Annotated in this window: 42 protein-coding genes, 1 other RNA gene and 4 pseudogenes (1 of these 47 running past the window's edge); 23 read left to right on the top strand and 24 right to left on the bottom strand. The window is 61.5% G+C overall.

Annotated elements, in window-relative coordinates:
* Positions 1–183 carry the start of a DUF4129 domain-containing protein gene (locus JNK74_18720; protein ID MBL7648218.1) on the bottom strand. 1,716 nt of this gene lie to the left of the window's left edge, so 183 of the gene's 1,899 nt are visible here — the first part of the coding sequence; the start codon lies at positions 181–183; its stop codon lies off the left edge, out of view.
* 279 nt (positions 184–462) lie between these two features.
* Here JNK74_18720 and JNK74_18715 point away from each other — a divergent pair, with 279 nt between their 5' ends.
* The 5 genes and pseudogenes from JNK74_18715 to JNK74_18695 all read left to right on the top strand — a co-directional run bounded on the left by JNK74_18715 (position 463) and on the right by JNK74_18695 (position 5,154).
* A complete protein-coding gene (locus JNK74_18715; GenBank protein MBL7648217.1) occupies positions 463–1,146 on the top strand; it encodes a radical SAM protein in 684 nt (227 codons plus the stop codon).
* 23 nt (positions 1,147–1,169) lie between these two features.
* A pseudogene (locus JNK74_18710) lies at positions 1,170–1,439 on the top strand (6-pyruvoyl tetrahydropterin synthase family protein).
* A 108-nt stretch (positions 1,440–1,547) separates the two neighbouring features.
* Positions 1,548–1,871, top strand: a complete 324-nt coding sequence (locus JNK74_18705; protein ID MBL7648216.1) for a 6-carboxytetrahydropterin synthase — start codon at positions 1,548–1,550, stop codon at positions 1,869–1,871.
* A 76-nt stretch (positions 1,872–1,947) separates the two neighbouring features.
* Positions 1,948–2,400 (top strand): NADPH-dependent 7-cyano-7-deazaguanine reductase QueF, encoded by a 453-nt coding sequence (gene queF / locus JNK74_18700; GenBank protein ID MBL7648215.1) that lies wholly within the window; start codon positions 1,948–1,950, stop codon positions 2,398–2,400.
* A gap of 126 nt (positions 2,401–2,526) precedes the next feature.
* A pseudogene (locus JNK74_18695) lies at positions 2,527–5,154 on the top strand (hypothetical protein).
* 726 nt (positions 5,155–5,880) lie between these two features.
* Here JNK74_18695 and queC read toward each other — a convergent pair.
* Positions 5,881–6,564 carry a 7-cyano-7-deazaguanine synthase QueC gene (gene queC / locus JNK74_18690; protein ID MBL7648214.1) on the bottom strand — a complete coding sequence of 228 codons (684 nt, stop codon included), beginning with the start codon at positions 6,562–6,564 and terminating at the stop codon, positions 5,881–5,883.
* A gap of 259 nt (positions 6,565–6,823) precedes the next feature.
* Between queC and JNK74_18685 the strand changes: the two genes are divergently transcribed.
* The 6 genes from JNK74_18685 (at position 6,824) to JNK74_18660 (ending at position 13,537) form a co-directional block, all read left to right on the top strand.
* Positions 6,824–8,131, top strand: a complete 1,308-nt coding sequence (locus JNK74_18685; protein MBL7648213.1) for a Gfo/Idh/MocA family oxidoreductase — start codon at positions 6,824–6,826, stop codon at positions 8,129–8,131.
* Positions 8,132–8,276: 145 nt separating this feature from the next.
* Positions 8,277–8,486 (top strand): hypothetical protein, encoded by a 210-nt coding sequence (locus tag JNK74_18680; protein ID MBL7648212.1) that lies wholly within the window; start codon positions 8,277–8,279, stop codon positions 8,484–8,486.
* Between the two features lie 162 nt (positions 8,487–8,648).
* The gene (locus JNK74_18675) at positions 8,649–8,822 is read left to right on the top strand and encodes a hypothetical protein (GenBank protein MBL7648211.1); all 174 of its coding nucleotides are present in this window, start codon (positions 8,649–8,651) and stop codon (positions 8,820–8,822) included.
* On the top strand, positions 8,806–9,711 hold the full coding sequence (locus JNK74_18670) for a S49 family peptidase (GenBank protein MBL7648210.1): 906 nt from the start codon (positions 8,806–8,808) through the stop codon (positions 9,709–9,711). Before JNK74_18675 ends, JNK74_18670 begins: the two co-directional genes overlap by 17 nt.
* A 151-nt stretch (positions 9,712–9,862) precedes the next feature.
* Entirely contained in the window at positions 9,863–11,818 is a 1,956-nt protein-coding gene (locus tag JNK74_18665) for a hypothetical protein (GenBank protein ID MBL7648209.1), read from the top strand.
* A gap of 456 nt (positions 11,819–12,274) precedes the next feature.
* Positions 12,275–13,537 carry an alpha-L-fucosidase gene (locus JNK74_18660; GenBank protein ID MBL7648208.1) on the top strand — a complete coding sequence of 421 codons (1,263 nt, stop codon included), beginning with the start codon at positions 12,275–12,277 and terminating at the stop codon, positions 13,535–13,537.
* Positions 13,538–13,660: 123 nt separating this feature from the next.
* Here JNK74_18660 and JNK74_18655 read toward each other — a convergent pair whose 3' ends face one another.
* The 7 genes from JNK74_18655 to JNK74_18625 all read right to left on the bottom strand — a co-directional run bounded on the left by JNK74_18655 (position 13,661) and on the right by JNK74_18625 (position 23,504).
* Positions 13,661–14,389: a zeta toxin family protein gene (locus JNK74_18655; GenBank protein ID MBL7648207.1), complete on the bottom strand. Its 729-nt coding sequence runs from the start codon at positions 14,387–14,389 to the stop codon at positions 13,661–13,663.
* An 11-nt stretch (positions 14,390–14,400) separates the two neighbouring features.
* Complete coding sequence (locus JNK74_18650; GenBank protein ID MBL7648206.1) at positions 14,401–14,637, bottom strand: hypothetical protein; 237 nt, start codon at positions 14,635–14,637, stop codon at positions 14,401–14,403.
* A gap of 97 nt (positions 14,638–14,734) precedes the next feature.
* The gene (locus tag JNK74_18645; protein ID MBL7648205.1) at positions 14,735–15,694 is read right to left on the bottom strand and encodes a hypothetical protein; all 960 of its coding nucleotides are present in this window, start codon (positions 15,692–15,694) and stop codon (positions 14,735–14,737) included.
* 150 nt (positions 15,695–15,844) lie between these two features.
* Positions 15,845–18,148: a HAMP domain-containing protein gene (locus JNK74_18640; protein ID MBL7648204.1), complete on the bottom strand. Its 2,304-nt coding sequence runs from the start codon at positions 18,146–18,148 to the stop codon at positions 15,845–15,847.
* Positions 18,149–18,454: 306 nt separating this feature from the next.
* A complete protein-coding gene (locus JNK74_18635) occupies positions 18,455–19,789 on the bottom strand; it encodes a Gfo/Idh/MocA family oxidoreductase (protein ID MBL7648203.1) in 1,335 nt (444 codons plus the stop codon).
* 105 nt (positions 19,790–19,894) lie between these two features.
* Entirely contained in the window at positions 19,895–22,057 is a 2,163-nt protein-coding gene (locus JNK74_18630; GenBank protein ID MBL7648202.1) for a hypothetical protein, read from the bottom strand.
* 181 nt (positions 22,058–22,238) lie between these two features.
* The gene (locus JNK74_18625; protein MBL7648201.1) at positions 22,239–23,504 is read right to left on the bottom strand and encodes a hypothetical protein; all 1,266 of its coding nucleotides are present in this window, start codon (positions 23,502–23,504) and stop codon (positions 22,239–22,241) included.
* Positions 23,505–23,673: 169 nt separating this feature from the next.
* On the opposite strand from JNK74_18625, the pseudogene JNK74_18620 reads away from it, so the two are divergent.
* A pseudogene (locus JNK74_18620) lies at positions 23,674–24,384 on the top strand (GDSL family lipase).
* A 730-nt stretch (positions 24,385–25,114) separates the two neighbouring features.
* Here the strand turns inward: JNK74_18620 and JNK74_18615 are convergent.
* Positions 25,115–26,527, bottom strand: a complete 1,413-nt coding sequence (locus tag JNK74_18615) for an Hsp70 family protein (GenBank protein ID MBL7648200.1) — start codon at positions 26,525–26,527, stop codon at positions 25,115–25,117.
* Between the two features lie 228 nt (positions 26,528–26,755).
* Between JNK74_18615 and JNK74_18610 the strand changes: the two genes are divergently transcribed.
* From JNK74_18610 to JNK74_18595, 4 genes are all read left to right on the top strand, one after another.
* Positions 26,756–27,010 carry a helix-turn-helix transcriptional regulator gene (locus tag JNK74_18610; protein ID MBL7648199.1) on the top strand — a complete coding sequence of 85 codons (255 nt, stop codon included), beginning with the start codon at positions 26,756–26,758 and terminating at the stop codon, positions 27,008–27,010.
* Positions 27,011–27,051: 41 nt separating this feature from the next.
* On the top strand, positions 27,052–27,537 hold the full coding sequence (locus tag JNK74_18605; GenBank protein MBL7648198.1) for a GNAT family N-acetyltransferase: 486 nt from the start codon (positions 27,052–27,054) through the stop codon (positions 27,535–27,537).
* A 92-nt stretch (positions 27,538–27,629) separates the two neighbouring features.
* Positions 27,630–28,493 carry a tetratricopeptide repeat protein gene (locus JNK74_18600; protein ID MBL7648197.1) on the top strand — a complete coding sequence of 288 codons (864 nt, stop codon included), beginning with the start codon at positions 27,630–27,632 and terminating at the stop codon, positions 28,491–28,493.
* Positions 28,494–28,578: 85 nt separating this feature from the next.
* Positions 28,579–29,031 (top strand): tetratricopeptide repeat protein, encoded by a 453-nt coding sequence (locus tag JNK74_18595; protein MBL7648196.1) that lies wholly within the window; start codon positions 28,579–28,581, stop codon positions 29,029–29,031.
* A gap of 5 nt (positions 29,032–29,036) precedes the next feature.
* On the opposite strand, the gene JNK74_18590 is transcribed toward JNK74_18595, so the two are convergent.
* From JNK74_18590 to JNK74_18565, 6 genes are all read right to left on the bottom strand, one after another.
* Positions 29,037–30,680 (bottom strand): 50S ribosome-binding GTPase, encoded by a 1,644-nt coding sequence (locus JNK74_18590; GenBank protein MBL7648195.1) that lies wholly within the window; start codon positions 30,678–30,680, stop codon positions 29,037–29,039.
* Positions 30,662–32,437: a 50S ribosome-binding GTPase gene (locus JNK74_18585; protein ID MBL7648194.1), complete on the bottom strand. Its 1,776-nt coding sequence runs from the start codon at positions 32,435–32,437 to the stop codon at positions 30,662–30,664. The genes JNK74_18590 and JNK74_18585 overlap by 19 nt, the downstream gene beginning before the upstream one ends.
* A 52-nt stretch (positions 32,438–32,489) precedes the next feature.
* The gene (locus JNK74_18580; protein MBL7648193.1) at positions 32,490–32,723 is read right to left on the bottom strand and encodes a hypothetical protein; all 234 of its coding nucleotides are present in this window, start codon (positions 32,721–32,723) and stop codon (positions 32,490–32,492) included.
* Between the two features lie 161 nt (positions 32,724–32,884).
* Positions 32,885–33,763, bottom strand: coding sequence for a 4-(cytidine 5'-diphospho)-2-C-methyl-D-erythritol kinase (ispE, locus tag JNK74_18575; protein ID MBL7648192.1), 879 nt, complete (start codon positions 33,761–33,763; stop codon positions 32,885–32,887).
* 373 nt (positions 33,764–34,136) lie between these two features.
* Positions 34,137–35,771, bottom strand: coding sequence for a hypothetical protein (locus JNK74_18570; protein ID MBL7648191.1), 1,635 nt, complete (start codon positions 35,769–35,771; stop codon positions 34,137–34,139).
* Between the two features lie 135 nt (positions 35,772–35,906).
* Positions 35,907–38,000: a hypothetical protein gene (locus tag JNK74_18565; protein MBL7648190.1), complete on the bottom strand. Its 2,094-nt coding sequence runs from the start codon at positions 37,998–38,000 to the stop codon at positions 35,907–35,909.
* 413 nt (positions 38,001–38,413) lie between these two features.
* On the opposite strand from JNK74_18565, the gene ffs reads away from it, so the two are divergent.
* From ffs to coaD, 7 genes and pseudogenes are all read left to right on the top strand, one after another.
* Positions 38,414–38,513: signal recognition particle sRNA small type (ffs, locus tag JNK74_18560), an RNA gene on the top strand.
* Positions 38,514–38,604: 91 nt separating this feature from the next.
* The gene (gene dnaX, locus JNK74_18555; protein MBL7648189.1) at positions 38,605–40,404 is read left to right on the top strand and encodes a DNA polymerase III subunit gamma/tau; all 1,800 of its coding nucleotides are present in this window, start codon (positions 38,605–38,607) and stop codon (positions 40,402–40,404) included.
* Positions 40,405–40,711: 307 nt separating this feature from the next.
* On the top strand, positions 40,712–41,305 hold the full coding sequence (locus tag JNK74_18550) for a hypothetical protein (GenBank protein ID MBL7648188.1): 594 nt from the start codon (positions 40,712–40,714) through the stop codon (positions 41,303–41,305).
* Between the two features lie 228 nt (positions 41,306–41,533).
* Complete coding sequence (gene larB, locus JNK74_18545; GenBank protein MBL7648187.1) at positions 41,534–42,295, top strand: nickel pincer cofactor biosynthesis protein LarB; 762 nt, start codon at positions 41,534–41,536, stop codon at positions 42,293–42,295.
* 570 nt (positions 42,296–42,865) lie between these two features.
* A pseudogene (locus tag JNK74_18540) lies at positions 42,866–42,958 on the top strand (DUF111 family protein).
* 450 nt (positions 42,959–43,408) lie between these two features.
* The gene (gene larC, locus JNK74_18535) at positions 43,409–44,848 is read left to right on the top strand and encodes a nickel pincer cofactor biosynthesis protein LarC (GenBank protein MBL7648186.1); all 1,440 of its coding nucleotides are present in this window, start codon (positions 43,409–43,411) and stop codon (positions 44,846–44,848) included.
* The gene (coaD, locus tag JNK74_18530; protein ID MBL7648185.1) at positions 44,841–45,338 is read left to right on the top strand and encodes a pantetheine-phosphate adenylyltransferase; all 498 of its coding nucleotides are present in this window, start codon (positions 44,841–44,843) and stop codon (positions 45,336–45,338) included. Before larC ends, coaD begins: the two co-directional genes overlap by 8 nt.
* 222 nt (positions 45,339–45,560) lie before the next feature.
* Here coaD and JNK74_18525 read toward each other — a convergent pair whose 3' ends face one another.
* The 8 genes from JNK74_18525 to JNK74_18490 form a co-directional block, all read right to left on the bottom strand.
* Complete coding sequence (locus JNK74_18525) at positions 45,561–46,562, bottom strand: ParA family protein (GenBank protein ID MBL7648184.1); 1,002 nt, start codon at positions 46,560–46,562, stop codon at positions 45,561–45,563.
* A complete protein-coding gene (locus tag JNK74_18520) occupies positions 46,559–47,752 on the bottom strand; it encodes a putative DNA binding domain-containing protein (GenBank protein ID MBL7648183.1) in 1,194 nt (397 codons plus the stop codon). Before JNK74_18520 ends, JNK74_18525 begins: the two co-directional genes overlap by 4 nt.
* Positions 47,753–47,842: 90 nt before the next feature.
* A complete protein-coding gene (locus tag JNK74_18515; GenBank protein ID MBL7648182.1) occupies positions 47,843–50,560 on the bottom strand; it encodes a fused MFS/spermidine synthase in 2,718 nt (905 codons plus the stop codon).
* A gap of 12 nt (positions 50,561–50,572) precedes the next feature.
* Complete coding sequence (locus JNK74_18510) at positions 50,573–51,199, bottom strand: TIGR00730 family Rossman fold protein (GenBank protein ID MBL7648181.1); 627 nt, start codon at positions 51,197–51,199, stop codon at positions 50,573–50,575.
* A 184-nt stretch (positions 51,200–51,383) separates the two neighbouring features.
* Positions 51,384–52,538 (bottom strand): class I SAM-dependent RNA methyltransferase, encoded by a 1,155-nt coding sequence (locus JNK74_18505; GenBank protein MBL7648180.1) that lies wholly within the window; start codon positions 52,536–52,538, stop codon positions 51,384–51,386.
* Between the two features lie 74 nt (positions 52,539–52,612).
* A complete protein-coding gene (locus tag JNK74_18500; protein MBL7648179.1) occupies positions 52,613–53,356 on the bottom strand; it encodes a hypothetical protein in 744 nt (247 codons plus the stop codon).
* A gap of 165 nt (positions 53,357–53,521) precedes the next feature.
* Positions 53,522–54,916 (bottom strand): alginate export family protein, encoded by a 1,395-nt coding sequence (locus JNK74_18495; GenBank protein ID MBL7648178.1) that lies wholly within the window; start codon positions 54,914–54,916, stop codon positions 53,522–53,524.
* A gap of 635 nt (positions 54,917–55,551) precedes the next feature.
* Entirely contained in the window at positions 55,552–57,498 is a 1,947-nt protein-coding gene (locus tag JNK74_18490) for a TAXI family TRAP transporter solute-binding subunit (protein MBL7648177.1), read from the bottom strand.
* Positions 57,499–57,671: the final 173 nt, after the last annotated feature.

Genomic DNA, 57,671 nt, shown 5'->3' with positions numbered 1-57,671 from the left:
GGCGACGGCAAGCATCATGCAGAAAATCATGAGCGGGATAAGAAGATCCACCGCCCGATCCGCCAGGCTGCGCTCCTCTTCAACTTCAGGGCGTGGCGCACCCTCGGGCAGGGCCGGCGGCGCGGCAAACTCCCGGCGGAGGGAGTGGAGGTCCAGGGGGATGTGATCGCCGCGCTTGTCCATGGGGAATCGAATCCGAGAGGTGGCAATGGGTACCGGGATGTTGTAGCAGCTTTGCGGAGGGGAAGTCGAGAGGAGAGAGAATGGGCCTTATGGGTCGTATGAGTCTTATGGGTCGCTATGATCGACCAGCCACTAACCACCACCATACGAACCCATAAGACCCATACGACCCATAAGGCCCATTTCTTCCCGACCCCTCCAGACTCCAGACTCCAGGTTAACTTCGCGTATAATACCCCCCGACCCCGCAACCCAGGCCCTGAACCGGAATCCTCCCCCATGCCCCTACCCACCACCGACCCGCGACTTACCCAGACGCTGCGGATGATCGAGATCTACTGCAGCGTCCAGGGCGAAAGCACCTGGGCGGGGCTGCCGTGCGTATTCATCCGCCTGGCCCGCTGCAACCTGCGCTGTCGCTGGTGCGACACCACCTACAGCTTCCACGGCGGCGAGAAGCAGACCCTGGAGGAAATCCTCCGTGCTACGCTGGCCTTCGGCGTGCCCCTGGTGGAGCTGACCGGCGGCGAGCCGCTGGCCCAGAAGGAATGTGTGCCCCTGGCGGAGTTGCTGCTGGAGGCGGGCTGCACGGTGCTGATCGAGACGAGCGGCTCCCTGCCCATCAACACCCTGCCCGACCCCGTGGTACGCATCATGGATCTGAAATGTCCCGACAGCGGCATGGAACGTTTCAACGACTGGACCAACATCCCCCATTTGAGGGCGGATCGCGACGAGGTCAAGTTCGTCATCGCCAGCCGGCGGGATTACGAATGGAGCCGGGACACCGTCCGGCGTTATAATCTCACCCAATGCTGCAGGGCGGTGCTCTTTTCCCCCGTGTTCGGAGAGGTTGATCCGAAAGACATCGTCACCTGGATGCTCGAAGACGGGCTGAACGCGGTCCGCTTTCAATTGCAGATGCACAAATTCATCTGGCCGCCGAACGAACGCGGCGTCTAATCACGGCCCGTTAAGGAAGTCCCTTGGAAGCCCATTTAACGAAAATCGCCTATGTGGAAGCGGCCCACCGCAACCCGAAGGGCAACGAGAAACAGCAGCGCCTCCACGGCCACAGCTACAAAGTGGAGATCCTGGCCAAAGGCGGACTCGACCCGGAAATTGGCTGGATCGTGGACTATTCGGCCCTCAAACGCCTCTTCCGTCCCCTCTACGATCAGCTCGATCATGCCTGTCTGAATGATATCCCCGGCCTGGAGAACGACACGACCGTCCCCGCGCTGGAGCGCTGGATCGACGCCCACCTGTCGCCCAAACCGGCCTGGTATGACGGGGTGCGCGTTTCCATCGACGGCGACCTGGACTTCGTGCCGCGCCGGCTGCCCGCCATCCCCTTTGAAAATCTGCCGGAACGGGTCATCTTCAGCTTCGAAGCGGCCCAGTCCCTGCCCCAGTTGCCCTCGACCCACCCGTGCAATTGCATCCACGGCCACAGCTATCGCTTCGAAGTGGGAACAAAAAATCTCGACGCACTGGAGCCGCACCTCCGCGCGATCTACGACGAGCTGGATCACACCTACCTTAACGAAGTGCCCGGCCTGGAATGGGCCACCTGCGAGCGCATCTGCAAGTGGGTCTGGGATCGTCTGGTCGCGGCGGGTGAAGAACCGACCGTGGTGGTGGTGCAGGAAACCTATACCGCGCGGTGTATTTACTACGGCGGCTGAGCCGGACGCCCCCGCGGTGGACCGTGTGCAATCGCCGCGGCGAATCCACTTTGTCCATTATCCCGAAGGAATCCCAATGGAAAACCCCACGCCCGCCAAAGATCAATTCAAGGCGCTCGACAAGTCCCTGCCCTTCAAAGGACAGGAGGCCATCGAAGATCACCTGCTCGAATGTTTCCCCTACGAGTACGCGGACAAACCCCACGGCCAGGCCATGTGTATCGAGACGGAAACCGACGAGTTCACCTCGGTATGCCCGTTTTCCGGTCTGCCCGACTTCGCCGTGGTCAACATCCGCTATGTGCCCGGCGAGCATTGCCTGGAATTGCGCTCCCTTAAATACTATCTCCTTTCGTATCGCGATGTGGGCATCTGGTACGAGCACCTGGTCAACCGCATGCTCGAAGATCTCGTGAAGGCCTGCGCGCCCCGCTCCATGACCATCACCATCACGTGCAACCCCCGCGGCGGCCTCTCCAGCACGGTGACGGCGTCGTATGACCGCGCGAGCATGGGGCCCATGACCTGATCCTTTTCCGGGGCATGGGAAGAATCCGCTATACTGAGCGCGCACTGCCATTGGAGGACTACCGTGCGGGACTGGGCCCACAGACGGCGTATTCGCCTTTTGAGATGGAGTCTGACCACGTGGGCAATGATCCTGCTGGCTCTGGCCGGGCGGGCGGAAACGGCAATGGAGTTCCGGGTGTACACCATGCCGGGTGGCGCGCCGGTGGCGCCGGTCAACGGTATGCTCGCGGACCGGGAGGGCGCGGTCTGGATCGCCACCTGGGGTGAGGGCCTCCACCGAATCCATGGCACGGAGTGGCGCACCTACACCGAGGCCGACGGTCTGCCGGATGACTGGATTCATTCCATCACCGAGTCGCCTGGGGGCGGCGTCTGGATTGGCACGGGCGAGGGCCTGGCGCTGGTGCGGGATGATCGGGTCTTCCCCCTGACCCCGCGCGATCTGGACCTCTTGACCACGGGCGACGTCTCGCACGTCCGCGAGTTGGCCAACGGCCAGATCTTGACGGGAACCGTCGATGGGACGCTCTTGCTGCGAGATCCCGTGGGCACCCTGCCCGCCGATCTGGCAATGGGCTGGCGCGCCATTGCCATGCCCGAAACAAGCCGCGGCCACGAGCTGGTGGACGTGGTTGAGGTGGAGCCCGACAACTACCTGCTCTCTCTCGCCTGGGGCGGACTTGGCTGGCTGCGCCAGGGCGTGTGGACACCCGACGCCCAATTGGGAAACCTCCAGTACCATGTGCTGCACGAAACGCGCAAGACGAACGAGCGGGAAGTGTGGGCGGTGGAACGGGACGGGGGCCAGGGCTATCGCCTGGGTGGAGGCGTCTGGACGCCGCAGGAACAATATCCACCCAGCGTCAATGACCTGCTGGACCTCGATACGGGAGAATTGCTGGTCGCCACCCATTCCGGGCTCTTCCTCCGCGGGGACGCCGGCTGGCGGCCCTGGGCCCTGGACCCCGCGTTCGGCGAGCCTGAATTGAGCTGCGTCGCCACGACCCTCGACGGCGCCGTCTGGGCCGGCGGACGTGAGGGGCTCATTCGGGCCACGCCGCCCACTTGGCTTGCCCTTGAACAGCCCGATGGGCCTTCCGTACTGCTGCCCCGCGCGCAGCGGAACGACCCGATACGGGCCATGAACTTCGCGGGAACGATCTTTGCCCCGGAGGGCGCGAGCTGGGTGCCCCGATGCGCGTTGAATCCCTGGAAGGAAGGCGACGTGACGCTGGATGATTCCACCTGGCTGGGCGACGGGCGCCTCTGGGTCGAATCGGACGGCGGCCTCCGGTGGACCATGGTGGCGAACGGAATGCTTCACACCATTTACCGGGGGGAATTGAGCATCTACTCGCTGGACATGGGCGAGCGCACCGAGCTCCGGACCCTTCCACCCACGGATCCCACCCTGGAGCGCTTCACGGTGACGGCCGGCGGCAGCTTGATCTACATGGCGATGGAAGGCGCTTTCCGCCTCGAGGACGGCGCCTGGACCCCCTTTCCCACCGCGCCGGGTTACAAACAGAAGCAGGTATTCGCCCTCGTAGAAACCGAGCCGGGCGTCTTCTGGGCCGGTGTGCGCGGCGGGATAGAGCGCTGGATCGGCGAATCCATCCAGTCCTTCGGCGCGGCCGACGGGGTGGAGCCGGAAGACGATGTTCATGCCATTGTCCAGACGCGCGGGGGCGATCTCTGGTTTGGCAGCATGGGAGCCGGCATCTACCGCTACGATGGGAAGCGATTCGAGCACTTCACCAAGGCCGATGGACTTCGCAGCAATTCGGTCCGGGGCATTCGCGAAAACCGCGATGGCACAATTTGGATTGCCAACCGGGGCACGGGCCTGTCGGCGCTGCGGGGTGGACGCTGGGTCCACTATGGCCTGGAGCACGGCCTGCCCCACGCACCCGCCCTCACGATGGCCGAGACCGACGAGGGCGTCTTATGGGTCAGCTCCCAGACCCAGGGGCTCTTCCGGTACCGCCCGGATCGCGAAGCGCCGGAGACGGAGATTGTGGTGGGGCCCGCCCAGGTCGAGGCCCATGGTATCGGCGTATTCTCCTTCGCCGGGCGCGATGCCTGGAATCAGACCCCGATCCGCGACCTCCACTTTTCCTGGCGGGTACTGCCCGCCGGGGGCGATGGGGGCGCGGCATGGTCCCCCTTTTCCACGGATACGACCATAGTCACCGGTACGCTGGAACACGGGCCCTACCAGTTCGAGGTGCGCGCCTCGGATGAAAACGGCAACGTCGATCCCACGCCGGCAACCCGTTCGTTTGCCGTGCTGCCGCCCGTCTGGATGAAACCCGGCTTCTTTCTGCCGGTCTTCCTGTCCATCGTGCTGGCCGCCGTGGCGCTCCTGTTCCAGTGGTTCAGCCGCAAGGCCCTGTTGCGTTCCGAAGCCGCGCTGCTCTCGGAGGTGGAAATACGAAAACGCACCGAGGCGCTTCTGGAGCGGCACAGTGAAAATCTGGAGGAGCTGGTGGAAGAGCGCACCCGCGTCCTCGCTCAGGTGCAGGAGGAACTCATTCGCAAGGAACGCCTGGCCACACTGGGCCAACTTACCGCAACCGTGAGCCACGAACTCCGCAATCCCCTGGGAACCATCCAGAGCTCGCTCTTCATGATCGAAAAGCGCGTCCGCGGCATGGGGCTCAACCTCGAATCCGCCCTCGACCGCACCGCCCGCAGCGTAAAGCGCTGCGACCGGATTATTGAGGAGCTCCTCGACTTCACCCGCGCCGGCGAACTTTCCCCCCAGTCCGCCCAGGTGGACCCCTGGCTGAGGGAGGCCCTCGACGATATCGGCGCTCCGGAAGAGACGCGGCTCGTGCTCGAACTCAATTGCCCCGCATGGGTTCGCATTGATCGGGAGCTCATGCGCCGCGTGCTCATCAACCTGCTGGACAACGCGGTGCAGGCGATGAACGAGGCCGAAAGCACGGAGCGCGTCATCCGGGTGCGCTCCCTGGAGCGGGACGGGCGGGCCGAGATCTACGTGGAGGATTCGGGGCCCGGTCTTCCCGAAGACGTGCTGGAGCGCATATTCGAGCCCCTATTCTCCACCAAGAACTTTGGTGTGGGCCTCGGCACCAGCATCGTGCGAAATATCATGATGCGCCACAACGGCGGGATCGAATACACGAATCGAGAAGACAAGCCAGGCACCCGGGTGCTCATCTGGCTGCCGAGTTCAGTTGACAGTTGACAGTTGACAGTGGACAGTGGACAGTTGACAGTTGACAGTGGACAGTGGACAGTGGACAATTGACAATTGACAATTGACAGTGGACAGTGGACAGTGGACAGTGACTGCCCAGTTCACCGCCACACCATACGACCCATACGAATACGACCCATACGACCCATACGACCCATACGACCCATACGACCCATAAGACCCATACGACCCATAAGACCCATAAGACCCATACGTCCCTTTCCCCCCCGAGCGGGCGTTCACGGCCCCCGATCACAAATACGAAACGGGGTCCGCAATCCCATTCGCCTTGAAGGCGTTCAGCCGCTCCACGCAGGTGGGGCAGGTGCCGCAGGCGCTTTCACCGCCGCGATAGCAGCTCCAGGTCTGGGTGAAGTCCACCCGGAGTTCCAGACCCAACCCCACGGTTTCCGCCTTGGACTTCACCACGAAGGGGGCATGTATCGTCACCGGCCGCTTGCGGTTCAGGCCCAGCACCTCGTTCATACGTTTCAGGAAATCCCGGGTGCAATCCCAGTAGCCATACTCGTCCTGGGCCTGGGCGCCATAGTAAACATCCGCAATTCCGTGGGCCTCGGCATAGGCCGCCGCCATGGACAGCAGCATCATGTTCCGGTTGGGCACGTAGGTCGGGGGCTGCTGCAGTTCCTCCACGGTCAGCGAATCCAGATCCGGCACCGGTGCGCCGCCCTCAATCAACGCGGAACCCTCTTGAATCAGCGCGCCCATGAAAGAAAGGTCGATGATGCGGTACTCCGCCGAGACCAGGCGGGCCTGGGCCGACGCGCAGACCAGTTCACGGCTGTGCCGCTGGCCGTAGTTGAAACTCAGCGCGTGAACATTCGGGCGGTCCAGACGCCGCACCACATAGTGGAGCAATACCGTTGAATCGACGCCGCCGCTCAAGAGAACGACGGCTGGCTGCTTCTGCGTCATGGGAGGCTCCCGGTTGGATGATTGGCTATTGTATAGAATTTCTGTGGCCGATACCCACGCGGTCATTACAGGCCCGTTCCCCCTTCTCGATTAATTCCGTAAATTTGTGCGCATGCGGTTTATTCGGTATCATGGAAGACCGTCCGCTGGCCTCGTCGGGCCGCCGGCTGACGCCATACCCCGCCCCGGGCTCGGGGCATTTGGCGCATACCTCAGCATAGCAGCGCCGCGTTAGCGGCCAGTTAAGGAGAATATCGCAATGAACAAGGCATCGGGCGCGGGCAGTTCCCGCAGAGAATTCATTCGCAACAGCGGCGCCGTCATGGCCGCCGCCGCCACGTTCCATGTGGCCTCCAGCGCCCGTGCGGCCGCCGGTGACAGCAATTCCGAAGTGCTCAAAGTCGGCCTCATCGGCTGCGGCGGACGCGGTACGGGCGCCGTGCGCGAAGCCCTCCTGGCCGATCCGAACACGAAGCTCGTCGCCCTCGGTGATACCTTCTCCGACCGCCTCGATGAATGCCTCACCAAGTTGAAATCCGCCGGCAGCGGCATCGAAAGCCACCAGATTGCCGTGGACGATGACCACAAGTTCACCGGATTCGACAACTACCTCGGCGTCATCGCCGCATGCGACGTGGTCGTGCTGGCTTCGCCCCCCGCCTTCCGCCCCGCCCACCTCAAGGCCGCCGTCGAGAAGGGCTGCCACGTATTCTGTGAAAAGCCCATCGCCGTAGACCCCGAAGGCGTGCGCTCCGTCCGCGAGACCAGCAAGCTGGCCAAGGAAAAGGGCCTGTCCCTCGTCTCCGGCCTGTGCTACCGCTACCAGTTCTCCAAGCAGGACGTCATCAAGCAGATTCAGGACGGCGCTCTGGGCAAGATCCTGACCATGCAGACGACCTACAACACGGGCGCGCTCTGGTTCCACGAGCGCCAGCCCGAGTGGAGCGACACCGAATTCCAGGTGCGCAACTGGCTCTACCACGACTGGCTTTCCGGCGACCACATCAACGAACAGCACATCCACAGCCTGGACAAGATCGGCTGGGTCATGGGCAACGTCTACCCCGTGAAGGCCACCTCCAGCGGCGGTCGCGTGGTGCGCACCGACGAGAAGTTCGGCAACATCTATGACCACTTCAACACGGTTTACGAATGGGCCGACGGCACCAAGTGCTTCAGCAGTTGCCGCCAGTGGGCCAGCACCAGCACGGACGTGTCCGACTGGATCTACGGCACCGAAGGCGTTGGCGAACTCCAGAGCCACATCATCGACTCCAAAAAGATCGGCAAGTGGGAGCACAAGGCCACCGGTCCGGACAACATGTACCAGAACGAACACAACGCCCTCTTCGCCAGCATCCGCAAAGGCGAAGCGATCAACAACGGCGAGTACATGTGCGACAGCACGCTCATGGCCATCATGGGCCGCCTTTCCGCCTACACCGGCAAGACCCTGACTTGGGAAGAAGTGGCCAACGCCCCCATCAGCATCGTGCCAGCCACCCTCGAGTGGGGCCCCCTGGCCACCCGCCCCATCGCCCGCCCCGGCGAGACCGCCTTCGCCTGAGCGAAGCACGGTTTGTAGACTGATACTGCATCCCCGGATCGGAAACGATCCGGGGATTTTTTTTTGCAGGAACCAAACCCGCCAGAATCTCGATGGCTGATGTGCAATGATTTCATGATAGAATGCACGCACAAGGAGCTTCGCTATGGTATACAGAGGCCACGTTGAGAATGGACAGATTGTTTTGGACACCGAGGTGGAACTTCCGGAAGGCGCAACTGTGGCCGTGGAATTCATTGCCACGCCCCGAGTAGATTCTCTCCATCCCGACCTTGAGCGGTTTACCGGCATCATTGCGCGAGACACGGATGCGCGAACCGAATACCACGACGCCATGCGGGCCAAGCACGCATGAAGGTATTGTAGGAAGCCCTCATCGTACTTGACCCCTTCTCAGAATTTCTCTAGTATTGCGGTGAATACAATACTATCCGTAAGAACTGACCTGGAAAATCGAAGTGGCACCGACGCTATTCCATAGGGCTAGAAGGCCTTTGCAGATAAAGGAGTCTCTACAGTGAGCATCTCTGAAAAATGGAACGAAATTGAATGGGCACTGAGCGCCCAGCCCCCAAGCCCCCTAATGTTTGAAAAAGCGCCCGATTGCGAACCAGATGTCTACCAATTCATCGTAACCGACAACTCCTCAAATCCTGTAACAGATTTCAATAGCTATGCCGAATTGGAATGAGATTCTCGATGAAATCAAGAAGGCGGGCAGCACGCACGACCTCATTAGGCGGAAATACCTCGGTGAGTTGCATGAGATTACTGGCCGCAATGTCATAATTTACTACTCTGGATGGCTTCAGAAGCCAGATGTTCGGGGTCAGCACATCAACGACGCGGACAAGAATGGATTCATGTCGGTAATCCACAAATTGGACCGAACTCTGGGGTTGGACCTGGTACTTCATACGCCAGGCGGAGAAACCGCCGCGACAGAGTCAATCGTTGACTACCTTCGCGCAATGTTCGGAAAGGACATCCGGGTCATCGTGCCCCAACTTGCGATGTCTGCCGGCACGATGATTGCCTGCGCGTCCAAAGAGATTGTGATGGGCAAGCAGTCGAGCCTCGGGCCAATCGATCCGCAGTTCAATGGAATTCCCGCCCATGGTATCGTTGAGGAATTTAACAGGGCTTTCGATGAAATCAAGAAGGATCAGACCAAAGCCGTTGTGTGGCAACCAATAATAGCCAAGTACAATCCGACGCTGATCGGCGAATGCGAGAAGGCCGTGCAGTGGTCTGAGTCATTGGTTCGAGAATGGCTTGCCAGCGGCATGTTCTTTGGTGACCAAAACGCTGACTCGGAGATTGAAAGCGTAATTCGCGAGTTGGCCGACCATGCATTGAACCTCAATCACGCACGGCACATATCGTTAAGCAAAGCCAGAGAAATTGGGCTCAAAGTCACGTCGCTCGAAGACAATCAGTCGATGCAAGATGCGGTCCTGTCTTTGCATCATGCGGCCATCCATACGGTCTCTTCGACCAATGCGTTCAAGATTATTGAAAATCACATCGGTACCGCGTTTATTCAAGCGGTCCAGCACGTCGTGCTGAAGAACTCGTAGTCTTGGGACAACGTCTCATTCGATAGTATCGAAAACCACCGTTCGAACTTGCGGTGGTCTCAGTCAACCTTTCGGTGGCTAAACACTCTCCACTCCCACCCCCGTTACTCAATCGTAGCCGCCGGAACTCAACCCTCTACAGGAGCCCGTCATGCCGTCCCGTCCCGTCTTTCTTTTCGTGCTCACCCTCGTCCTCGCGCCACTGGCGTCCGCCGAGACCTTCTACGTTTCCAAGCTCGGCAACGACGCCGGGGGCCAGACCTGGGCCACGGCCTTCACCACCATTCAGGCCGCGCTGGACGCCATCCCGAATGATCAGGGCGGCCACCGCATCATCGTGCGGCCCGACACCTACATGGAGGCCATGCTTTCCCCCGCGCACCGCGGCGCGGCCGGGGCCTACAACGAGCTTGTCGGCGATTTCGACGGCGCGCTGGGCGGCGGACGCACGGGCTGGGTCGTTATCGACTCCGGTGATCCGCAGCAGGGCTTCAAGAGCTACGACTGGCACGGCACCATCCGTTCAACGCAGAAGGGCTGGTCGAAGGAGCACACGGACGAGACCTTTTCCGCCGTCATCTGGGACCGCTGGAAACTGAGCCGCCTCTACGCCACCGGCAGCGACGCCGGACTCTTCTGGGACAACACAAACAAGGTGGAGCCCTTCACGGTGATCGTGGAGGATTGCGTGAGCATCGGCCGGGCCTTCGGCGGCGGTGTGGCGAGCTGCCTCTCTCGCCCCGACGAGCCCATCACCTTCCGCCGCACGCAGTTGTATGCCCTGGACTGGTGGGGCGACACCGCCGGGGCTTATGTGCGTGTGGAAAACAAGACCATGCCCGCCACACCCGATATCATCTTTGAAGACTGCACCATGGCCAGTCCTCAGTGCGCCGTGAAGGCGGGCAACTTCGGCTTCGACACGAGCATGCGCATCAAGCTGAAAAACTGCACGCTGATCGCCCTGAACTTCAGCCAGCCCCAGGGCACGCCCATCGACGGCGCAATTCAGAGCGTGGAGCAGGGCAAGCTGCTCGCGGTGGACCTGGAAGACACGACCGTCATGGGCTATAAGGTCTTCGGCGTGCGCGTGAACAAGGAAACCGCCCCCGAAATCCAATACACGACGGCGGGGAGTACCCAGGCCTATGTCCAGTTCCAGCAGGAAGTGCCCAAGGGCTTCCACCGCCTGCAACAGTGGCCCGTGGGTGCCTTCGCGCAGATGGCCCCGCCCGCACAAATCGCGCCGGACAACGGCCTGCGGGACATCGCGCTGGTCCAGAAGGATATGTGCGAGATGTCGCCTGTGGTGTGGCAGGGCAAGCTGATGCACCTGGCCTGCGTGCGCCCGGCAAGTGGTGGCTCCGCCGATCAATATTGGCTCGAAGTGCGCGACGCCGCGACCAACGAACCCGTGGCGAAATTCGCCGAGGGCTACGGCCTCGCAAGTTGCTTCGTGGATGGCGACACCTTCTACGCGACGGCCTCGCGCTTTGCGGACAACAACTGGAACGACGTGACGCTCTTCAGCTCGAAGGACCTGAAGACCTGGGATAAGCAGGTCATCGTGACCCAGGAAAACGAGCACCTCTTCAACAGCAGCCTCTGCAAGGGCCCCGAGGGCTACGTCCTCGCCTATGAATCCAACACACCGGACTATCCCGCCTTCACCGTGAAATTCGCGGCCTCGAAGGATCTGAAGACCTGGGAGAAACTGCCCGAGGCCACCTTTGGCACCAACCGCTATACGGCCTGCCCCGAGATCCACTACAGCAACGGTTACTATTACGTGCTCTACCTCGAGAATCGTAAGCCCCGCCACTACTACGAGACCTACATCACGCGCTCGGCAGACCTGAAGCAATGGGAACTCAGCAGCGCCAACCCCGTGCTCTCGCCCCAAGGCCTGGACGAAGGCATCAACGCCTCCGACCCCGCCTTGGTCGAGTTTGACGGCAAGACCCATGTGTACTTCTCCGTGGGCGATCAGCTCACCTGGATGAACGTGAAGGGCGGTGTCTTCCCCGGCACGGCGGACGAATTCTTCGCCCGCTGGTACAAGGAGCCCGGCATCGTGGACCACGGAAGTGTGGGGGCCGCGAAGTAGATTTTGATCATAGGGACAGCGTCGCCCCGTGCCTTGGTGGGGTGAAATGCGCTACGGGTCCGTTCTTCCGACTGGGCCGGGCGCAAATCGCTTTAACCGGCGGGGCTGTCCTGTTGTCAGAGAAGGGTACTGAAACGATCACCGCTCTCGCGCGTAGGCAGTATAAGCGAGTAAGAAGTCTCATTGTGACGGCGAGGCTCAAGCCGTTGGCGTCCAGTTGCACCGCCAAACAACGGGGCAGCCTCGACGGTCTTAGCGAATGACGCCGGACCAAGGATTATTCTCACCCCGTAGCCTTTCTCGCCTGCCGGTATCATCGGGCGATGCTGTCCCGGATCACCCGCGAATGGTTGGATACCATTTTCTTCGCGTTCTTTCGCGGCAAGATCAAGTCCATCTGTTTGCCCCGTTTGCGCCCCACCTGTATAGTTTCCGTGACTGTAGAAAGGTACTCCCATGAACCGATTCCTTGCCCTCGCCCTCCTCACCGTTCTGGCGCCCTTCGCCGCAAGCGCCCAGCCCGCCATGCTGCCCCACGCGGACAACACCTGGTTCAAGGACGCCAAGTTCGGCATCTTCGTCCACTGGGGCCTCTACGCCCTCCACGGCACGAATTCCAAAGGCCCCTATGTCTCCTGGGCCATGCACGACGAGCAGATCCCCGTCGAGGTCTATTCCAAGTACGCGGATCAGTTCAATCCCACCGCTTTCGATGCGGACGCGTGGATGAAAATGGTGCGACGCGCGGGCGCGAAGTACATGACCTTCACAAGCAAGCACCACGAGGGCTTTGCGATGTTCGACAGCGCGTTGACGGACTACGATTCCATGGACCGCGCGGCGAAGCGCGACATTGTAAAGGAGCTCGTCGCGGCGGCCCGGGCGAACGATGTAAAGATTTCGTTCTACTACTCCACCCTCGACTGGTACCGGCCGGACTTCAAAGCGAACCTGCCGAAATACATCGACGAGTTTATGTTTGGTCAGGTGCGTGAACTTTGCACAAACTATGGCCCCATCGACGGCATCTGGTTCGACGGCGAATGGGATCACCCGGCGGAAACCTGGCGCGCGCCGGAGCTGGTGAACATGATTCGCACGCTCCAGCCGAATGCCTTAATCAATGATCGCCTGGGCAAAGGCGTGCGCGGCGTCACGCCCCTGGCCGACTTCTACACCCGCGAGCAGATGTCCGAAATCGGCGAGAAGACCGAGGCGGAAGAGAAAGAAGTCCGCCCCTGGGAGGCCTGCCTCACCATGGGCATCGCCTGGGGCTATCGCCGGGACGACGGTCCGGCCAAGAGCAGCACCGAGCTTATTCGCACCCTCGTGGACGTGGTGAGCCGGGGCGGGAATCTCCTGCTCAACGTGGGCCCACGGCCTGACGGCACCGTGCCCGAGCACCTCGTGGCGCGCCTGAACGACATCGGCGCATGGCTGATGGTAAACGGCGAGGCCATCTACGGTACCCGCAAGGCCAACGGCATCACCGCCTCCAGCGGCAAGCTCACGGCGAAGGGCGACACGCTCTTCCTGCACCTCGAATCACGCGATGCGGACACGGTGACATTGACCGGCCTGAAGCGCTCAATCAATAGCGCCAGGCTGCTGGAAACGGGTGAAGTGTTGAAGGTGGATGACACCGCGAAGTCGATTGTGCTACCGGCGAAGTTGCCCGATCCCGTGGTGTCGGTGATTGCAGTGGAATTGGGCGCGTAGGGACGGACTCGCGCAAGGCCGCTACGCTGAGCCGTATTGGCCACGCATCAATAAGAAGCCCCGAGAAAGCTGCGGCGACGGCAACGCGCGTGCCCACGCGGCGGCGCACCCGGAAAGTGAAACTCAACCACTTTCGAATCGATCCAATACGTGCCGCGCAAACCAGTCGGGTACGTCCTCCACCTGGAGCTCGATCTCAATCCCATCGGTGCACTTTGCGATCCACACAATGTCTGCGGCATCGGCCGAGTTATCAAAAATATACGCGCGACTCGAGTTGCGAATTGCATCGTAAAGTAGTTTCAGCGACTGTCCGTAGCGGCTCAGAATTTTATCCTCCGGAACGGCGTGACCTCCGGATTGGACACGATTCTTAACCCGGGCCACATTGATACTGGGATTCGACGTGGCGATGTAGTAGAGATAGACGCGAAAACCTGCGGCCAGCGCTTTTTCCATGAAAAGGACTTTGGATTGGTGGGACATAACGGTTTCAAAAGTGAAAGAAACTCCTTTGCGAAGAAGCTCTTCCCGAACATATTCCACCAGAGCCGCCGCCGCATAAGAATTGCGCAGTTTGTCCGCGAGCAGAACCCGTGTTCCTTCAACAACAACTCCGCCTCGCGGCACGACGTCGACGCCAGACCTTAAGAACAATGGGGAGGCGGTGAGAAATTCATGGATTCCCAGCAGCGGCGATTCAAGTCCAAAGCGTGACAGATCCACATACCCCTGACCTTTCAAGGATGCCTCGACGTCATCCGCGTTCAAATACAGACCGAGCAGGTAGGAGGGCAATACGGAATTGAGGGTGCTCTTGCCCGAACCATTCGGTCCCGCAAAGACCCGCATTCGAGGTACTTTCACCGAAGTCGAATCTTGGTACCCGGTGCATATTTCCGGGGAGGGGTGATATGCTTGATGAAATGGCAGGCTCCGTCCGGTGTCAGCCGATACATCGCATCGCCCCGGGCGATGACCACATCATGCCCCATGGACAAGTGAGATTTCCGAGCGGCGGCAAAAACCGCGCCTGCCTGTGCGGCGAAGGCTTGCTCCGCCGCATCCATCAAAGAGTAGTCGTTCTGATCGGTCGCCATAATCGAAATTTGCCTCTTGTGACTAGATTATATCACGCCGGAGAAGTTGTTAAAACCGTGGTGTGGCGTCCGACGATTCCCAATCACTGCACTACCCTCAACTAATCCACATCATCCGCCAGTCCGTCACGATCCACTGCCCGTTCCGCACTTCCGCCACGCCGGTGTAGCCCGCCGCCGACAGGGGCCCGGTGTCCCAGTTATAGTAGAACGGCACGCGGCCGTCCTGCGCCTGGCCGACACGGAGATACCAGGTTCCGTCTTCGATGGTGCCCTTCAATACTTTCGTCGGGGCGGCGCCGGCCTCGAATTCCACGAGCTTGAGCGGCGCCATGATCAGTTCATACTTCAACAGCAACTCCAGCAGCGCCACTTGATCGCCCAACCCCTCCACATTCAAACCCGCCTCTTTTTCATAGGGCACGCTTGGAATAGAACCGGGATCCAGTGCTCCCATGCGCCCCAGGGCAATCCTTGCGCCGGCGCGCAGTTCTCCTTCGATACCGTCCGTTTCGAGATAGGCCCTGAGCACTGGCACGGCCGCCGCCACATTTCGCGCGGCGAGGACGCGCATGGCCGGTTCGACCGCGGGGGCCACCAGGGAGTCCGGGTCCCCTTCGTGGAGGATTTTCTGCAGGAGATCAACAAATGCGGCGTCTCGTTGTGGATCGGAAATTTCGCTCAGTAAATTCACCAGGCATATGCGATAGTAGCTGTCCGAACCGGGCAAGGCGTCCAGAAGTTGCGGCAAAATGGTTGCCCCACGACTCGCCAGAATTCGCCCCGTTCGGCAATACCCGTACTCGAAGGGGTCTTCTTCCAAGGCACGCAAGAGTTTCTTCGTGGAGCGTTTGTCCGAACGGAGGGCAACGCTGCTTTGAGGATCCTCAAGATAAACGAAGTGCTTGTACCGCGCATTGTCTTCGTCCTCAAACCAGTCCACCTCCTCAAATGACGAAAACAGAGCCTCCCTTTCCGCAGTGCTCAACTCCGACGCTTGCAATGGCATCGCCGCCGCGCACGCTGCGAGCAGAAATATTGTTCTTAACATCGACATGGTGCCATCCCCTATTGTCCTGGCCGCACAACCGCCAACCGTATCGCTCGCCAGCCAGCATAGCATGAGAGTTGGAATTGCGCCAGTCTCGGGGCGGCGCCATAGATCTTCCGGGACTTACGGGACCCATCAGGTCCATTCCCCGTGACGCTACACCGTAAACTGCCCCACGATCTCTTGCAGCCGGTTCGCCAGCCCTTGCAGGTCCTGGGCCGAGGCGCGCATGGATTCCGCGCGGGTCTCGGCGCTCCGGGCCGAATTGCGAATACGCTCCACGTTGGCCGCGGCGTCCCGCATGCGGTGCGAGGCTTCGTCGGAATCTCCCGCCACCCGGTTGGCCGCGCCCGCCACGTCGCCGGAACGGCTCGCGATGTCCGTGGTGCTCTGGCTGGCCAGGCTGACGTTGCGCGAGATGTCCGTGGCGCCCGCCGCCGCCTCCTGAACATTGCGCGAGACTTCCCCCGCGCCCTTCGCCGCCTCGCCGAGATTCTGCGTGATCTCGTGGATGGCGATGGTCTGCTCCTGCACGGCGGAGGCGATGACCTTGAAAGATTCGTTCAATTCGACCACGCCCTCGCTGATGCCGTTAATCGCCGCCACGGAGTCACGGGAACTTTGCTGGATATGCTCCACCTGCGCGCTGATCTCCTCCGTGGCCGACCGGGTCTGGCGCGCGAGTTCCTTCACTTCGTGGGCGACCACGGCGAAGCCCTTGCCCGCCTCGCCGGCGGAGGCCGCCTCGATGGTGGCGTTCAGGGCCAGCAGGTTGGTCTGCGCGGCGATGCCGCGGATCAAATCGACCACCTGACTGATCTGGCTGCTGGCGTCCTGCAATGCGCTGACCGTTTCCGCCGTGGCCGACGCTTTTTCGGACACGCTGCCCGACAGCGTCGCGGCCTTGCGCGTGTTGCCCGAGACTTCGCCGAGAGACGCGGACATCTCCTCCACCGCCGAAGCCACCGTATTGACCGAGGAGGACATCTCCTCCACCGCGGCGGCGATCGTGTTCATGTTGGCGGACATTTCTTCGACGGCGGCGCTGACGGATTCGAGATTATTGGATACGGCCCCGGACCCATCGGCCACGGCATCGATGGAGTGACTGACCTCGGCCACGCCCGCGGCCACACCCTCCAGATTCGCGGAGGCGCCCGTGGTGGCGCCGGAGGCCTGCTGGGCGGTTTCAAGCACTTCCCGTGCGCCCGCTTCGGCGTCTTGCGCGTCGCGCGCCATGGCGTCCGCCGACTGGGCCAGCCGCGCGGTGCCGGCGGCGACTTCGCGGATGATATGCTGCAATTTGTCTACAAACGTGTTGAACCACAGGGCCAGTTGGCCTATCTCGTCGGAGCGCTTGATGTCGATGCGATGGGTCAGATCGCCTTCACCCTCGGCGATATCGCGCAGCCGCGCCACCACATGCTTAATGGGCGTGGTGATGGCGCGCACGGTGATATACGTGAATAACCCGCAGAGGACGAGGGCGGCGAAGCCGATGAGCGCCACGATCACGGTCATGCGGTTGGCCGCGCGCATCATACTCGCCTCGCGGCCCGCCACGGCCATGGACCACGGCGTGGGCGCGTTGCCCACGCGCACGGGTGAAAACTGGATATGCACCGTCTCGCCTGTCTCCGGATCCGCCTGCGCAACGAGGCTCGATTCACCCCGGGGGATCGCTTCCAGGCCCGCCGCGCTTATGCCATTTTCGGACGCGGCCTGACTGAGCTTCGATTTGTCCGGGTGGCCGATGAAGTTGCCCGACTGGGAAAGGAGAAAGGCGTAGCCATCGCCAAAAGGCTTGATCTCGCCCACGACCCGGCTGAAATCATTGAGTAGTACATCGATGCCCACCACGCCCACCACCCGCTCGCCGTCGAAGACAGGCACACACACCGAAGTCATCAGCGCGTTGTCCGCGTCGGGCTCAATGTAGGGTTCCATCACCGCCTCGCGGCCCGTGTCGCGGGGAATGGTGTAGTACGCCTCTTCCTTGTATTCTTCGTAGGTACCGGTACTGGCCTGAATGGTAATTCCGCCATTCTCCCGGAGAACATAGGGCAGAAACGCGCCATCCGCCGCGTAGCCGTCCACGTTTACGAAAGCCGCGTCACGCCCGTCGAAGCCGTCGGGCTCAAACTGGGCCCACACGCCAAAGTAGAAATCATTCGATTCGAGCACCGCCTTCATGGCGGCCAGTGCGGCGGGCCGGCTCGCCTGCGCCCGCTGGGTGATGGCGCCCTGGAGCGACTTGCCGAGCCCCCGCGCCGCGCCCATGGCATCGTTCAGATCCACCGCAATGCGCGCCGCCTGGCTGTCCGCCGTGCTGGCGAGTCGCTCGAAGGCCTCTTCACGCAGGGCGCCTCGGGCCATAAGCGCCACGATGGTCGTCACCACGGCAAAGGAAACAAGGAGCAGGGCCAGCAGGCGGAGGGTGACTTTGACTTCCAGACTCATGGCGGAAAACTCCCCGTGGCGGTTCGGATACGCGCCCAGGACGCATCCCGACTCTACATACCGTTCCTGATGTGCTTCTCCCCCGGCACACAGGACTACGTCAACCTAACAGCATCGCGGGAAAAATGCAAGGGGAACCGATGTGTCGCGCGGGGACGGACTCGCGCCACGGGCCGCCTGCGCTCCCAGCCTTAACAATCTCCTACTGGAGATCAAAGGACGCTGCACGTTCGCGGACGCTTCAGATCCCTGACGTGCTAAGGTTTTTCTTGTTGTGTCGGGAGCCTCTGCGGGGGTATGCCCTGCCTACAGACTCCAGCCTTCGCGGTAGGCCTGGCGCACGTATTGCGTGGCCTCGGGCACGTTGGTGAATTCCATCTTTTCCGAATCCCACAGCAGCTTGGTGTTCATGCGTTTGGCGATGTTGCCGAGCAGCGCGATCTCCGTAAGCGGGCCGGAGTAGGCGAAATCCGCGTTGGCCTTGCGACTCTCGCGAATCGCATTGCACCATTCGTTTTCGTGGCTGCCTTCGATCTGGCGCAGGGTTGGCGCGGGTGGTGTGAAGTCTTTCATTCGCGCTTCGGGCAGCAGCCGGGGCGATTGGCCGTAGGTGCCGCAGGTGAGGTAGCCCTTGCTGCCTTTGAAGAGCGCGCCGCCGTCGGAAGCGCCGAGCACGTCTTTCTCGCCCAGCTCACTCGGGCGCGGGGGACGCAAGCCGTCGTACCAGTTGATGGCGACCGCCGGGCGATTGCCCTTCGCGGGGAATTCATAGCGCACCGCGGAAGCGAGGGAATGCATCTCGTCCGTCTGGCCGGTAGAGCTGCCGTCGATGCTGATGGGCGCGCCAAGATCGAGCGCCCAAACGATGGGGTCCAGCGTATGCGCGCCGCGATCGCCCATCATGCCGCAACCGAAGTGCAGCCAGCTCCGCCACGTGCGCGGGTGATAGCAAGGGTGGTACGGGCGCATCGGCGCGGGGCCGATCCACAGGTCCCAGTCGAGCGTGTCGGGCACGGGCGGCGTCTCCACGGGCCGCGCGCTCACGGGGCAACTCCAGCTCTCGTGGCCCCAGGGGTAATAGCTCAGATCGCACCAGGCGTCCACCTCGCGCACCTCGCCGATGACACCCGCCTGGATCCACTCGGCCACCTGGCGACCGCCCGACATGGAGTGCCCCTGGATACCCATCTGGGTGACGACCTTGGACGCGGCCGCAATCGCCGCCAGGCGTCGCGCCTCGAAAACATCGTGGGTCAGTGGTTTCTGGCAATACACATGCTTGCCCGCTTCAATCGCCGCCTTCGCGATCACCGCGTGGGTATGGTCCGGCGTGGCGATAAGCACCGCGTCGATCTCCGGCTGCTTCTCCAGCATCACGCGGAAATCGCTGTACCGCTTTGCGTCGGGGTACTGTGCGAAAACCGGCGCGGCGTAGACCGAGTCCACATCGCACAGGGCCACGATATTCTCGTTCTTCGAGAGCTCGCCGAGATTCCCCGCGCCCATACCGCCGATGCCAATGCCCGCGACGTTCACCTTGCTGTTGGGTGACTGCTGCGCAAAGCCCGCGCGCCCGATGGCAAAGGTGGCCGTGGCCAGGGCGGAGGTGTGGAGAAAGGTGCGGCGGCTCAAGGGCTTCATGGTGCGGGTCTCCAAGGTTGCGATCATTCCAAACGCTACACCCCGCCATGGTACCCCGCGACGCCCCCGAAATCCAGCCGGATCCTTTCATCGGCCATGGGTGCCTCATCGCGTGAACCGCTGATACAGTCCGCGCGTTTCCCAGCCTTCATCCAACACCGCCATGATCAACGGCGTGTACCCCGCCGCCTCGCGGACACGGTAGACGCCTTTCAGTTGCGCGAGGTCCACCGTGTTCATCTCGATGCCTTCGAAACGCGTCCAGGTCGGCGGCAGATCGCCCCAGGCCGCCGAGTCGGGGGTCTCGGGCCAAATCGCGTTGTAAATTGGAATGTAGTAGCGCACCGTGTCTTCTCCCCCCGCTGTCAACGATGCGCCGGAGGAGGACGGGGGGGCAGGGGGGGTAGTTCCCCGGGGACCCACCCGCGTGTGCCAGCTTAGATCCCGCTCGGACGTGTCGCCCCGATAGCGAAACAACAGCGGCACCTCGCGGTCCGTGCGCGCCATTTCAATCACCAGCATATCCACCTGGAAGAACCCCTCGGGACCCACTGCCGGCAATCCCGCGGGCAAGGTCACGGGATCACAGGACAGGCGCACCTTATCTTCGCCCTGCACCGATGCCACGGCGGGCCACACGGTGTCGCGCTCCGCCGTCTCGAAACTGGTGAACAAAGCGCGCAATTGCCGATCCTGGTGCCAGCGAAGTCCCCAGAAGGTCGACAGCACCAGCGCCGAGCCCACGCTTGAAAACACCACGCCGAACTTCAAGCGCGCGAGCCACCACGCGCGGCTGCCGAGCCGCTCCGCAAGCCAGGCCCGCTCCGACTTCCGCGAAAGCGCGCAGATTCGCCAGGCGAGGTAGAGCAGGGCGCCGCCCAGAAAGAGGGGGATTACTTCAAGGTGAAAATAATGGCGCGTGGCAAACTGCACCGAGGCCATGCCCGCCAGACAGAACATCAGATACAGCATAAGAAAACCAAGGCGCGGACTCAGCGCGCCGAGCAGCAGCACCAGCCCAAGGGCCACATAGCGCGTGCGGTTGAACAGGGTGTCCATCAGCCAAACCCGCGCCTGGTATAGGGGGTCCAGGAAGCGATTCGTGATCCAGCGCGGCATGTAGTCCTCTGCATTCGGGCGCAGTTCGTCCAGCATGCGCAGCGAAGCCGCCGCCGTGCGCGTGGCCAGATCGCCCGGCAGGGTCCAGAGCAGATTGCGAAAGAAATAGTCATCCCCCACGGCCTCGTAGCCGGGTGTCTCGTAGATGATGGGTCGCGCCGCGCCGTCCAGGTACTGGTTGTGGGCGTTGTGCATGGCCAGCGCCTCGGTGTCGAGATCCGACTGGGCCACCTGATACATCGGATTGTCCACGCCGAGACGCCCGTCGTAGAACACGCCAAAACCCATGAGGAAGGGATGGGTGCGCTCGCCATAGGTCTGGAACTGCATCATCACGGGCCACGAGGCCGCGAGAAAGCAGACGAGAAAAGCGCCGCAGGCCGCCAGCCGCGCGCCCCACGCGGGCCAGCGCCAGCCGGGGTAGAAAAGCAGCACGCCGGGCACGAAGAGGATCACATACATCACCGCTTCCGCGCGAAAGCCCGTGGCCAGGCCGATGGCCCCACCGGCCGCCGCGCCGCACCACAGCGCCCGCTTCCAGCCTCGGGGATAGACGAGCAACAGCAGCAGACAGAACAGGGCGAAGAGCATGAAGGGCGCCTTGGCGAAATCGCGGAGGCGTACCAGATAGTGCAACTGAATCGGCGAGATCAGAAAGAGCGCCGCGCAGAAGAGGGCGATCGGCGGATTCATCAACAGCCGAAACAGGGCATAGGCCGCCACGGCCGAAAGGCCATAGAGCAGGCCGTAAAGCGGGGTGAGCGACGACCAGGCCACGCCGAGGACACGCCAGACCCAGCCCGCCACGAAGAACATGTGCCACGTGCGCTTGTGGATCCCGGTAAAGGGCACGATTGCCATGTCCTCCGGGAGCAGTCCGCAATCAAAGCGATCAATCAGCGGCGGACCGTCGCGGTGCTGATCGGGTTGCAGGAAGGCCACCAGTTCGGGGACCTCGGACGCCTTCGGATTCACAAAGCCCCGTCCGCAGCCCAGCATCACCGAGGGACCATAGCTCGCCTGAAGTATGTCCGCCGTGCGGCCCCAGGTGGACACATACACCATGCCCCAGACGGCCCCCAGAACAAAGATCGCGGTCCCGATGGCCCATTCGCGCTTCGCGGCGCGGCTGATGGAGAATCTGCCCATGGTGCTCCTGTGAGGAAAGGGATGAACGGTTTTTGAAATCATAGCCGGTGCGGGGACCATCCTGCACGAAAATGAGCCCCAATCCACCTGGACGCCTCAGGCGGGTGAAAGAACAGAAAAGCAAGACGGATCGGACCGATCGGACAGATCGGTCCGATCCGTCGGATCGGTCCCGTTTCTCCTATTCCCGCGCCAGCACCGGTTGAACCCAGGCCATTTCGTAATCTCCCTCCGCGTGGGGGTTTGACTGTACCCGGTTTGAGACCACCCGGGCCCGCACGTACATCTCATCGCCAGCGAAGACGTAACTCGAGTCAAGATCCGTCGTCTCGTGGAGCACCACGCCGATGCTGTCGCTGTAGATCAGCGAACTGCGCGGCAACGGTGCGCCCGCCGGGTCCACCGCCGGTTTCGCGGCCTCGTCGAAGCCCTGGCGCGTGCCGATGTACTGGGTCTTGTAGGTGACCCCCTCCGCGCCGTCAATGCTCACCGATATGGATTTCCCGTCGTTCTTCACATCTTTCAGGGTCACCCCGGTACTGGCGTAGAAATCGCCCCGCTGCATCGCCGCCACGATCGCGCCGGGCTCCAGGACCTCCGCCCGCACCATCACCCAGCCCCGACCCGGATTGGACTGGCCCACTTTATACTCGTGATAGTGGTGGCTGTCGTCCGTGGCGACGCCATAGAGCAGGTAGTCCGGCTCGCGCCGCTGTTTCATGGAGAGAATCACGTCCCAGTGTCGCTCGCCCGAGGGCGCGCCCTCCGCCGGTATGCCCCAGGAAAACACGTTGGCGTGACCGTTGTACACCTCGAAAAAAGCCAGGCCGTTGACCTTCATCAGCTCTTCCGTGGTAATCCGATCCGAAAAATTCACATGGTTGATATGGGCGATCATGGGCTGGCCGTACTTCCGGCTCTGGGCCGCAATCTGGTCCACGTAGTACTGCATCTTCTCCGTCTTGTCGCCCTCGCCCGGCAGGCCCGCCACCACCTCGCGCACGTTCAGCGCGTTCACATGGGGATTGCCCTTCAGCGTGGTCATCTCCTCCGACGGAACCAGAATGAATTCGCCCGGCTCCTCAAAGTGGGCCCGAAGCTCGTCGATGGTCTTCAGGCGCATGGTCAGCGCGCCCGCTTCGTCATACTGAAGCTCCACCCAGTCCTTCCCGAATTCCGCCGACAGCGCCTGCACCCGCGCCGGGGTCAGTTTGCCTTCCGCTTGCACCACCTCGTAGCGCTCGCCCTGCATCAGCGTGTTGTGCTCGGAATTGCAGACAAAGTCCCACCCGCGCGTCTTATACCATTGGATGATGTGCTCCGGAGCCGCATCGCCATCGCTCCACAAACTGTGGACGTGCGTCGCCCCCTTAAACCACTGGGCCTCGCCGCAAGCCGTGACCGAGGCCAGCGCCGCCACCAGGGTGAGAAAGAAAAAGCGTGCCATGATTCCAGGTGTCTCCCGCCCGAGGAGGGCGTTGGTTGGAGGGCGAAGCCGCGCCCTGTTCGATGCTACAAACTACTGCAAAAATAGAGTACACTAGCCGCCACTGTGCCCGCCAAGTCTACCGGCGGCTAACCATTTGCCAACACCTCATCAACACGGAGAATTACCCATGAATCCTGTCTTGCGCCGCGCACGATGCGGCCTCGGAGCCCTGGCACTGCTCCTCGTCGCGGGAATGGCCCACGCCAATTCCGCAACCGAGCCCGCGCCGAAAAATGAAGAGTGGTGGCAGGCGCGCCACGCCCAGATGAATGAACGGGTCAAGCAGGGCAACGCCGACCTCCTCTTCATCGGCGATTCCATCACACACGGGTGGGAGGGCGAAGGCGCCGCCGTGTGGGAGCAATATTACGCCCCGCGCAACGCCGTGAACCTCGGCATCGGCGGGGACCAGACCCAGCATGTGCTCTGGCGCCTGGAAAACGGCAACATCGCCGGTATCTCCCCCAAACTCGCCGTCGTCATGATCGGCACCAATAACCACGGCGCCAACTCCGCCGAAGAGATTGCCGAGGGCGTCACCGCCATCGTCCGCAAACTGCGCAACGATCTGCCCGAGATGAAAATTCTCCTGCTGGGCATCTTCCCCCGCACCGATGTGGCCCAGGAATTCCAGGACAAGCTGAAGAAGGTAAACTCCCTCATTGCCGATCTCGCCGCCGACAAGATGGTGACCTATTTCGATATGGGCCGCTTCTTCCTGGACGACGCCGGCGCGCTCCCCGCCGAGGTCATGCCCGACCTGCTCCACCCGAACGCCAAGGGATACAAGATCTGGGCAGAGGCCATCGAGCCCCAGGTGGCCGAGCTCATGGGTGAGTACGTGAACAACACGCCGCCCAAGGGTTACGTACCGCTTTTCAACGGCGCCGATCTCACCGGCTGGAAGGGACTCGTGGAGGATCCTGAAAAGCGCGCCGCCATGACCCCCGAAGAGCTTGCCGAACGACAGAAGGCGGCGGACGAGGAAATGCGCGCCACCTGGTCGGTCCAGGATGGTGTCCTCAATTTCACGGGCGAAGGTCACAGCCTTTGCACGGCGCGGGACTACCAGGACATCGATATGCTCGTGGACTGGAAAATCAGCCCCATGGGCGACAGCGGCATCTACCTCCGCGGCGCGCCCCAGGTGCAGATCTGGGATCCCGCCCAGTGGCCCCAGGGCTCCGGCGGTCTCTACAACAACGAGAAAAACCCCTCGAACCCGCTGGTGAAAGCCGATAACCCCATCGGCGAGTGGAACCGCTTCCGCATCATCATGAAGGGTGAAAAGGTCACCGTTTACCTCAACGATGTGCTGGTGGTGGACAACGTGGTGCTGGAAAACTACTGGGACCGCTCCAAGCCGATTTACGACAGCGGCCAGATCGAACTGCAAAACCATGGTAACCCGCTGTCGTTCAGGAATGTCTTCGTGCGGGAGATTCCCAGGAACTAGACCGTATTGAGTCAGGCGCTGTGGACAGCGTGGACTCAGTCCACACAGTCCATTGTGTCCATGAAAAAGCCCGCGTCTCACCGAGACGCGGGCTTTGTAATTTCAGGACGGTTTAAGCGTACTGCGCCACGATGGCCAGGCCCGTAGCCACGCTGGTGAAGGTGTCGCGCTGCTTCAGCTTTTCCTGGCCGAAACGCTCCGCAAGCATGGACTGGATCGCGGGGATCAGGCTGGTGCCGCCCGTGGTCAGCACGAGGTCCACTTCGCTGGACTTGATGCCCGCGAGCTTCTCCGCCTCTTCGATACTCTGGAGCATCTTCTCCAGGTTGTACTCGATAATGTGGGCAAACTCCACCCGCTCCAGCCGCTCGTGAATCTGGATAGCTTCTTTTTCGATCTTGATCTCCGTTTCGAGATCCACCGAAAGGCGGCGCTTCGCCGCTTCCACTTCGCGACTCACGGGATAACCGAAGTTGCGCTGAATCAGGCAGCGCAACGCCCGCAGGGCCGCGGGATTGTCCGACGTGGACTCCGCCGCGATGAGCCAGTTGATGGTCTCTTCGTTGTTGAGCTTGTAGAGGTTCTGCCAGTCCAGAATCTGGTTGTACAGGTACTGGGGCATGGGCAGCCGGTTGGGGCCGTAGCGCGCGCGGCTGCCGAAGACCGGGAACAGCTTGCTGCGGATGATTTCCTTGTCGATGGCGTCGCCCGCCACGGGAACGCCGGCCACACTCAGGATCTTGCTCTCCGCCAGGCGGTCATGAAAGCCATGAGCGTTGCCGAATTCCATGATGCAGACGTCGCAGGTGCCGCCGCCGATGTCCACCACCATGAGGCGCTGGCGCTGTTCCGCCACCATCGCATACTCCACACAGGCGCCCACGGGCTCGTAAAAGAAGGTCACTTCCTTGAAGCCCGCCAGCTCGGCCGCCGTGCGCAGCCGCCGCTCCGCCGTCTCATTCTCGAAATCCCGTTCGGAAAAGCGCACGGGACGGCCGAAGACCGCCCGATCAATGCTCTCGCCCGCTTCCCGATCCGCCGCTTCCTTCATGGGGCGCAGGATCATGGCCACGAGCTCTTCAATCTGGTAGTGGGTGCCGAAGACTTCAGTGCCCCGGAAACCATCGTGGCGCATGAGCGTTTTCAACGACTGAAAAAGCCGGCCGGGCGAATTGACCTCCACCACGGCGCGGGCGCGCACCGCCTCGCGGGCCGTGCCATCGGTCGTATGGGGACGGTAGCCCTCGCTCTTGTCGGGCTCGGACGCCACATAGGCCTCAATACTGATACCGAGGTCCACCTGCTGCAGCAATACTTCCCGGTCCACATTGCGGTCAATGAAGGCGTTCGCGGCGCCGCGGCCGATGATTTTCTCGCCTTCGCTGGTGATGTACAGCAGGGAGGGCAGGGACGTCGGGCTGTCGTTGGAGTCGTCCAGGGACAGGACTCTCACCTGGGCGCCGTCCGAGAGGGCGACGCTGGAATTCGAAGTGCCGAAGTCGACACCGCAGTAATACTTCCCCACGGGCAGGTACCTCTGTAACGTGTTTTAGGGAAACAACTTAGGTTGTTGGGGCAGGTCATTTTTTACCAAACCGCGAAGTATATCACCTCGATCAGAGCCCATGCAAATTGATCGGGAAGGCCCGGGCCGCGGCGCGCCGTTAGGTCTACTGTTCTAATGTTACTAGGCTCACTATATACGTAAGACCTTTCTTGAATGACACCCGGCGGGCGGGATATCATGTCCCCCATGGATGATAGTCAGATATTGAAGAATCGCGTGCGGGAACTTCGCATGGCCAGAAATCTGCGCCAGGCCGATCTTGCCCATCAGGTTCAGGTCACCCGCCAGACCATCCTGGCGATCGAGAAAGACCGCCTGAACCCCTCCATTCGCCTCAGCCTCAAGATCGCCCAGGTTCTCGGCTCGACCGTGGACCACCTTTTCTACCTGGAAAGTCCGGATCGCCAGGGCCGGGCGGGCGGCGGCGGCGATCTCAATTAAGCCCCCGCCAGCCGGCTTGCGCGGGCACGCACGATACCCGTATGATCCAGTCCGGCATCAGCAGTGAGGATTTCGATGTGATACGGCCGTATGAAAAGCATGATCTGGAAGACCTGCTCGACACGTGGTATGCGGGTTCCCAGATAGCCCACCCCTTCCTTTCCGAAGAATTCTTCGATATCGAGCGGCACAATATCCCCCAGATCTACCTCCCCATGGCCGACACCTTCGTCTATGTGCACGATGACCGCGTGGTCGGATTTATCGCCCTCATCAAGAATGAAGTCGGCGCCATCTTCGTCCATCCCGAGTATCACGGCCAGGGCTTCGGACGCGCGCTGATGGACCACGCCCGGATGCTCCGGGGCGATCTGGAAGTGGAAGTCTTCAAGGAAAACCGCATCGGCCGCGACTTCTACCGCCGCTACGGCTTCACCTTTCACGACGAGCATGTCCACGAAGAAACCGGCGAAACCCTCCTGCGCCTGGTCTACAGCGAGAACAGCGCAAACACGCCCCGACCCTGAAACCACGGACGGTCACGCCCTTTCGTGGCGCTGCCCGGCTTGTCTGCGATAGAATACGGCGGGACTGGAGCAATCGGGACATCGCCGCCAGCGTGGATAAGACAGAAGCCAAGAGAATATTTCAGGAAGCGGACGCCCTGTTTGATCGGGGCGAGTTCGACGCGTCACTCCACCTCCTTCAACGTCTCAACGTCGAATTCCCGCGGCAGAAGCACATCATGTATTCCGCCGCCCTCTGCCTGGAGCAGCTCGGGCGCGCCCAGGAGTGCATCGGGCTTTGCGAGCAACTCATCGACCGCTTTCAGGATGAGCGGGCCGACGTAATCCTCGGCCGACTTGCCGGCCTCGACCGCGTGGAGGAACCCGTTCTCACCAGCAGCGGGACCCGCCGCCTGAACCAGGAAGATCAGCGCCTCCTCGCCATGCTGATGGATCCAGACAGTGTATCCATCCCGCCCGCGCAACCCGGCCAGAATCGTACTTTGCTCTACACCCTCGGCATCGTCGCCTTCCTGGCCCTCTTCCTCCTCTTCGCCGGAAGCTTTCTCTATTTCACGCCGGGCTACGGGGCGGCCGAGGCCGGGCGCGGCGGCGGCTTCAACATCGGCCAAGTCCTGGTCCTCTTTTTCGCCACCTTCTTCTCCGCCAATCTGGCCACCATGTACGCCCTCCTCCACCTCATGCACCGACTGCGCTATGAGGAGCCTCTCGACAACATCTTCGATGTCATCCAGTACGCCCTCTATGTCAGCCTCCTCCTCTTCGTCCCGGTCATCGGCTGGGCCTGGATCCCCATCCTCATTCGAAAGCACTATGGCTTCCGCCTGGGTGAGCTGATCCTTTTCCTTGTGCTCCAGACCGTTCTGGCCATCGGCTTCTCCCTCATTTTCGGCGCGCTCCTCCTCACCTTTGGACAGGGCTGGGACCTCGCGCGCTGGCGGGGACTGCGCCGATAGACCGCTTGAATCCCCGCCGCACGAAGTTGCGAATGGATTCGCCCTGAAGTATCATTTTGAAGAACGTGTGTTCAGGGAAATGCCCATGCAACGTCATACCGCCCAAAACAAATTCGGCCAGGCCGACCTGCTCTTCCAGCAGAGTCGCTTCGATGAGGCCCTCTCCCTCCTCGACGAGCTCGATCAGGCCTTCCCCAATTCGCCCAATATCATGTATCCCCGCGCGCGCTGCCTCGTAGAGATCGGCGAAACCAACGAGGCCATGGATCTGCTGGACGAGCTGGTGCTCCAGTTCCAGCACCCGGAAGCGATGCAGCTCAAGGCCGAGTTGCAGGACGCCATGCTCACGCTGACCCAGGCGGCTCCGGCGGAAGCGCGCCACCACGACGGTCCCCGGCCCGAAGAGGTCAGACGCTACCGAAGCTCCAGCCACGCCGGCAGTGCGCCGGCCATGTCCAAGGGCAACATGATGGTCGTGGGTATCACCGCCGCCCTGCTGCTGGCCTTCTTCATCACGATCATTCTCGTGGCGATGTAGGCGGCTCAATCCATCACGAGCGACTTGATCTTCTCGATCCGGTCCAGCTTCTCGCGCACATCACGGATTAATTCACGCTCGGCGCCAAAGGCCAACTGGGGCGCGAGCAACGACGCCCGAAGATCCATCAGACTGCCCTGGCGGGCAAGCCACGCAAAGAAGCGCACCGCGCCGGACAATGCCGCAAGCTCCAACCCCAGAATGATCCCCAGCACCGTGCCGCTGTGCACCAGAAATGAAACGCCCAGAATATGGGCCCCAAGGTAGTTGTCCACCACCACGTAACCGGAATACCCCAGAAAGGCGACTGGCGGGGCATCCAGCATGGCCGTGGTGATCCACCGGCTCAACATGCGCCCGCCGTGCTTCACCCGCTCCCGCGCAGGCCCTTTGATAACGGCCGACAGGCGTCGGTCCAGCTCCGCCTGGTACGAAGCAAGCCCCGCCGCGCCATCCGGCGCCACCAGCCCCGCACGCACGAAAGCCAAAGCCAGCTCGCTCTGGGCATTGCGATAATCTTCCAGCAGCCGCTCGGATACCAACCGATCACCCGGCTGGACCAGTTCCTGATCGGTCAACATCTCCGCAGCGCGCCGGCCGCTCGTGTCCTTCGCGCCGCCCCACGAAAGGAGTCCCGGCACACGCACGGGCAGGTTTCGGACACTCTCCGCAACGCGGTAGGTCATGCCAACGATACCTTTGGAGCGAATGCTCGTTTCCCGGCCTACGGCATAGGTCCACAGGTGCGCCTCGGCAAAAAGGTGCTGACTCACATAGGAAAGACTTTCCCGCGCGAGGGTCTTGTCCGCCTCGCCAATCGCCTTCTCCAGCAGGTCCAGCTCGGGCGCAATCTTCTTCCCCAGATCGTCCAGCCGCTCCGTGGCCTTGCGCAGCAGGCCCGCCACATTGGATCGCTTGATTCGCGCGATGCGCTCCCGGTTCAGCTCGCGGCTCAGAAACTTGTCGAACTCCGGAAAGTCGATCTCCTCCGCGCTCGGCGCCGATCCGGAGAGCTTCCGATCCAGGGTGCGCAACGCATTCACCCGGAAATAGCCGCCGATCTGAAAGCCTTGCTCCTCCAGCCGCCCCAGCCAGTGCTCGCGCACCGCGCTCTGGGGGCCCGCCTTGGTCTCCAGGCACACCATGGCCCGCTGGCCGCGCAAGGGTCGCAGCAGAGACCAAGTGGCCTCGTCCAGGTACTTCTCCTGACTGGCGCAAAGTACAATGAGGTCGCATTGCTTGAGCACGCCGATGGTGCGCTCGCGGTGTTCGTGCTGGATGCTGTCGGAATCGGGCGTGTCGATGAGCACCAGGTTTTCCAACGCGGATCGGGGCACCCCTTCCCACGTGTCGAAGGGCAGCTCGGTGCCCGGCGGGTGATAGGCCATGGGCCGTGTGGTGCAGGGACGCATGGGCGAGGTCAGGGCGATCTGGTCGCCCGCGATCGCATTGAGCAGCGTCGACTTCCCCACGCCCGATCCGCCCACCAGCGCCACCACGAGCACATCGTCCAGGCGCGATTCCCGTGTGCGCAGCTCGACCACGCGCTCTTTCAATAGCACGGCTTCGTTCCGCAGCGCTTTCCAGGGACCGTTGTAGCCCGCCAGCGTTTCGAGATGGTTCAATACACTCAGGATGCTTTCAGACACTGCTCGTGAATCCTCCGGATGCGCTCCGCCTCGGGGCTGGCCAGTGCCGCGCGCCCGGCCGCCAGGGGGGCCAGGCCCGCGCCCAGTACATGTTCGGCCAGCGCAGTCTTGAAGCGCGCCTGCTGCTCCACGTGCCACGGCGCGATCAGATCAAACCACTTGTCGGCGAACTGATGCTCCATGATCCGGGAAAAGAAATCGCCCGCCAGCGGGCTCACCGCCGCCACCACCTCCGGCACGCCCACCCCACCGGTGTAAAAGGCCAGGGGAACCGCCACCACCGTGGGGGCAAACATCAACAGGGCATCCAGCTCCACCAGCAGCGTCCGGCGCACGGTGTGATCGTCCCACCACGACGCCAGGGTTTTCTCCGCATGCTGGCGGAAGGCCTCCGAAATGTTATCTTCCTTCAATGTTGCTTCTTCCACCGCCTTCACCGCCGCCGCCACATCCATCCGCTCGAACACGCCGGCAAGCATCTCCCGGGCCGGTGAATCCAGGCTCTGGGCAAGCTCCGCGCATTCCCGAATGAAATCCCGCGTGCGGAACTCCAGCTCGCGCGCGTGGTGCGCCCGCACTTCCGCCGGCGTGGGCGGACTCGCCACACTGGCCAGGGTCAGGCGCCGCTGCACCATCCGGCCCACCGCGCGGCCCACGGGCGCCACGCGCTCAAAGATCGCCGTGCCCACATTGCCCACCGTGCGACTCAGCAGTCCACGGCGGGCCTTGATGAACTCATGGAGCAGGCGGCCCACCTGGGCATCGGGCTCGGGGTCGTAGGTCGCCGCCATCGCCTCGGCCCGGCCCGCAAAGAGCGCCTCGATCTTTTCGAGGCCCTTTTCCACGGAATCCAGACGATCCACAAAGACTGCGGTTTCCAAGGCAAAGTGGCTCAGGGTGTTTCGGTAGACCCGGTCCTTCGTCTCCACCACGTCGAGCTGCTCCAGGTACTCCCGCAACGGCGCGGTGCCCGTCAGAGACACGATGGGCTGGGTGCAGGAGTCCATCAGCGTAAAGTCGTGGGGCACCGCAAAAAACGCGGGGGGCGTAATCCCCACCACCTCGCAGAAATCTTCAATTTGAGCGCGCGCCGTCGCATAGTTCTCATCTGCGCTGCTTTTGTTCATCAGCGGCAGAATGATGCGCCCCGATCCCGACGCCTTGCGGAAATACTCGATGACCTTGTCGTCCTGGTATTTTTCGCCCGTCAACACCGCGATCAGCACATCGCACACGGCTTGGATATTTTCCGCCACGTCCCAGTTGATCAGATCGATGGAGTCCACATCCGGCACATCGAGGAGCACCAGAAAGTCGGGAAGATCCTTCGAGGGCTTCATGAAGAGCACGTCGGGCGGCGCGGTGCGATCCACCGGGTCCGTATCGCGCGACTGAAGGCGCGCCTGCAGGCCCGGCACCAGATTGCCCGTGAGCCCCTGATCGAAGCGAAGCTGGTTGCCCACGAGCAGCGGGCGACAGGTGGCCGCCGCCGTCGCGCGGACCGGGCTCATGACGGAACCTACCAGGAGATTGAAGACCGTGGACTTGCCCGTGTTCGTGCCGCCGGCCACCGCGGCCACCAGCACATCCTTCCCCGCGAGCTGGGGAAGGAGCTTGAAGGTGAGCAGCTTGCGCCACTCCCGTGTATTGTCAAACAACACCTGCGCCAGCGCGGGCTGCGCGGAAACCGCCGCCTCCAGTGCATGCACGGCGGTGTTAAATTCCTGAAGGCTATCGCTCAAAGGGTCGTCCATCATGGAAAATCAAAGAATCTCATGGGCGGGGCTGGCGAACAACTTCGTTCGCGCTTCACGGCGAAGTCACAATCTGTCCCGTAGCATCGCGCACTGCGGGGCCGTCTTTCTTCTCACCCGCGTGGGTAAGGAGAAAGTACAGCCATAAAGCGCCCAATATAGCAAACAGCACGCTGAATTGCAGAACTTTCTTCTTGAATGCCGGATCTTTCGCATAGCCGCACGTCGGGCAGGGCGTACCGCCATTCTCCATTTTCGTCCCGCATCCGGGACAGATTACTTCGCTCATTCTTGTGTCATCCTGATTGGTCACCGCTGGCCGAAGCCATTGCGGGGATCTTATGGGTCTTATGGGTCTTATGGGTCGTATGGGTCGTATGGGTCGGCCAGCACTATTGCTTGAATCCATTTCTCATCGGACCCATTTTCCCATAAGACCCGCTCACTCGCTCATTCCTGGCGCTCCACGCCATGTGGGGCGGTCCGGATCACCGAGACCCTGTAATCATCGAACCGTTCGCCGACACGGCGGGCGCTGACTTCATCGGCACACAACCCAAACACCGTCGGCCCGCTGCCGCTCATGGCGCTGGCATCGCAGCCGTAGTTCCGCAGGCGTTCCTTGATCGAAGCCAGCTCCGGGTGGTCGTGGAAAACGCCCGACTCCATGCGATTGAAGATCATACCGGCCACATCCCCCGATGCCAACCGCGCCAGGGCTTCACGAAATGCATCCGTCTTGCCTTCACGAGCGGGCTCCAGATTCCGGGTGAGTTTCGGATGGCCATAGGCGTGGCCCGCTGTAATTGCCAGGGGCGGATGGACCAGCACCAGCCACTGCGGCGCTACCGCGGGCAACACCTCCATCACTTCCCCTCGGCCCGTCGCCGCCACCGTTCCCCCCCGGAGACAATAGGGAACATCCGATCCCAGCGCCAACGCCATTTCCGCCAGGGCCTCGCCGGAGAACCCGAGCGACCACAGATCATTTAACGCAATTAACGCCGCCGCCGCATTGCCCGAGCCGCCCGCCAAGCCCGCCGCCACCGGAAGCCGTTTTTCCAAATGGATCTTCACGCCGTCCGTCACGCCGGCGCGTTCGCGAATCAACTTCGCCGCGCGATACACCAGATTCTCCTCCGGCGCACACAGGCTAACGTCGCTGCAGGTAAATTCAATACCATCGCCGCCCGCATCAACCCGCAATTCATCCCACAGATCAATCGTCTGAAAGATCGTCTCAATATTCGTGAAGCCATCGGGCCGACGGTCCAGCACATCGAGGTACAGGTTTATTTTTCCATAGGATCGGTAGGTCACCGGTTTCACAACTACAAACTTTCCAACTATCCAGTCCAAGCGAAGAACTCGGACTTTTTTCACCACGAAGGCCACGAAGTGCACGAAGGAAATAGAGAAGAAAGGAGGAATCGTCCACCTTGGTATCAAAAGAAAGCGGGCAAATGTTAATGCCTCAAGATTTCGATGGCTGCTTCATTTAGCGATGGTATCCGCATCAATAAGACAAATTCTTTCCCATCTTCGTGTTCTTCGTGCTCTTCGTGGTGAAACCTATCCGGTCGCGATCATCGGCACTGCTATTTCCTATTCGCGTGAATTCGCGTCCATTCGCGGTTCAGTACTTATCCCTCTCGTCCCACATAATTTGCGCTAATTTGCGTAAATTTGCGGTTCCACTTCTTCAAAACTTCCGCGTCCACAAGATCGAAATCACCAGCACGCTGCCCAGGATCCCGGCAAACAGGAAGCCCGCCATGCCCAGCCGGCTGAAGGTTGACTCCGTCGTGATCAGCAGACTCGACCCCACGATCAGCGCGGCCACGATCATCCCCACCGTGTTGCGGCTGCTCGCCCGATCAATCGTCGCCGCGAGATCATCCAGGTGCTCGTGGTGAATGGAGAATTTCAGCTTGCCCTGGCGCAACTGCTGCAGCAGATAGGACACATCGCGCGGCACCTGATGGCCCAGGCGCAGGATGACCCGGGCGTTGTGCTGCAGGTCGCGAAAAATTTGCCGGGGCGCATAGCGCTTCTTGATGAGCCGCTCCACATAGGGTCGAATAATCGGGACCATATCGAGATCGGGATCCAGACTACGGCCCACCATCTCGATGGTCGCCAGCGCCTTGATCAACAGCGAAAATCGGGGAGACAACTCCATGTTCGCCCGCTGCAGGATCTGGGTGGCCCGCTCCAGGCCCCGCGCCACCTGGCCTCCGCCCAGAATTGCCCGGGCCTCAAAGGCGGTAAACTCCGTCAACTCCCGCTCCAGCACCACCAGATCGGCCGGCTCTCCGCCGGAGGTAAGCACCAGGATCGCATCGACGCAGGCGCGGCTGTCCCGGCCGAATATGGCCAGAAAGACATCGCCAATGGCGGCCACATCCGTATTTTCCAGATGGCCCGCCATTCCCAGATCGAGGAAGGCGAGGCGGTTGTCCTTCGTGACGAAAATATTGCCGGGGTGGGGATCGGCATGAAACAACTGGTACTCAAAGACCATCCGACACAGGGCGTCGCACCCGTTGATGGCGACTTGCACCGGATCACAGTTGCGCTCCGCATAGGCCTCCAGGCAGTCCACCCGAACGCCGTCGATCCACTCCATGGTGAGCACCGACTGGGCACAGAATTCGGGATAGACCTGGGGAATGATGACGGCGGGATCGTCTTCAAAATTCTTGCGAAACTGCTCGATAACCCGCGCTTCGATTTCCAGATCGAGCTCGCGGCGAATCGAGCGGGCAAATTCGTCCACAATTCCCGGCGGGTCCAGCCACTTCACGTCCTCCAGGTGACCCGCGCTCCACTCCGCCACCTGGCGCATCAGACTCAAATCGGAGTCGATGATCTTCGACACGCCCGGGCGCTGAATCTTCACCGCCACTTCCTGGCCTGTCCGCAACTGCGCCCGATACACCTGGCTCAGCGAAGCCGAAGCAACGGGGGTCTTGTCGAAGGCTGCAAACAACTCCGACGCACCCGCGCCGAAGGATTCTTTCAGCACCTCCTCCATGACGTCAAAGGGAACCGCGTCCACTTGATCCTGGAGATTGCTCAGTTCCCGCGCCAGCTCATGGCGGATCAGATCGGGCCGCGTGCTCAGCACCTGGCCCAGCTTGACAAAGGTCGGGCCCAGCTCCACCAGCGCGGCGCGCAGCCGCTGCCCGAGGGTGTGCGGCGCGCCCACCGGCGAGTCCATCAGGTTCAGACCGCGCAGAAGCTTCGCAGGGAGGCTGCGGTGAAAACCGGCACGCTGGAGCAAATCCGCGAAACCATGTTTCACGAAGACCTGCAGCACTTCGGCAAGACGCACTGCGTTAACCGTGTGCTTTCCTAGCTTGGAATAGTACAAGCGCTGCCTTTCAACCGTGCCGGGCCCGGCGGGCGCCAACGACGCACAAGCGAACAGCCTGATGTCGCTCCAGCACCGGAACCAGGCCGCTCGTAATCAGAACGGCCACGCGCGCCGCAGCTTTTTCTTCAGACTACCTTCGCCATCGTCATCCGACTTGGGCGTTTCAGCCTTTGCGGTCTCGGTCTTGGCTGTATCTTCCGCCGCCATTTCTTCGCTGGCCGGTGCTTCCGCAGTCGTTGCGGTCTCGGCTTGCTCGGACTCGGCCGCCGCCGCCTTTACTTCCTCCGCTTTATCCGCCTCCGCCTTTTCTTCCTTCGCCTTTTCCCGCGCTTCGGCTTCCCTGGCTTTTTCAGCCTTCGCCTCTGCCTTCGCTTCCGCTTTGGCGTCAGCCTCTGCCTTGGCCGCATCCTCCTTAGCCTTGGCGGCCTCGGCTCTCTCAGCCTCGGCCTTTGCCGCCTTCTGCGATTCCACTTTCGCGGCATCCGGCGCGGGAGACGCGTCCTCGCCCAGGACCAGCGTACGGTCTTCGACCACCGCGCCCGCCGCGTCATGCCGCGTCAGACGCCAGGAGCGGGGCGCGTCCAGCCCCGCGTCAATCGGATGAGCCGCCACGCGCTCCCGGCTGATCAGCTTTTCCACGTCGCCTTTGATATTGCCATCCAGCGTGCCAATGAACTCGATCGGGCCCGGCCAGAACTGGGCCGCCGTCATGAGTTCGGGCGTGATCTGCGCACCGCCGTCCAGCGCGCAACAAAGTGGTCCGGGCGTCATGCCATAGACCGCCATGCGCGCGACAGAACTGCCCGCGTCAAGCCAGACTTCCAGGTCATCATCCACCGTGGACACCGAGGAGGGGAACACCGGCAGGGGATCCGCCGCGGCGCGCAGCGCGCGATAGGCCAGGTTCTGCGCCTCCGCGCGGGTCAGGCCGAAGCCCGCGAGCACATCGTCGGGAATCGCCGAGTAGTCCACCACCACGAAGGCGGCATCCCAACTCTTCAGCGACTTGATCTTGTCCAGAAAGATGGGGCCCGACTCGGGCGCGGCGGGGTTGATCCACGACAGGCCATCGGCCGACTTCGCGGTACCCGCGCCGTCAACCTTGCTGGCCAGGGGCTCAATGGTCACGCCGACCTCGAGTCCGGCCTTGGACAGATCGCCCACCGCCGATTTCATGCTGTCCGGGAAACGTCCCGCGGCGCCTTCCATGGAGCCGGGGCGACCTTCCCAGCCGCGGCCAATCAACACATGATCAATACCGGCCTTCTTCCAATCCGCGGCGGCCTGAACGTAGGCATCCAGTCCTTTGTCGCTGGCCAGCGTATACCAGCCGCGTTCATTGAAGGGGCGCGGCGCCACTTTCACCAGGGTGCTGTACACCCAGGAATAGTTCAGATCGACCCGGTCCGGCTCCGGCACGCCATGGGAAATCCACAAGGGATCGGAGACAAGTTTCGCGCCGGGCTTCAGCAGCTTGTAGGGCTCGTAATTGCAGGTAATGTCGCCGTGCCACTCGCCCGCCGCTTCCTTGAATGAAACCGTGGATCGCGCCAGGCCCTGGGGAATCAGCCCCACGCCAAAGCAAATGGGCTTTGACGGATCGTGAATGACCGCCATGGTCGCATCCTTCCCCGGAGCGACGACCGGCTGGCCGCCCGTGTCCAGGATCCGGCGGTGGCGCACCGTGGCCTGATCGCTCAGGGACTGCATCACCGATTTCTCGGCAATCACGGGCTTGATCGCCGCAATCTTCACATCAGACTGGCTGACGTTGTCAACGGCGATCTCGATAAATACAAAGGGCCGGTTCCGGTAGGTCTTCAACGAGTGAACGATGCGAAGGCCGTTTTTCGGCGGAAACGCCACGGAATAGACCGTCCCTTCACCAAAATCATCCGTGAACTTCTCACGATCCGACGTGCCGTCCGTCAGCCCGATGCCCCGCATCTCGGTGCCGTCCTCCAGCACCACGCAGAAGCCAATCCGGTCCGCCAGCACCTGGCCGCCGTCCATCAGCACCCGCCATTCGGCCGTGTCCTCGGCGTATACCAGCACGCCGCGCTCGATCGGGATCTTGTACTGGTTGCGGAGGTCCCAGGGCTTGTTTGTGTCCGCCTGAACCGCCGGGGCCAGCGCTAGCGCAAGCAGCGCCGCGCCCCATAGTACCGGGGAGAAATTTGCTCTCATTTACACCACTCCGTGAGTCTGCTGTTGTTTGCTCGATTGCCGCGCCGATGCGCGGTTCGACGCCCCGCGAAACGGGCATCCAGGCGGTGCCCGCAGTCGGGGACTTTCCGCCATTTCGCCACCCGCCGATTCTGAACGTGGGGAACATCGCAAGGCGACAGTATACTCCAATCCGCCGGGCGCCTCATAACGCAATGGGTGCCGCTCTTCCGGAGGGGTCCCCCCACCGATGGGTGTACCCGACGTTCGACCGAGGTCCGCCCACTGGGAATCCCAACGATTGACCGTCACGCTACCCCACAATTCATCTCCCATCCGGTTTGACTCATTTTCCCGCCATGTGCTACGATTTCCCGAACTGTCCCCGTGCGCTTGCCAGGATTCGATTGTCTTGCGGAGCAAAGGGTGATGGCGGTTGGGTCCTGCTCAACGTGGTGTAGACGAACTCGGTCAGGTCCTGACGGAAGCAGCCGTAGATTACATTCGCGTGTGCTGCAGGAGTGCCTGGCCGTCATCACCCGTTGCTCCGCGAATTTTCCAAGCCCCGCCCCGCACCTGCGACAGCTCAATTGGACCGCGCCCAGGGTGAATATCGGAGGCTCGCATGGCAAACGATCAGTACTTGGTGCTTGCCCGGAAGTGGCGCCCCCAGGCTTTTGAAAGCGTCGTGGGCCAGGACCACATCACCCGGACCCTCAAGAACGCCATTACCTCCGGGCGCATTCACCACGCCTTCCTCTTCATCGGCTCCCGAGGCATCGGCAAGACGACCACCGCCCGAATCCTCGCCAAGGCCCTGAACTGCCTCGAAAGCGACAAGCCCACGCCCGAGCCCTGCGGCGAGTGCAGCAATTGCGCCTCCATCAGCGCCGGCAACAATCTCGACGTCATCGAGATCGACGGCGCCTCCAACAATGGTGTGGACGATGTTCGCGAATTGCGCGACAACATCCGCATGATGCCCACCAACGGTCGCTACAAGGTCTATATCATCGACGAAGTGCACCAGCTCTCCGTCGGCGCCTTTAACGCCCTGCTCAAGACGCTGGAAGAGCCGCCCCCCCACGCGGTCTTCATCCTCGCCACCACGGAAGCCCACAAGATCCCGGCCACCATCGTCTCGCGCTGCCAGCGCTACGATTTCCGCCGCGTGCCGATCCCCAAGCTCATCGAGCTCCTCCGCAACATCCTCGACAAAGAGGGCCTGAAGGCCACCGACGAGGCCCTCCACGCCATCGCCCGCGCGGCGGAAGGCGGCGTACGCGATTCGGAAAGTATCCTCGACGAACTCATCACCTACTGCAACGGCGAGATTACCTTTCAGGACGTCTTCGATGTACTCGGCCTCGTTGATTGGCAGGTCATGCACGACCTCTGCGACGCCATCCTCGACAAGGATGTCACGCGCCAGCTCCTCATCGTGGAGCAGGTGGCCTCCGCCGGCAAAGACCTCACCCAGTTCGTCCAGGAGCTGCTGCGCTATTTCCGCAACCTCCTCGTCTGCAAGACGGCCAATGTGAAGGAACTTCTTCACCTGCCGGAGGAAGAGCTCGCGGCCATGAACCAGCGCGCCGCCCGGGTCTCCCTCACGAACCTGATCCGCCTCGTGGAGCAGTTCGCCGAACTGGTCAACAGTTTTGACTCCCAGCTCGCCCAGCGCATTGCGCTGGAGGCCATGCTCATTCGCATTTCCAAGGTCGGCGTGGAAGTGTCCGTCGACACCATCATGGAAAAGCTCATCGCTCTGGGCCAGGGCGGCATCGGCATGGGCGCGCCCGTGACGATGGAAGCCGAGAACACGCCGCCACCCGCGCCACGCGCGAAAGAGCCCGTTGCCGCAGCCCCGAAAACGCCGGCCCCCAAGCCTGCGGAGACGCCACCGGACCCTCCTGAGGCCGAGCCGGCTCCACCAGCGCCCGCGGCTCCGGCAGCACCTCGGCGCATCGAAGCAAGTGAAGGCAACCTGGCCCGCCTTTGGTCCAGCATCATTCAGCAGGCCAGCGAACAGGATCTCAGCCTCGGCACCTGGTTCGGCCAGGGCCGTCCGATCGCCCTCGAAGGGAGCACCCTGATCCTGGAGGCCCCGGCCAACGCGGACAATGCCTCCGCCTTCATGAGCGATGCGAAGAACCGCGCCGCCATGGCCGAGATACTCCGCGCCGCCACGACGAATCTTGACAGCGTCACCGTGCGGATCAAGAAGGCCCCCGAGAATGCGCCCGCGAGCGCCCAGCGCAAGCCCGCGGTCAATGGCGACCTGCCCTTCTACCCTTCCGTGAACCCCGTGGAAGCCCGCGAGGTCATGGATGACCCCGGCATTGCCGCCGTGGTGAATACTTTCAAAGGCAAGATCGCCGACGTGCAGGTACAAGCCGAATTGCCCATGGAAAGCGCGGAACCCTGACGACGTCCATAGGCGGCCACCAAAAAAATACGAAACACGGAGACACGGAGGCACGGAGAAGAAAATGAGCTTCGAATGTACGGACACCGCACCGTGTCACGTTCGCTTTCAGGTATGCCCCCCTTCTCTTCTCCATCCAATTACTTTTCTCCGTGCCTCCGTGATCTCCGTGATCTCCGTGGCCAACACAAACCATCACTTCCGTGAGCTTCCGTGGTCAAATACGGTTTGGTTTCTCCCCAATATCATCTATGCATTCATTCAACGAAGCGGCCCCTGTGCCAAGAAAACCAGGATAACCTCATTCATGATTTCGCTGTTGCGTCCGACCCTCCCGATTGCCCTCCTGTTCCTCGCGACCACCACCCCCGCGCTTGAAGTCTCCCTCACCGTCGAGGGCGAGCCCGAAGAGATTCAGGCCGTGCTCGACTTCATCAAGTCTCTCAACGCCGGTGGCGAGGACGACCCCCTCAAGATTAACGTCCACAGCATTGCCGCGAAGGGCGAAACCGAGACCCCGGAAACCGAGACCCCCGCACTCGAAGATCCCCCCCTCAGTCTCGAGCGGCCCGAAGTATTCCCGGCGAAAGGCGCGCCCGGCGCACCCTTCATCGTCACGGTCAACGTGCGCGACAAATACGATGAAGTGGACACGCTGTCGGTCCGCCTCGCGGGCACCAGCCTTTCCACCGACCTCTACGACGACGGCACTCAGGGCGACAAAACCCCCGGCGACGGAATCTGGACCGCCACCCTCACCCCCCTCGACGTGACCCCCAGCGGCGCTTACACGGTGGAGATCACCCCCTACGATAAGAACGGCAAGGCACTCACCACACTAAAGCCCGACGGCACCGTGGTGAAGCTCGTGGCCAACACGGAGCTGACCATCGAGCGGTAAGGAAGAAAAAATGGGTCTTATGGGTCGTATGGGTCTTATGAAAACGCTTCGCCACCGCCCATACGACCCATACGACCCATACGACCCATACGACCCATAAGACCCATAAGACCCATAAGACCCATAAGACCCATAAGACCCATTCCCTTCAACCGGGACCTCATTTCATTTCCCCGGTCAAACCTGTACACTGAAGCCCTTCCAAACCCCAGGCACGGAATCTCCCCCATGGACCACGAAACGCTCCAAAACCTCCTGCGCGACGTGGCGTCGGGCAAGGCCACGCCCGACGCGGCGGCCGCGCTTCTGCGCGATCTCCCTTTTGAGGATCTCGGCTTCGCGAAGATCGATCACCACCGGGAACTCCGCAAAGGCTATCCCGAAACCATCTTCTGCCAGAACAAGACCCCCGAGCAGGTCGTGGCCATTGCGGCCCACATGCGCGAAAAGAGCGGCACGGTCCTGGGCACCCGCTGCTCCCGCGAAACACTCGAAGCCGTGAAATCGGCCCAGCCCGACGCCGTTATCAACGAGCTCGCCCGCACCTTCACCATCACCACGAAAGCGCCCCCGCAAGCCACGGGCACCATCGCCATTGTCTGCGCGGGCACCAGCGATCTCCCCGTCGCCGAAGAGGCGCGCGTCACCTGCGAACTCCTAGGCAACCCGGTCGATTCCATCTCCGACATTGGCGTCGCCGGCATCCACCGCCTTCTCCACCAGCGCGAGCGCCTCAACCGCGCCAACGTCATCATCTGCTGCGCCGGCATGGAAGGCGCCCTGCCGTCCGTCCTCGGCGGCCTCGTGCAGTGTCCCGTCATCGCCGTGCCCACCTCCGTGGGTTACGGCGCAAGCTTCGGCGGACTCGCCGCACTTCTGGGCATGCTCAACTCCTGCGCCACCGGCGTCACCGTCGTCAATATCGACAACGGCTTTGGCGCCGCCGTCGCCGCCTCCACCATCAACCGCATGGCGGAGCGTGGAAGATGAATTCCGATAGCGACTGCGGCCGATTGGACCACGACGCTGGTATAGCAACAGCGACGCCCAGCCAATCGGGAGTCGAAGATCTGCCGCGGGAGGACAGTGCCCATAAGGAATCGGTCCATCAAAAACACACGCGCCACAAAATCCCGCTACTATCGCCACCTCTCACGCGGGAAGGTACGCAATTCTGTAGCCATGTGTATCCCGCATTCGCAATATCCATTGGAGATATGAACGCGCGCCAAGGTGGGTTAGGCGTCCCGCCTGACCAATACGACGCGGTTCAACGAGAGCGACTGAATACAACTATGACAAATATAAATGGTATCTCGATCATACAAACGGCCCAATAGCGATCCAGGCGCGATGGTCAGGCGGGACGCCTAACCCACCCTGGCCCGCGAAATAGGGTGGGTATTGCCGAGTCATTTCCGGTGATTTCCCGCAAGGGCTTATGTCGCACACCGTGTTGTGACTTGACGTATTCCGAGTACTAAAGACCGCCAAATCGTTACAAATACGTTGGAACCAAAGTCCAATAACCCACGAGGCCCAGCCTCCCGGATGCACCCCATGAAAACCTGTTACTTCGACTGCTTCAGCGGCATCAGCGGCGACATGACCGTGGGTGCCCTCATCGATGCGGGCGCCGATTTCGACGTCATCAAAGATACACGCCCCACAAAATCCCGCTACTATCGCCACCTCTCACGCGGAAAGGTACGCAATTCTGTAGCCATGTGCATCCCGCATTCGCAATATACATTGGAGATATGAAAGCGCGCCAAGGTGGGTTAGGCGTCCCGCCTGACCAATACGACGCGGTTCAACGAGAGCGACTGAATACAACTATGACAAATATGAGTGGTATCTCGATCATGCAAACGGCCCAATAGCGATCCAGGCGCGATGGTCAGGCGGGACGCCTAACCCACCCTGGCCCGCGAAATAGGGTGGATATTGCCGAGTCATTTCCGGTGATTTCCCGCAAGGGCTTATGTCGCACACCGTGCTATGACTTGACGTATTCCGAGTACTAAAGAATGCTAAATCGTTACAAATACGTTGGAACCAAAGTCCAATAAACCACGAGGCCCAGCCTCCCGGATGCACCCCATGAAAACCTGTTACTTCGACTGCTTCAGCGGCATCAGCGGCGACATGACCGTGGGCGCCCTCATCGATGCGGGCGCTGATTTCGACGCCATCAAAGAGGGCCTACACTCCCTGGGCGTCGAAGGCTACACCGTCTCCGCCGAGAAAGTGCTCAAGAACGGCGTCCACGCCACCCAGTTCCGCGTGCACGATCACGGGGCGCCGGATCACCACCACCATCACGCGCACGATCATGATCATATCGCCACCCCGCGCTTCACGCCCGTCCAGACCCACCAGCACAAACACGTACTGACGCCGGGTCACCATCATCACCACGATCACGACCACGAGCATGGACACGATCACCACCATCATCATCACGACCATGGTCATGGTCATGACCATGGCCACTCTCATGATCACGGCCACAGCCATTCTCATTCGCACACCCATGATCACGGTCACGGTCACCATCACCACCCCCACCGCAATCTGGCCGACATCGAGAAGCTCATCACGGGCAGCAGCCTGCCCCAGGCCGTGAAGGACGCCGCCAACGCCACCTTCCTTGCCCTGGGCGAAGCGGAGGCCTCCGTCCACGGCACCACCATCGACAAGGTCCACTTCCACGAAGTCGGCGCAGTGGATTCCATCGTCGATATCGTCGCCTCCCAGATCGGCTTTCACCTCCTGGGCATCGAGCGCTTCGCCTGCTCGCCCCTCCACGTGGGCAGCGGCACCGTCAAGTGCGACCACGGCATCATGCCTGTACCCGCGCCCGCCACGGCCCGTCTGCTCCAGGGCATCCCCACCTACGGCGGCGCGGTCGACGGCGAACTGGTCACCCCCACCGGCGCGGCTATCATCCGCCACCGCGTCACCGAATTCGGCCCCGCGCCCCTCATGCGCACCCTGGCCATCGGCTACGGCAGCGGCACGAAGAACCTGCCCGACCGCGCCAACGTCCTCCGCATCACCATTGGCGAAAGCGGCGCGGATTCGGGCCGCGACACCATCCAGATACTCGAAGCGAACCTCGACGATATGTCCGGCGAACTCCTGGCGCCCCTCGTGGCCGCGCTGATGGACGGCGGCGCGCTCGATGCCTTCCTCACGCCCGTCATCGGCAAAAAAGGTCGCCCGGCCCACGTGATCACCGTCCTGGCGGCGGAAGACAGGGCCCAGGCCCTCTGCGAGCTGATCTTCGCCCACTCCACCACCCTCGGCGTGCGCACCCGCACCGAGCAGCGCTTCATCCTCAACCGCGCGTGGAAATCCGTTTCCACCCCCTGGGGTCCCGTACGTGTTAAGATAGGCGCGCGCGGGGAGAGCGCCCTCACCACCGCGCCCGAATACGAAGATTGCCTGAGCGTCGCCAACGCCGCCCAGATTCCCGTACGCAGAGTTTACGAGGCCGCGCTCGCGGCCGCCATCAAGGGAGAGTTCGCCGATGTCTGAACGGATTGCCATCTACCCCGGCAGCTTCGATCCCCCCACCCTCGGCCACCTCGACCTGATCAATCGCGCCGTGAAAATCTTCGACCACGTGATCGTCGCCGTCGCCGTCAACAGCGCCAAATCGGGTCTCTTCTCCACCGAGGAGCGCATGGAAATGCTCCGCGAAATGCTCGCCGACGTGCCGCGCGTCTCCGTCGATCACTTCTGCGACCTCACCGTCAACTTCGCCAAACAAAAAGCGGCCGTCGCCCTCATCCGCGGCCTGCGTGTCGTCTCCGACTTCGAATTCGAGCTCACCATGGCCATCAACAACCACAAGCTCGCCCCCGAAATCGACACCGTCAACCTCATGCCCAGCGAGCCCTACCTCTTCCTCAGCAGCCGCCTCGTAAAAGAAATCGCCGCCTTCGGCGGATCCCTCAGCCACTTCGTCAGCCCCGCCGTAGAAAAACGCCTCCACGAAAAATTGAGAGAGATCGCCGGGAAGTAATCGTTCGCCACGGAGGGGACCGTCCTGCGCGCAAGGCCACCCCAACCCGCAAACACCACCCTCGCACGTACTCGCCCGCCCAACCGAGCCAAGGCCCCTGCGCGTGCGGGACCGTCCCCCGCTTTAAGAATACTGGACGGTCCCGAATGCCAGGCAGGCCGCTCCCACCGTAGCAAATATCAGCATGCAACGACCCTTGCCATCATCAACTGGCCCCTGCGTTCAGGATGGTCCCGTCAGGGTCCGCCTCAGAATTTCTTTGGTCAGCTTCCCAAAATCCAAATAGCAACGGCTCACGGCCTCCGCGTGGGCACCAATCGCGCCGTCTGCAGGCGTCAGGCGGAACACTGGCTTTCGGGCATCCTCCGCAAGTGGCATAAGACTCTGGTAGTTCTTGATAAAGCCGATGCAATTGGGATCTTGTTCCGCTAACAAACTTGCCGTGTTTTTCCGCAGCACATGGGTGCCATAGGTCTCGGGAATTCGAGTCACCCATTTCTGGAATGCCTTGACCGGACGACTTCTCCGCTCAACATGCTGCATCACGATATAGCCAGCGGGTTCCATCGTGCCCGACGGCATAGAGAAGCTTGCATCCTTATTGAGTGCCTCTGGCGCTTCCGCTACCCGCTGCCCCCAACTCTTGCGCCACTCGAAAAGGGTCGGGCCCAAGTTGCGCAGGCCCTGGAGTGAAAACAGACCGGGTGCCAGCGGCATGATTACGTGGTCCGTCGCTAGTAGCGCGGCGCGATTGATAGCGCCTAGATTGGGGCCCACGTCCACCAGGACAATGTCCGCGTCAAACGCAATGGCGCTTTCCCGCATGATGCGGTGAAAGGCGGTCTCTACGCGAAAAGCGGCGGGATCGCCACTCATGCACTTCGACCAATGGTCGGAGAGCCGATCCTCGAATCTCGCGAGCCCGAGGTCGCCGGGAATCAAACGTATTCTCGGCGATACCTCCTGTAACGGTGCGGGGATGATGTCGCCCAACCCCTGAATGATTGGCTGGATACACGTCAGAATACTCCGGTTCTCGCCCTCCTCCGGCCAGATCTGCTCCAGCACGGACTCTTGCAGAAACATGGCGGTCAAGTTCGCCTGGGGATCCAGATCGACCGCGAGCACGCGGTGGCCGAGCTCCGCGCACATGTGGGCGACATGATAGACCAGAGTGGTCTTGCCAACACCGCCCTTGTTGTTAAAGAAGGCAATGGTCTTCACGGCGTGTTCGCCTTAAGCGTCGCCAGGAAGTAGTTGGGTTGGCTGACGTTGAATTCGGCCGGGGGGTTGCCATTTTCCGCAAGCGCGCGCTGCGCCCGGGCTATTCCCATCCCGAAGCGGTTGACATAGCCGAGTGTTTTCATCGCTTCGGCTATCTTTGGATTTCGATAGTCATTCTGGTCCGGAAAAGTCGCGGCTGTTACACTCCCGTAGAGCCCGCCGGGATTCTGAATTTCGATTCGCCCGGAAAACCAATAGAATCGAATGGCCGCGTTGGATTCGTAGTCCCGATGCATGACGCCGTTCATGAGTAATTCACGAATGGCCGCCACGGGATATGGCGTCCGATCCACCTCCTTCAGGGGCGTGGTGGTTTTCGGAAAGCTGGGAAACAATGTTTTCAGGAATCCGTCCACCTCGCGAAGTACCGTGATCAAATCACCCTCGAATCGCCGTTCATCCACCACCTCCGAAGCAAGGGAATCGCCATCGTATCGCACATATTGAATCGCCGCTCCCGGAAACCAGTTGAGCGGATCGAGAGCGAAGAGCAGCGCACCGGCATTCGTGGCGCAGCTCTCGGGTAATGACCACATTCCCAGCGACGCCATTTGCTGAAACATGTCGCGGTGATTCTCGGCGATTATCTCTGGGGCTATCGCAGCGTTGCGATACGTAAGCTGGAACAAGTCCAAGGCCAACTCATCGCGACCACAGCCTTTGCAGGGTCTCAAATCGAAGGTGCGCGCGTGATGGGCGCGCCGCTCGGTGAGAATTCGCTCTTCCTGCTCATTTGCGATGGCCTTTCGTGGGCCACGCCGAATACAGACTCTTCCCCGGTAACGCACGGGAGGCATATCGGAGGGCAGCACTTCGACGACGGCAAGGTCTCCTTCGAGCAGGGTCATTTTTGCCACAAAAACTGTGGGAAGCGGCACGATCTGGCCGGAATCGGCATAGTCGGACAATTTCTTAAGAAGTTCGTCGGTCACTTGCGCCCCGATAATGGCCCCGTCGTTGTCGCGCGCACCGATGATCAGGTATCCCGGTTGACCGTGCGCCGCCATGTCGTTCGCGAAGGCGCAAATCGCCTCACGAAATTTCTCCGTGTCGTTGGTGGACGTGGTGCGCTCAATTCGATCTGACTCCAAGTCAGCCAGGAGAACTCTCAGTTCCGTTTCATTGATCAATGCCAACCCTCGCTATTGAACACAGCACCTGAAGGTAATGTCTTAACGTTGCGTGCTGCTTCTTGTTTGCGGGATTATAGCATGGTCGCATCAGGACGGTCCCACCGCCGCCTTCTCCGCTTTGGCCTTTTCGTGGGCCGCTTTCAATTCGAGCAGCTTCGCATCGTCGGGCAGGTGCGGTAGCACTTTGTCGAGGATGGCCAGGGCCTGATCGTACTCTTCCCAGTCGAGGAAAACTTCCGCCTGGGTCCGGGCGATCTCGCCGAGGTAGAACTTCGCGTTCCAGTCGTTGGGATCGATCGCCAGCGAGGCGAGGAACTTGTCCAGAACGGTACCGCCGATGGCCATGCCGCCGTAGTATTCCTGTACGGCCTTCATGTCGCTCACGTGGGCCTGGTGCCGCCGCTCCACCCGCGCGAGGAATTCGGGATCGGCTCCCTCCACGAAAAGGGGCGCCGGACTGCTCATGTGCTTCTCCAGCTCCGCCATGGACTTGTGCTGCGTGCGCGCATACACGAGCTTTGGCGCGACGAATTCGGCCCAGGGCAGATCGTCGTGCATGGCCGTGCCGCCTTCGGCGAAGGCCTTCAGGCCCGCCTCGTCCATGAGATAACAGCCGATCACGGACTCCACGTCCATGAAGCCCACATCTTTCAGGGCCTTGTCCAGTTTCGGATTCGCCAGGCGCGCGTGGATCCGTGCCGCGTCGAGCTTCAGCGGTTCGTTGGAGCCGATGAGGAACACGTCCGCGTTGATAAACCAGGCCGTGAAGTGGGGAAACACGGAGGTGAAGGTCTTGATGAGGGAGCGCACCACTTCCGGGTTCAGGCTGTGGAGCGGCACCCACTGGGACACCATGCCGCCGGGCTTCAGGTGCTTCAGGCAGAGCTGGTAATACTCCGCCGTGTAAAAGGTGGACACGCCCGATACCGCGAGAGGCATGGGCTCGAAGGTAATCACGTCATAGTTGTCTTTCGACGTGAGCAGGTAGTTGCGCCCGTCATCCACGTGAAAAGTGACTTCGGGACGCTGAATCACGCCGAGGTTGTCCACTTCAAAATAGGGCGCGGCCGCGAGCACTTCGGGCGAGATGTCCACCGCATCGATCTTTTCGAAATCGGACAAGGCCAGCGTGCCGCAGGTGATGCCGGAGCCGAAGCACATGAAAAGCACGTCTTTCGGATCGCGGTCAAAAAGCAGGGGCAGCACGCCCTGCAACCGGTTCATCTTCACGCCCTTCTCGATGGACGTCGTGGCCTGCACTCGATTGATCCACAGCACGCGGTTGGTCCCGGAGGAATCTTCCACCGGCTCGGACACCGCGACGGTACCCTCCACGCCTTCATCGTAGTGCAGCACGCGGTGGTCTTCGGGCACATACCCCGAATTCAGGGCGCGGTTCACATCTTCCGGCGCCCGCACATAGCTCAGCATCAGCAGGGCCGTGGCTATCGCAAGAGCCGCGCCACGCACGGGCATGCGCACGTCGCCAAGCGCGATCACCACCACCGCACCCGCTGCCACGAGGATGAGCGAGAAGGCCAGAATGCCGTTGTGCGTACCCAGCAGGGGAATGGCCAGGAAGCCGCCCGCGAGCGACCCCAGGACGCCGCCGATGGTGTTGGCGAAGTACAGCCGCCCCACATCGCGTCCGACCGTCTCCCGCTGCCGGCTAACGGCCTTCACCACGAGCGGAAAAGTCATGCCGAGGAAGAAAGTCGGCACAAAGAGCGCTTTAAAGGACAACCAGAACTTGCCCCAGACCACGGCTTCCCACTGCGCCCCGCTCTGCACCTGAAGCTCCTGAACCTGCGCCGGAAGCGCGGCCAGCACGGAAAGCATGTGCACGCAGCCCACACCGGTCGCCAGCAGCGCGCCGCCCAGCAGCAGGGCCGGCACCCGCACGCGATCAACGATGGCGGAGGCCACCGCGCTGCCCAGCGCGATGCCGAGGAGCAGGGTGGTAAGCATGGTGGTGTAGGCGTAGGTCGTGCCCAGGAAAATAATCGCCAGCAGGCGCGTCCACATCACCTCCAAACCCAGCGAGCAGAAGCCGGAGAGAAAGAACGCCGCCAGAATCAGCTTGTTCGCGCCGGACATCCCCTCTGCCGTTACCGTCTTCGCCTCGCCTGCGGTATCGTCCACGCCACGCTCCCGCCGCCGTGATACCGCCCACGCCACCACACCCACGATCACGTTGGCCGCCGCGCCAATCAGCGTTGTGCGGCTGTAGCCAAAGTTCGCGATGAGGAAGAAACCCGCCACGAAACAGCCCGTCACGGCACCGAGGGTGTTTAAGGTATACAGCGCGCCGACGCGCATCCCGCGCACCTGAGCCTCCCGTGAAACAAATTTGGCCAGGAGCGGCAATGTCGCGCCCATGAGCGTGACGGGCACAAAAAGCAGCACCAGCGCCAGCAGCCCGCGAAGGCCCACGCCCATGCCGCGGGAAAACTGGAAGGCCTTCAGCAGCGCCACCACCAACCCCTCGCCATAGGTTACCGCGACAATGAAGAAAACGGCCCAGGCCCCGATGATGCATTCAAAAACACCATACCACCAGAGGGGCCGCGATGTGCGATCGGCCAGCTTCCCGCCCCACACGCTGCCCGCGCCGAGGCCGAGGAAAAAGATGCTCAGCACGGTGCTCACGGCATGGGACGTGGTGCCGAAGAGCAGCACCAGCTTGCGGGTCCACACGACCTGATAGAGCAGCCCGCAGGCGCCGGAGACAAAGAAAAACGCCAGCACAAGGATAAACAGGGCGGCGGGAAAGGAAAACTTTCGGGGACTGCGCGATTCGGTCACGGCATACGCTTTCTATGCTTGTCCGGCCGGGGCCGGCTCCGTCCATTTCCCCGACACTGCCGATGCCTTGTAGTTTTGAAGTGCTTCCATGACCGCTTCCGGGGTCTCCGCCACCATGAACAGATCGCACTGGTCCTCTTTGACCAGATCGAGGTCGACCATTTCAGCAAAATAGCCCATAAGTCCGTCGAAAGCTCCGCCGGTGTTCAAAAAGACGATGGGCTTGTTGTGATAGCCGAGTTGCTTGCCCACGAGGACCTCAAAGAGTTCTTCCAGCGTGCCGAAGCCCCCCGGCAGCACCACGAAGCCCTCGGCGCGTTCGGTCATGATCGCCTTCCGTTCCGACATGGTCTTCGTGACAATCAGTTCATCGCATGCGCGATAGGTGAGCGCGTCCACATTGAGCTTGACCGGGATCACCCCCACCACTCGGCCACCGGCTTCGTGTACGCCCCGCGCGACCGAGCCCATCAGCCCCACCTTGCCCGCGCCGTAGATCAGGGTCATGCCGGCACGGCCCATGAAGCGCCCGAGCTCGCCCGCCACCTCGCCAAAGACGGGCACGGCCGCGTCGCTCGAGGCCGCAAAGACACAAACGCATTTCAGCAAGGTTGGGGGCTCCTCTGGTTTTACTATCAAGGCGCACGCGACATGTTCACGGCTGCCTTGCCGGGAAAAATTATAGTAATGGCCGGGCCGGGAAAATGCAAAGGCGCGCGGTCTGACCGCGATTCCAGATTTGACGGTTAAGACGGACAGGACCGATGAGCAATCGAATCGGAGAGTTCAAATCGGTCCTATCCGTCCTATCGGTCGTTTACCCTTACCCCCGCGTCAACCGGCAGACCGTCTCCACGTGGGGCGTATTCGGAAACAGATCCAGCACCCGAACCCGCTCCAGCTTCCAGCCGCCATCGCTCAGGCCCTTGAGATCCCGCGCGAGGGTCGCCGGGTCACAGGACACATACACAATCGTCTCCGCTTTCGACTTTGCCAACGCCGGCACCAGGGGCTTCGCGCCCGCACGGGGCGGATCGAGCACGATGCATTCCCAGGCGTTCTCTTCGATCTTCCTGATCATTTTGTTTTCCTGGCCCGGCTGATAGGTGCCGCGGCCCATGCGACTTGCCGCTTTCACCGCGATCTTGTTGTGATCCAGCCCGGTCACCTCGGTGCGGTCCGGCAGGCTTAGACTCAGGTTGCCGTTACCGCAGTACAGATCGAGCAACGTGCTCGGCGCGCCCACGAACTCCTTCACCGTGGCCACGAGCAGACGATTCAACAGCAGACTGGACTGGGAAAATCCGCCGTTAATAATCGGTACACCGTCAAACTCGAAAACCGCCAGGGGCCGTTCGTCGTCCGGCGTGCCCGATTGGGGAAAGCGGTCCCGCAGTTTTCGGTTGTTGAAATTGGTCCACACCAGCACATCGTCGCCCTCGGGATTGATGGTTACCGTGACCGATCCCTTCAGCTCCAGTTCGCGCAGGCGCGTCAGCGCGCGGTTCATCGCCGGGTGGCACAAGGGGCACTGGGGCGTATCCACGATATCGTGGCTGCCCAGGGCGTAGAAGCCGAAGACTTTGCCGTCCCCGTGAAACTCCGCCCGCGTGCGGTAGCCCGTGCGGAGTTTCTCGTCTTCCAGCCATTCAAGGGCGGGAATCGCCAGCCCGGCGATGCGCTGGAGGCAGTCATTCACGATGCGCTGCTTCCACTCCGCCTGGGCGGGATAGGCAAAGTGAAGCCAGGTGCTCACGCCGCTTCGGCGCCAGTCGGGAAAGTCCGGCTCCACCCGATCGGGTGAAGGCTGGACGACCTTGATAAGTTCGCCCCAGAGCATCTTTTTCGTTGCGCGCGTTATTTTGATTTCCAGATGGTCGCCGGGCAGCCCATAGGGGACGAAGCAAACCTGGCCATCCAGCCGGCCAATGCCCGCGCCGCCGTGGCCTACGGAGGTAATTTCGATGTTCTTGATCACGTGGGGTGCTTTCCTGGTTGCTCCGGACCGCGCCGGGTGGCGGCGGAAGCGCATGGGCTACGAAGAAGTGACGTCTAGTTGCGCGAAGGGTGGAGTCCACCCTCGGCGGCCTTCCGGGCTTCCCAGGCCTGATGGAACGACGCGAGTTCGGTTTGAATACTGGTTTCGCTGGTGGACCGGGGAAGGTACAGCAGCGTCGCCGGGGCGCGCCAGGTCTTTCCGGGGGGGACCAGGGCCGATCCCTCCCAAACGGGCGCGCAGTACGCCGGATTCGGATCGAAGAGCACGAAGCGCGCCTTGCGATAGGCTCCCAGCAGGAGCTGGTGTGCGTCTCCCCGCAGTGCGGCGTAGTGAATGCTCTCCCCCAGACTCTGGGCGGTGAATCGCGGCGCGTCGGCCGCCCGCCCGCCGTACTCCCCGTGGCTCAGCGGCAGCACATCCACGGCGGCGCGGGTCACCGTGACCGCGGTTCCACTCGTATTCGCGATGGACATGGTCCGGATCATGCCGGGGTATCGGTGCAGCAGGACGGTCTCCATTTGGAGTGCAATACCCGGCCCGGATAGCGACAGGACCACGGAGGCCCCATGGGAGTCGCTTGTGTCGCTCCACCCGATGTCGCCCAGATCCTGCGCCGCCAGGGGGCGTCCATCATAGTCCAGGTGAAACTCCGGGGATTTCCGGGCCAGGCAGTCTTGTCCGCCAGGCAGCCGAAGGAGTTCCGTCGTGGTGCCCATGAAGGCATTCCAGCGCCGTTCCAGCCACGGGTTGGCGAGCTGGATGGTCCCTTTCTCGATTCTGGCGTATGCGCGTTCCAAGGCGGTCTCTCGGTCGGAGGGCGGTTGAGGGTGAGGATGATGCCTATAGTATAGAACAGTTGTGGCCCTCTTGCCCACCTTTGAACCCCCGGCGGACCCGAGGAAAAAAAAAGCCCTTGCAGGTTCGCCTGCAAGGGCTTCAGTCAGACTAACTTAGCCTGTAAATTAGAAGCTGATCTCAGCTTCCCAGAACAGGTAGTTGTAGTCGCCGTCGTCTTCGGTGTCAGCGAAAGCGCCAAGACCGTTGAGGATGACGAAGTTGCCGTCTTCAAGGCCGTCGTCGCCGAAGAAGTGGGCGAAGCCAGCGCGGAAGACCAGGTCTTCGCTGTACTGGTAGTCACCATACAGACCAACTTCAAGGCCTTCGTTGTCGTCGGCATCGTTGTCGAACAGGTCGAAGATACCGAAGCCGTCGAAGCCGAGGTCGACTTCTTCATCCGCCTGGAAGTAGGCCAGAGCCAGCAGCAGGGAGATCTTCTCCGTGGGCATGGCGCTGATACCGGCGCGGTAGATCAGGCTGTTGGACAGGTCGGTGTTCTCAAGGAACTCGCTGTATTCCCAGTTGCTGAACAGACGGTTGAAGGACAGGTCGTTGTCGTCGTCGCCGAAGAAGAAGCCGCCGTTGTCCTGATCGCCGCCTTCGAAGAAAGCAGCGCCCAAGTACACGCGGGGCGTCCAGGTGATGTCGAAGGTGTAACCGGCTTCAAGGTTGAAGGCCAGCGCGTCGTATTCGAGGTCGTCGTCACCGAAGAAACCGCCGTTGTCCACGTCGATTTCGCCGAACTGGTAGGCGATTTCAGATTCAAGGTCAAATGCACCATAAGTGCCAGCTCCGCGGAGGCCGATGGTGTGCAGGTCTACGTCACCGGCGGCTGCGCCGAGAACGCCTTCAGCGACGGTGGCAGCGCCGTTGTCGCCTTCGTCTTCCATCACGTACATCCAGTACGCGTCGAACTGCCAGTCTTCCAGACCAATGTAGCTACCATAGATGGCGTACAGGTTGGTGTCGCCGTCAGCGAAGTTGTTGAAGGTTTCGCTGAGCTTCATGGACAGCACGTCAACGGTGAAGCTGTCGGCCGTGTAGCTGGTGCGGATACCGTCGAAGGACAGGCCGGTGAACACGGAGGCCGTGTCCTGGTTACCGAGGAGCCACTCGCTGCCGAACTCAAGCTCCTGGCGACCGATGCGGGTGCGGATCGGAAGACCCCAGGCGTTGTTGATTTCGATGTAGGACTGGTACAGTTCCACATCGTCACCACCGAAGCCGTCAACACCGGTTACATAGTTGGAGCGGAAGTTGTCGCCCCAGTTTTCATAGGAGTCGAATTCGATGAACACGGACACTTCGTCGGTGAAGTCCGCCTTCACATTCAGACGGGTGCGCTGTTCGACGTTGGCGAACTCTTCGCCGGCGTTGATGAACGCGTTGTCGTCGAAATCGAACCAGTTGCCGCGGATACGAACCGAACCGCCAACCTCAACATTCTGAAGTTCAGCCTGGGCGGCCGCGACCGTACCCAGCGCAAGAACTGCAACCATAAGGATCTTAAATGAACGCATGATGCGTTATCTCCATAGTTTCACCGGCGTCTCACCGGCGCTTCTTTTTCACACGACACCGTTGGGTCCCGTGCGTGGCATCTCAACCCCGGCCTTCCAGGGGAGACACGCTGCTCTTTATGCACGTTTGAATAAATCGGCGTTTTTTCGATCCCTGAAGCGTGGCTATCTCTAGCGCGCTACCATCCCTCCTTCCGGCTTCGTTCTCGAGATCGATCCCGATGGTGTAGTCAACATCCCATTTCTCCCACCGGACCTCCAAGTCCGGTGAAGTCTAATGACAGCTTTCACTGCTCATGACTCGGCATAGTATAACAATCCGGACACCCCCCGTCAAGTAATTTCTTCCCCTTTTGTAAATAATTTATTCCCCACCCTGTAGAGGCCACTTTTTTACCCTCCACCACAGGCGGTAGAGACCGCCGAGCGGGGCTGTCCCGCGCTTCTAAAACAAGAGGACAACGACGGGACCGTCCTGAACGCAGGATCTCGCCGATGAAACACCGCAAGCCGATTCATGAGCGCTTCAACTTCACGAATCAAAGCCCGCTGCGCGTTCGGGACCGTCCCGCATTTTTTTTGATTGCTTGACCGGAAACAACTCATCCAGGCGGGACAGCCTCCGCCGGGTTTCATCAGAACAACATCAACTGATCCGGGCCGGTCTCGTCCTCGGGCTCTTCCTGGGCGGGTACGTCCGCAAAGGGATCATCGTTCAGAAAGTGCGGAGCAGGCACCACCACCGCTTCCGGGGTCATGGGGCGTTCCGGCACGTCTCGTTCAACCGTGGCCTTCTCAACCGGCACTTTCCTGGCCTTCACCTTCTCCACGACATCCTTGTCCACCACCGCCTTCTCCACCACCGCCTGAAGATCCGCCTGGGGCTTCGATTTCCGTACCCGGACCGACCCCGCGCCGCTCGCCTCGGTGTCGTACAACAGTCCGGGATCGTAACGGCTCGGCAACCGCTCCGCGATCTCACTCTTGGTCTTGTCGATACCCGCCAGCGCGGAACCGCTGAAAAAGCCGTCGTCTTCGCTCTCGTAGCGCGATTTCACCCGGGATTCGGTATAGGTGCGCGAAGAGAGGTAGGGCCGCGACTCGCTGTAGGGGTGGGAATCCTCGGGGAAGGGATCTTCGCTCCGCGTGCGCGATTCAGAGAGCACCGGCTTTACATAATCCGGCAGCGCGTCGGAAGCGCCGGGGCGGGGGGGCTCGACCGTATTCAGCCCGCGCAGGGCCTGCAGGTGGAGGTCAAAGATCTTGTGGAAGGCGTTGTCGCAGCGGAGCCCATACACGGCATAGAGGTTTTCCATATCTTCCGTGTCAAAAGCGCCATTCAGCCACTCCCGCTCCGCACCCCGCTGCGTGGCCATCATCTTGTGCACCAGCCGCGTCAGGTTGGCGGGGTTCCCGGAAGCCTCCACCTCATCGCCGAAATCCATCATCGCCTCGAAATAAGGGCGGATCGCCCGGCGCCGCTCCATCTGGGCGTTATACCGGTAACGGTTGGCCAGGAAGTGATACACACTCGCCAGACACACAACACCCGCCAGGATAAAAGACATCATTTCAAAGCGGTCCGCGGAGACCGGATTGCGGCGATTGTAAAATTCTTCCGCGCCCGCATGGAGTGGGAGATGGAGATCCGCCTGGGCGCCGGCCTCCGTCAACCCGGTGAGGCGCGCCGCCTTCAGGAAATCGCCCCGGAAAATCAGCTCCAGCACCGTGTGGACCTGACGGTTCGGCAGGGAGCGCTGGCACACCAGCAGCGTATTCACGGCCAGCGTCTGAAAAGGCGCGTCGGACGCCGCCGGAATGCTGCGATCCGGGCCATAAAGACTGGGGGGGAGGGTCTCGGCGAAAACGCCGGGTAGATAGCGCGCCACGGAATCCGCCTCGCGCACCGGCACCAGCCGGTACCAGCCCGCCGCCAGCAGACTCTCCATCGCGGGATCGAAGAGGCCGTAAACCGTAAAAGCCGCGTCGATCTCGCCGTCGAGAAAGGCTTCCTTCAGATCCGGGTTGTGGTCGTAAACCAGCGAGGTCTCCTCGCCAAAACTGAAGAATCCCAGCATGCGCCCCGCCAGATCGTCCGCGCCGCTGCCCTGGGGCCCGACGCCGATGCGCTTGCCCGCAAGATCGCGAAAGCTCTCCACCGGGGAATCCGCCGGCACCACCACGTGCAGATATTGCCGGCCCAGGTTCGCCAGCGCCACCAGATTGTCCCGATCCCAGGCAATACCGCTCTGCACCAGGGCCAACTGTGCGCCGCCATCCTTCAACAACCCCAGATTCTCCACCGAACCGTGGGTCGCCTTCACATCCAGCACATAGGAGTGGAAGGCATCCAGATGCTGCCGCAACACGCCGCCCAGCTTGTGATAGGCCCCGCCCTCCTCCGCCGTCGCCAGCACCAGCGGCGCCTCGCCACTCGTGTGAAACCGATCCGCAATCTCCGCCCGGATACGGCTCGCCTGATAGGGAGCAAAAATAAAGAAAACCCCGCCGCACGCCACACTCAAGAGCATCGCCGCGGTAAAGACATTCAATAGAATTCTGCGATCAGGAAGCCAGGCCATACGTACCGTAGTTCAAACCTCAAGGTAAATCGCGGGCACACACAAAGCTTCCCGCTGGCATTGTTCTAACAGGCCCCGCACACACGATGCAATAAAATAGTTGATAGTTGATAGTTGATAGTTGATAGTTGATAGTTGACAGTTGACAGTTGACAGTTGACAGTTGACAGTTG

The organism is Candidatus Hydrogenedentota bacterium (assembly GCA_016791475.1).
Taxonomy (GTDB): Bacteria; Hydrogenedentota; Hydrogenedentia; order Hydrogenedentales; family JAEUWI01; genus JAEUWI01.
This window is presented reverse-complemented; position numbering and strand designations above follow the sequence as displayed.

Coding starts and splice junctions, on each gene's coding strand:
- JNK74_18715 (MBL7648217.1), top strand. CDS start 463: ATGCCCCTACCCACCACCGACCCGCGACTTACCCAGACGCTGCGGATG.
- queF (MBL7648215.1), top strand. CDS start 1,948: ATGGAAAACCCCACGCCCGCCAAAGATCAATTCAAGGCGCTCGACAAG.
- queC (MBL7648214.1), bottom strand. CDS start 6,564: ATGACGCAGAAGCAGCCAGCCGTCGTTCTCTTGAGCGGCGGCGTCGAT.
- JNK74_18685 (MBL7648213.1), top strand. CDS start 6,824: ATGAACAAGGCATCGGGCGCGGGCAGTTCCCGCAGAGAATTCATTCGC.
- JNK74_18680 (MBL7648212.1), top strand. CDS start 8,277: ATGGTATACAGAGGCCACGTTGAGAATGGACAGATTGTTTTGGACACC.
- JNK74_18670 (MBL7648210.1), top strand. CDS start 8,806: ATGCCGAATTGGAATGAGATTCTCGATGAAATCAAGAAGGCGGGCAGC.
- JNK74_18665 (MBL7648209.1), top strand. CDS start 9,863: ATGCCGTCCCGTCCCGTCTTTCTTTTCGTGCTCACCCTCGTCCTCGCG.
- JNK74_18660 (MBL7648208.1), top strand. CDS start 12,275: ATGAACCGATTCCTTGCCCTCGCCCTCCTCACCGTTCTGGCGCCCTTC.
- JNK74_18655 (MBL7648207.1), bottom strand. CDS start 14,389: ATGCGGGTCTTTGCGGGACCGAATGGTTCGGGCAAGAGCACCCTCAAT.
- JNK74_18650 (MBL7648206.1), bottom strand. CDS start 14,637: ATGGCGACCGATCAGAACGACTACTCTTTGATGGATGCGGCGGAGCAA.
- JNK74_18645 (MBL7648205.1), bottom strand. CDS start 15,694: ATGTCGATGTTAAGAACAATATTTCTGCTCGCAGCGTGCGCGGCGGCG.
- JNK74_18640 (MBL7648204.1), bottom strand. CDS start 18,148: ATGAGTCTGGAAGTCAAAGTCACCCTCCGCCTGCTGGCCCTGCTCCTT.
- JNK74_18635 (MBL7648203.1), bottom strand. CDS start 19,789: ATGAAGCCCTTGAGCCGCCGCACCTTTCTCCACACCTCCGCCCTGGCC.
- JNK74_18630 (MBL7648202.1), bottom strand. CDS start 22,057: ATGGGCAGATTCTCCATCAGCCGCGCCGCGAAGCGCGAATGGGCCATC.
- JNK74_18625 (MBL7648201.1), bottom strand. CDS start 23,504: ATGGCACGCTTTTTCTTTCTCACCCTGGTGGCGGCGCTGGCCTCGGTC.
- JNK74_18610 (MBL7648199.1), top strand. CDS start 26,756: ATGGATGATAGTCAGATATTGAAGAATCGCGTGCGGGAACTTCGCATG.
- JNK74_18605 (MBL7648198.1), top strand. CDS start 27,052: ATGATCCAGTCCGGCATCAGCAGTGAGGATTTCGATGTGATACGGCCG.
- JNK74_18595 (MBL7648196.1), top strand. CDS start 28,579: ATGCAACGTCATACCGCCCAAAACAAATTCGGCCAGGCCGACCTGCTC.
- JNK74_18585 (MBL7648194.1), bottom strand. CDS start 32,437: ATGATGGACGACCCTTTGAGCGATAGCCTTCAGGAATTTAACACCGCC.
- JNK74_18580 (MBL7648193.1), bottom strand. CDS start 32,723: ATGAGCGAAGTAATCTGTCCCGGATGCGGGACGAAAATGGAGAATGGC.
- JNK74_18565 (MBL7648190.1), bottom strand. CDS start 38,000: ATGAGAGCAAATTTCTCCCCGGTACTATGGGGCGCGGCGCTGCTTGCG.
- dnaX (MBL7648189.1), top strand. CDS start 38,605: ATGGCAAACGATCAGTACTTGGTGCTTGCCCGGAAGTGGCGCCCCCAG.
- JNK74_18550 (MBL7648188.1), top strand. CDS start 40,712: ATGATTTCGCTGTTGCGTCCGACCCTCCCGATTGCCCTCCTGTTCCTC.
- larB (MBL7648187.1), top strand. CDS start 41,534: ATGGACCACGAAACGCTCCAAAACCTCCTGCGCGACGTGGCGTCGGGC.
- larC (MBL7648186.1), top strand. CDS start 43,409: ATGAAAACCTGTTACTTCGACTGCTTCAGCGGCATCAGCGGCGACATG.
- coaD (MBL7648185.1), top strand. CDS start 44,841: ATGTCTGAACGGATTGCCATCTACCCCGGCAGCTTCGATCCCCCCACC.
- JNK74_18495 (MBL7648178.1), bottom strand. CDS start 54,916: ATGCGTTCATTTAAGATCCTTATGGTTGCAGTTCTTGCGCTGGGTACG.
- JNK74_18490 (MBL7648177.1), bottom strand. CDS start 57,498: ATGGCCTGGCTTCCTGATCGCAGAATTCTATTGAATGTCTTTACCGCG.